Here is a 57,114-nt window from a genome sequence, read left to right as displayed (position 1 = left end):
TTCGATGACGCGAATCTTGCGCGTGCGTCCTTCAACAATGTTAACTTGACCAAAGCGGCGATAACGGGCGCGAACATAAGCGAACTCGTCATCGATCGAGCGCAATGGGGCGGCGCGCGATTGTCCAATATCGGATTCCATAATCCTGCGGACCCTTCTTCCGAGTCTCATCCGGAGTCGGTAACGTTTACGAATTGTTCATTCAAAGGCGGGGTCTTGTCAGGCTGCAACCTTGCCAACGTGAAGTTGGAAGGCTGCGAAATAACCGGACTTACGATCGACGGAGTTAACATCGAGGATCTATTGAAGCGGTATCGCGCGTTGAACGAATAAGAAGTTGCGAAGGGCATGACGCAAAGGTGTTGTGCTCTTTTTCGTACGTGGCCATAGATTGGATAGGAACGGGTGAATGTTCATGGCAGAGTGGTTGAACGGCGTCGACGTCGTTTGGCAGTATTTCATTTTGTTTTTTTTAGCGTTGGCGCCTTGGATCGATGTATTCTTGGTCATCCCGTTAGGCATCGCGGGCGGATTGTCGCCGATCGGCGTCGGTATCATCGGGTTCGCGGGGAATATCTTAACGATACTGCTGCTCTGTCTGTTCTTCCGTCAATTCGACGCTTGGAGAGAGCGGCGCAGAAGGAGAAGAGGCCAAGACCGGCCTTCGAAGAGAACGACGCGGGCCAAATATTTGTGGGAACGTTACGGACTACCGGCACTCGCGATAGTCGCTCCGATTGCGGTAGGCACCGATATTGCGGCGATATTAGCGCTCTCCGTCGGTTCGACGCGAATTCGCGTGTTGGCATGGATGGGGATCAGCCTTGCGTTATGGAGCATCGCGCTGGCGATCGGTTCGGTGTACGGCTTCGAGTACATGGAATGGATTTGAGGACGGTTCAAACGCGCAAGAAAGCTGCTCGGGCTATTTGCCCTTGAGCAGCTTCTCTTGCGCGAGCCGAATCATCTCGCGTACCATCGTCCCGCCGATTTGTCCGCCGACTTGTCCGGCTTCCTCCGTCGTGAGCTTGCCGTTGCTGCCGCCGCGTTCAAGCGGAATGCCCAGCTCCTCGGCGACTTCGTACTTCACGTCGTCGGGATTCGCCGGATCGACGTCGTAGCCTTCTCGGCGCATGACTTCCGCCTTGAAGCTGCGCAAGCCCTGCTCCGCTTCCGGCACGAGCGGTTTTCTTCTTCTTGCCATTGCCTTTCACCTGCTTCCATCGATCATGCTACGCCACTATCGTACCCGTAAATGATCGGCCTATACGGCGATGAAGTTAAATACGCAATCGGTAAATTTCCTGGGGGTGTTAACGTGAGGCTTGGTCTGAAGATAAGGTTCTTATTAGCGATGTTCGCTGTCGTATTGGCATCATGCAGCGGGAACGAAGAAAAGGCGTCATCGCCCGCTATGACGACTGCAGCGGACTTCTCCGCGTCCACCGTGCAGCAGGTCTCATTCCGAAGCGAGGCGCTGGCTCGGGATATGAACCTGAACGTGTATGTTCCGGCGAATTACGATCCGGAGCAACGTTACCCGGTCTTATATCTTATCCATGGGTACGGAGGGGACGAGAAGGCTTGGACCGGCTTAGGCATCGGCAAAACCGCCGACCGCCTTATTGCGGACGGGAAAATTAAGCCGCTGCTTATCGTAATGCCGGCAATGAACAACAGTTACGGGATTAACTCGCCGCAGGGCAAGTACGAGGATTATTTGGCCAAGGACGTCGTGGCTTACGTAGACGCGAATTACAGTACGATTGCCGACCGAAGCGGAAGGTCGATCGGCGGGTTGTCTATGGGCGGATTCATCAGCCTGCATACGGCTTTTCTACACCCGGACCTATTCGGCAAGGTTGGGGGACATAGCCCCGCGATATTCGTCGACGATTGGTCCACGACCGGCGGGGTGAACGGTTTAAAGGCTTTTCTGTATCCGACTGACGAGGTGCGAAGAGAACGCGATCCTCTTCTGCTCGCGGAAGCCTTGGATCTATCGACCCTTGAAGTGTATCTAGATTGCGGCGACCAAGACTATTATAAGTTCTACGACGGGGCGGAAAAGCTCTATCGGTTGCTGCAATCGAAAGGCGTATCGGTACAGTATCATCATAAACCGGGTGAGCATGACGGCGCTTATTGGACTTCGATGGCCGAGGATTACCTGCTGTTTTACGACCGGGCAAGCTGACTATTTTCCAAGCTGAGAGGTACAACCCTGCATCGTTCGACATATGCTGTTATCAAGCTAGATTCCTCCAATAAGGAGGTGATGCAAGGTGACAGGAACATTAACGCATTGGATGGAGGTCGCCATGTGGATCGTGCTTGGCGCCATGGCGGTCGACTTCGTCGCAGGATTATTGAAATCGCTGACAAGCGGCGGCAAAATATCCGTCGAGCCCGTGCTCGGTTATCTGAAGGATATCGTCGCATGCGTGCTCCCGCTCTTTATTCTCGCTGCCATCTCCGCGATGGACGAGACGGGCTGGATCGTGCTGACGGGCTACTATATCGGCGCGTTCGCCGTGCTCGTCAAGTATCTCATGAGCTTGAAGTCCAGATTTAAATAAAGATAACCGCAAAGATGTCATTTATTAGAAATGGTGGCTACGGATCCCTGTGCCGCCTTTTCGCGTTTTTGGTCCATTGCAGCCTTCTGCAGCAAATTGTGGGCAAGTGAGAGCTATCAGACCTCCCGGCTCGCTTTCGGCAAGCCGCGAGCAGAAAACGCCGGAATCTCCCGTTGTTCTTCAATTGCCCAAACACACTCCCCGGCTTGATCATCCATCTGACCGACAGCTCATAGCCTTCCTCGCTACCTCAACTGCACGGAGTACAGTTCGTTATCACCTTATCGTCATTTTTCTACTGAATAACCGCATCGATGGACCTCAGTCAAGAAAGTGGACACCCCGAATTGCTTAACTTACGCGTTTGTAATATAACGCTTCAAATTGCGTAGGCGACATATATCCCAAGGTGCCATGAATTCGTTTGCGGTTGTAAAACAGCTCAATATACTCAAACATTTCTTGTTGCGCCTGCGCTTTAGTATGGAATTTCGTACAGTAAACAAACTCTTTCTTCAGCACACTGTGGAATGATTCAATACAGGCGTTGTCGTAGCAGTTCCCTTTGCGACTCATACTGGCTTTCATTCTGTACTTCTTCAATCGCTTGCGGTATTCGTCTGACGTGTACTGCGATCCGCGGTCGGAGTGATGAATGAGCTTGTGTTTAGGCTTCTGAGCGGCGTATGCGTTGTCTAGCGCTGCAAGCACCAGATCCTCTGTCATGCGGTCTCCAAGCTGCCAGCCCACGATTTTACGAGTGTACAAATCAAGGACGCTGGCGAGATACAGGCGGCCTTCACGGCAGGGAATATAGGTGATGTCGGTTACCCAAACTTTGTTCGGTGCAGTGGTTTTGAAATTCTGCTTGAGCAGGTTTGGTGCAATCGGATTACTGTGATTCGAGTCTGTTGTGCAAACCCGGAACTTCTTGGCGACGCAAGAACGCATCCCATTTTCCTTCATCAGTTTACTGACAAGACGGGTGGAGACTTGCCACCCCTCTTTGCGCAGCGTGTCCGTAATTTTGGGGCTTCCATAACGCTTTTTATTGTCGTGGAATAGCCAAGAGATACGCGCTAGCAGAGCCTTTCTCCGGAGCTGGTACCGATTCAAATTAGCCTTCTCAGAAAGCCACTTGTAGTAGCCGCTCCTTGAAACCTTTAGCACAATGCACATCTTCTCCAATCGAAATTCAGAGCGATGATCTTCGATGAATTGGAACCTTAGTTCCTTTCTTTCCCGAAGATGTGCAGAGCCTTTTTTAAAATAGCAAGCTCCTCTTGCAGGTCAGCATTCAAGGCTTCTTGCTTTTGTTTAGCCAACTCCATCTCTCGCAACTGTTGCTCCAATTGACGGACTTTATCTGGTGAGGCTTGGATCTCTGTCTGCATCTCAGCTTGGATCTCAGTACGGTATTTTTGCTTCCAACCGTGCAATACGCCAGCTGAGATATCCAATTCACCGGCTATCTCCGGCATTGTCTTGGATTGCTCCAAAATGTACTTTACAGTTCTCTTTTTGAACTCCTCTGTGTATCGATTACGTGTTTGCTTTTCCATACAGGACACCTCTTCTCGTTAATGTAATTATCTAGTTACACTTAACGGGTGTCCACTTTATATTCTAGTTCCACGAATACATCTCATTATCGCCGAAACCGTCAGAACTCGCATTTTCTACCCTACTAAATGCACTTCGTACCGTTACAGGTCAAGGAGTATCCCCTCGATTGGAATACCTGCCATTCCTGCAGTTAGTGTCGAGGTTGCGTAACGCCGAACCGATAACCTCCTCCGCACATAGACTAGGCGATAATCCAGCTTAACGCGCGAAATTGGTTATGGCTATTGCACCAAACCGCAACCGGACGGGAATGGAGCATGAAAATCGCGAAATCCCGAACCTGACTGGGCGAACGACCATAGATTGTTATTACACCGGAATACCGACAAGGGAGAGATTAGCCCATGAAACGATGGAGGAAGACCGCATCGCTTGCGCTGACGGCGATCATGATCGTCGTGTTGGCGGCTTGCGGGGGCAACAACGATAACCGATCGGAGCAGACGACCGTGAAGTTCTCCGAGGTCATTCGTTCGATTTTCTACGCGCCGCATTACATCGCCATGTCGCAAGGCTTCTTCGAGGAAGAAGGCATCGCGCTCGATTTGAATACGGCCCAAGGCTCCGACAAAGGCGCGGCAGCCTTGCTCGCGGGAACGGCGGACATCTCGCTCGTCGGTCCGGAGACGGCCATCTACATTCATAATCAGAAAGGCGACAAGACGCTGAAAATCTTCTACCAGTTGACGATGAAGGACGGATCGTTCTTGCTGTCACGCGAACCGGCCGACGACTTCCAGTGGAGCGACTTGGCGGGCAAGACGGTCATCGGCTGGCGTCCGGGCAGCTCGCCGCAGATGGTGCTCAATTCGACGCTGCTCAAGGAAGGCGTCAAAGACGTTAACGTCGTGACGAACATCGCTTCCCCGGCGATCGCGGGAGCGTTCACGAGCGGCCAAGGCGACTACATCCAGCTGTTCGAGCCCGTCGCATCGACGCTGATCCTGGAAGGCAAAGCGTACTACGCGGCTTCCATGGGCGAAGCGTACGGCGATTACCCGGAGACATCGTACGTAGCGACTTCGGATTATATCAAGAATCATCCGGACGTAATTCAGCGGTTCTCCAACGCGGTGGCTAAAGGCGCCGCATGGCTGCAGACGGCATCGGATGACGATATCGCGAAGGCGCTCGCCCCGTTCTTCGAAGGAACGTCCAACGAACTGATCATTCGATCGGTTAATCGGTACAAAGAGCAGGGCACGTGGACGACCGACCCGGTCATGACGAAGGATCAATTCGATTCGCTGCAAGCCGTGCTGATCGAGAACGGCGTTCTGAAGGCGGAAGATAAAGTGAGCGACTTGAACGACGTCGCCGATATGAAATTCGCCGAAAAGATCGACGTGGAGTAATCGGCATGAGCATAATCGGCGTGCGTGACGTCAGTCTGAGCTATTTCACCCCGAAGCAAGAGACGGAAGCGCTGCGCGGCGTCAACATGGAGATCGAGCCGGGAGAGTTCATCAGCATCGTAGGGCCGAGCGGCTGCGGCAAAAGCACGCTGCTCTCCCTCATCTCCGGTATGCTGAAGCCGACTTCCGGCCGCGTGCTTATCGACGGTCGCGAGACGGACGGCGTCTCCCCGAAAGTCGGGTATATGCTTCAGCGCGACCATCTATTCGAATGGCGGGACGTGCTGAGCAACCTGCTCGTCGGCGCGGAGATTCGGCATATGGACCGAGAGCGGGCCGCACGGCGGGCACGCGAGCTGCTGGAACGGTACGGATTGTCCGGGTTCGCCGGACACAATCCGGATCAGTTGTCCGGCGGCATGCGCCAGCGCGTCGCGCTCATCCGGACGCTCGTCACCGATCCGGACATTCTGCTGCTCGACGAACCGTTCTCGGCGCTCGACTATCAGTCCCGGCTGACGCTGGCGGAGGACGTATTCCGAATTATTAAGGATCAGGGCAAAACCGCGGTGCTCGTGACGCACGACATCTCGGAGGCGATCAGCATGGCCGACCGCGTGCTCGTCATGTCGAAGCGGCCGAGCTCCATCATCGCCGCTTATCCGATCCGGTTCGAGGAAGGCGAAGGGCTGTCTCCGTGGAAGAAACGGGAGGCGGGCAAGTACAACGAATACTTCAATTCCATATGGAAGGATCTTGATGGGCATGCCATCGTCTCAAGATAAAAGACCCGATCCGTCCCCCGGCTATAGCCGTTACTTGAAATCGCAGAAGCGGGCGTGGTGGGGTATACTCCTGTCGCGCTTGTTGATTCTTGCCGCCTTCCTTGGCTTATGGGAGCTGGCGGCCAGATTGAAATGGGTCGACCCGCTGCTGACGAGTCAACCGTCGAAGCTGGTGACGACGTTCCGCGAACTCGGGTTCGAAGGCTCCCTCTTCATGCATACCCGGGTTACCGCGACCGAGACGGTCATCGGAATCGTCGTCTCCATGGTGTTGGGCACGCTGATCGCCGTTCTTTTCTGGTGGTCGACTTACGCTTCGAAGGTGTTGGAGCCTTATATGGTCGTGCTGAACGCGCTTCCTAAAGTGGCGCTTGGCCCGATTTTCTATATATTGCTGGGCGATGAGTACTCCGTCTACGGGATGGCCGTGGCGATCTCGCTCATCGTCACGATCATGATGGTGGAGAACGGCTTCAAGGAACTCGCGAGGACGAAGCTTCAGCTCATGGAATCGTTCGGCGCGACGAGGCTGCAGATGCTGCGAATGGTGATGCTGCCCGCAAGCGTCCCGAATTTGATCGCCACGTTAAAGGTTAACGTCGGATTGACGCTCGTAGGCGTCATTATGGGCGAGTTTCTGTCGTCGAAGGCGGGATTAGGGTACTTAATTATTTATGGGGGTCAAGTATTCCAGATGAATATGGTCATGGTAAGCATCTGCATGCTTGCGCTCATGTCCGTCGTCTTGTACGGCATCGTTAACGTCATCGGCAGCTATATGTTGAAGAAGGGATTTCACGGGAGAACGTGAAATCCCTTATCTGTATTTTTACGCCGGACAAGAATCCATCGCTGGAACGCACGGGCATGGGAATTTATTGTTCTTAGCGGTCATTTTATGGATTCTACAATCCGATTGTAGGCGCTCTGGAAGAGATCCGGGTTAGGATCTTCTCCGAGCCGCTTGGGTACGTCAAAGTCCGATAGATCGAAATGATGCTTTGGTTTAACGTCGTGCCGAGCCAGACAACTCCTGCAGCAGGCCAACGGGCAACCGTCGATGGCAATGATGTCGCGTCCCGACTTAGCCGTTCTGACGAGCGGCTTGACGTCGCCTCCGACACCGGCGATGCAGGACATTTCGGCGATATTCGCTCGATCCATGGCGATCGCAATCAGGTTAGCGGTCTGAGCCGCCGAGGAACATCCGGAACAGGAATAGACAAGAGGCAAGTCTTTTTTATTCATAGAGCACTTCTCCCCGTAACAGCGTAATACTTGGAAGTATAACCCGAGCTTACGGACAGAAGTGTGAAGTAGGTCACTTTTCGCCCTCAACTAAATGGACGCCCGCGACGAACATGAATGATCGATTTTCCTCTGTTTAATTTGAAATCGTGCGACCCTATCGCTACAATGAACGGTAAAGAGGCGCAATTCATTTATTCTACTAAAGGTGGATGAACGATGAGCTATGCATTCGCGATCGAGCCGAGCGGCGGCTATACGTCTTTCTCGGACGGGGAAGAAGAGTTGGATAAATGCCGGGAGTGGGGACTGCTTTCCGAGAAAGCGGCGAAGACGAAGACGTTCGCGTACAAAAGAGCGGGACAGTCCTGGACGTGCAACGTCGTCGGATACGTAGATTCCGTCACTGCGGTCATCTCGTTCGATAACGGTCGGCTTCATTGCATCCATCCTTCTTATTTGAAAGAGATGCAGGCGGCAAGCTTCGGACAGCGGGGATCGGCGACGGACAGCGGGGGCGAGGCGACAACGGCTGCGGATGAAGAGCCTCAAGAGGCGGCTGCCCAAGCGACAACGGAAGCCGTGGCTGCAGCGCCGGTTGCTAAGCCGGCAGCGGCGGAACCGGCGAAACCCCAGGCGGCGAAAGAGCCCGCGGCTAAGGGCGGCAAGAAGCAGAAGCTGCAGTTGCCCGAAGAGAAGGTCAAGATGACGGCGATCGTCAAGGAGTTTACGACGGTGCCGAACCATTTTACCGAGGAAGACGACGAAGTCGTGATCTATGAAGCGGTGGCGATCTTGGAGCCGGCGCTCGAAGTCGGGGATGCCTGGTCGAGCCACAGCGCCACGCTGAAGAAGCTCGAGCTCGCGGTCGGCGATAAGCTCGTTTTCGACGCGAAGATCGCGGCGAAGAAGCTGCTGAAGCATCCCGTCCCGTATAAGATCAACAACCCTAGCAAGATTCAGAAGAACGCGGAAGCATGATGCAACCGAACCGGGGGAAGTCTTGACATATTCGCGCATAAATGACCATAATAAGGAAAATAAACGGCAGGGAAGCACCCCGCAAAGTCGAACACGGAATCGGTGTTTCTTTGCGGGTGTTTCTTATGAGATGAGCGAAGGAGGAGCATAGCGATGCGTCGGTCCAAGCCCCCGGAACGCCCTGCGAAAGTAAAAGAGCAGCAGGAGAGCTACTCTTTGATCGATGAACGGTACGAGATTATCGGCGGAGTGCGATATGATTTTCTGTCCTCTCCTAAGTACGCGCACCAGAAGATTCTCACGAATTTTTATCTGGCGTTCCATGGCGCTTGTTGTCAGGAGGGAGAGATCCTATTGGCGCCGATGGATGTGCACTTCGATGAAGAGAACATCGTGCAGCCGGATGTCATTTACATCTCGCGTGAGCGGTTGGATATCATCAGGGACGGTTTCGTCTTCGGCGTGCCGGATTTGCTCGTGGAGATTTTGTCCGAGAGCACGGGACGTCACGACAAGACGGTTAAGAAGAAGCTGTACGAGCAATTCGGAGTCAAGGAGTACTGGCTGGCTGATCCGATGTATCGGACCGTCGACCAATTCGTGCTGAGGGAAGAACATTACGAGTTGGCGGCGACTTTGCAGGAAACCGAAACGTTGGTGTCCGCAACCGTTCCTTGCCTTGCGATCGATTTAAGCGGCATTTTCCCCGCCGATATGCGTCAATAAGGAGAAGACCAAGGAGAGATGCCGAGACTCGCCGCAGTCTCGGTTTTTGTCGTGCTTGTTAACGATTTGCCGTTGTGACAAAATTTGCTGTGTTAAGATAAAATGAATCTTCAAAGAAGCAATCGACTGCAGTTCACGGGAGGCGGGCATGAACAACTATCGCGTAATCGTATTGGACTTGGACGGGACGCTTCTGAATTCGAACAAAGAAGTATCCGAGCGCAATCTGGCGGCCGTGATGTCTTGTTACCGCAAAGGGATGAAGATCGTCTTCGCCACCGCCAGGCCGCCCAGAGCGGTCAAGCGGTTTCTTCCCGACGCACTGCTCGAAATCGCTTCTTTCATCTATTACAACGGTGCGCAGGCGTACTGTCCGCACACGAACACGGCTTTCCACGAATCGATTCCGTCCGAGGTTACGGCGGAGATTACGGACTATTGTCTGAAGCGCCATCCGGATTTGGAATTGTCGATGGAGGTTCGCGACGAATGGTTCAGCCTGCGGGAACACGATTATCGCGTCACGATGAACGCGGAGGCGAATCCGATCGTTATACCATTAGACGAATTCAAACAACGCGACGCGACGAAAATACTGCTGTCCGGCGCATTCGAGGGTACTCCGCTATATGATTCGTTCCGCCACCTGGCCCATATCCTGTACACGGATAACAATCGGCTCGTGCAGGTGATGCCTCCGAACGCTTCGAAGGAGCAAGCCGTCTTGAAACTATGCCGGGGCTATGGCTTCGAGATGGATTCCGTCATGGCTTTCGGCGACGATCATAACGATCTGGGGCTTGCCCGCGCGTGCGGATATTCGGTGGCGATGGGGAACGCGATCGACGAACTCAAAGCCATTGCCGACGAAGTCACGGCCAGCAACGATGAGGATGGCGTAGCTGCCGTACTCGAGAGATTGTAGAAAAGGTGGAAACGTACATGGCAGGGATAAAGAGTTGGACTCGCAAAGTATCGATAGCGGCGCTCGGCCTCGCGATTGCCGGCGCGCTTATTCAGGTTGCGCCGATCGCGCGGGCTGCAGGCGCCGGAACGGCCGTCATCCAGAAGGAGCCTGAGCAAGCCGTCTATGTCGAGGATCTCCCGAACGGAGAAGCCATCGCCGCGGCGCTAAGCAAGTTTATTGCGAAAGAAATGAAGCCGGCGAATCAAGAAACAGCCGATTGGGGAACCGTCCCGATGATGGAGGTGTCGTTGGGCGGCTTGCCGACCGGGTATACGCGAGCATTCGCGGCATTCATCTATACCGGCGACGAAATCGAGCTCCTGTTGCTGGCTGCCAATGCCAAGGCGACGCAGTTCACGCTGCTTGCGCGCGTATCCGGGGGCACGGACGAAGGGTCGTTGTTCATTAACACTTCCAAATTAAACGTTACGTATCAGAGGGACCGGCTGAACGTGTGGTCGCAAGCGCCGTTTAGGGCTTTCTCGTCCTTGGCGGTACTCGAGTGGAACGGCAAGACGTTGCGCGTTCTATCGCATGAATACGACGATCCGACCCAGCGGTTCTACGATGCGAAGCGCAAGCTGATCGAGAAGAAGGACATGAAGGGCCTGCTGGCCCAAGAAGCGGAAGGGTGGGTAGAGTACCCGGGCTTCTACCAAGAATATTACGAGCTCGCCGGTCCGGCTTTGCTGCTGTCTTACGACAAGGCGCTTGCCTTCTACAACAAAGACGTGAAGACGGCGATCCGATACTTGGATTACGGCTTGCGGCAGTACGGGGATACCTATCTGATCGACTATGCCGGCGGCAAGGTGACGATAGCCGAGATCGTAGGCGAGCCGGATGCTTTTAATCCTCCGACGATCGGCTTCGATAAGTACGTGGTTATTCTGAACGATTATGCTTATTTCCTGACTTTAGCCGGGCGGAATAAAGAAGCGAAACCCATTCTGGCGAATCTGATTAAACTCGTGCCCGGAAGGGTCGTCGCTTACTTGAACCTTGCGGACGCGGAATGGTCGCTCGGGCAGAAAACCGCCGCCAAGGGTCACTACAAGCAGTATTGGAAGCTGCTCGGCAGCAAAGCCGCGAAAGTCGCCCCGAAGCGGGTGCAAGAGCGCATGAACGCGAAGCTGTCACAATAACGCAACCTGCGGAACCTATTAGGTAGCGGGACTACGCGCCCGAAGCGACGATCGAGGTGAAGCGCGATGTATGAAGCTTTATATAAGGAATACGGAAGCCGGATGAGGGGGATCGCCTACCGGATGCTCGGTTCGGTATCCGATGCCGAGGACGCGGTGCAGGATGTATTCGAGCGGCTCGCCGCCGCAGAGCCCGTCGAGATGCAGCATCCGAAAGCGTATTTGGCCAAATTAACGACGAATCGCTGCCTTAATATTCTGAAGTCTGCCCGAAGGCGCAGGGAGCACTATGTCGGACCTTGGCTGCCCGAGCCGATCGTCGAAGCGGCAGTGCCCGGACCGGAAGAACAGTTAGCAAGCCGAGACGATGTGTCCTACGCATGGCTCGTGATGCTCGAACGATTGACGCCTGCCGAACGCGCGGTGTACGTGATGCGGGAATCGTTCGGCTATGAGTACGGGGAGCTCGCCGAGATGTTGGACAAGACGGAAGTCGGCTGCCGCAAGCTGTACTCCCGCGCTGCCGCCAAGCTGAAGGACGTGCCGCGTGCGGCGGAACGGCCGGATCCCGGGCATGCGTCGGCATGGATGCTGGCCTTCCTGAAGGCCGCGCGCGACGGGGATTTCAGCGAAGTGACCGCGCGTCTGGCGAAGGAAGCGATGCTCGTCTCCGACGGCGGAGGCAAAGTTCGTACGGCCGTTCGGCCGATCTACGGGGGCGACAGAGTGGCGGCGTTTTTCCAAGGGTTGTTCAGAAAAGGGTCGCTGTCCGGGGAATGGTCGCCGGTGCTCGTGAACGGACAGCCGGGACTCTTGCATCGCCGTCCGAGCAACAAGAAGACGATGACCGTTGCCTTGGACGACTCGAATCGGATCGTCGCGGTGTACTGGATACAGAATCCGGATAAACTTATTCGGATTCGCGCGTAAAGCGTCACAAACGGGAATCCTAAGTTGTCATAGGTTATGCAAGCTTCAACAATCCTATTGCAACTCTTAAGGAGGAACCATCCATGACAACGACGACTTTGGAACAACGCATCGATTACACGAAGGTCGCGCCCGAGCTATTCCGGCGCATGCTGAATCTGCAGCAATACACGAGCGAAGCCGGCTTGGACTTCAAGCTGGTCGAGCTTGTCAAAATCCGCGTCTCCCAGCTGAACGGCTGCGCCTACTGCCTGGACATGCACACGCATGAGACGCGTTCGAAGGGCGAGACCGAGCAACGCATCCATTGCTTGGCGGCATGGCGCGAAGCCCCGCTCTACTCCGACGAGGAGCGCGCGGCGCTTGAGCTTGCCGAGACGCTGACGCTGCTCCCGTCCCGCCACGTCAGCGACGAATTGTTCGCTCGTCTCCGCAAGCATTGGGACGACAAGGGCATCTGCGATCTCATCGGCGCCATCATCATGATCAACAGCTGGAACCGGCTCGCCGTATCGCTGCGCAGCATGCCTCCGATTCGCGGATGAAATATCTCTTTGCCATACCGGAGTCCCTCGAAGGGGATTCCGTTTTTTTTATTTTCGCGATTGCTAGCCTTTTTCGCCTCTTGTATGATCATTCGTACAAATTCCCGAGCCAGTCACCTCCGCGTGCCGCTTTGTACGATAAGTCGTACAAAATCCCCGAATCAGCCAACCACGCCCCCTGCTTGTGCGATAATTCGTGCAAATGCCGGATTCAGCCCCTTACAGACTCCTTTTAATACGATATCTCGTACAACCCGCAAACAGCCACATATTTGTCAAAGCGCGCCGGTTCGCCGCCGAAATAGCATGTTAAACTATGGTAAAACGACCATTGTTGGAGGGTGATTAACGTGAATGGGATTCTCGGGTCTGTGGCGGCATTCCTTCTCTTCGCGCTTAGCTTTATCCATGTGTATTGGGCATTCGGCGGCAGGCGGGGAGGCGCGGCGGCAATACCTCGCAAGCCCGGCGGAGAAGCGTTGTTCAGGCCGAGAGTGCCGGAGACGGTCGCCGTCGCCATAGCGTTGCTCATTGCCTGCGCGGCGCTGCTATTGCAGACTCGGATCGTCACGTTCATGGACGCGAACTCGTATATCCGGTTCATCTGCATCGTATGCGCGTTCGTCTTCTTCCTAAGGGCGATCGGCGAATTCAAATACGTCGGGTTCTTTAAACGGGTTAAACATACGCCGTTCGCCGTTAACGATACGAAATATTACAGCCCTCTCTGTTTGTTCTTATCTTTGGTTTACCTTGTCGCGTTGATCGAATAGAGGTCGTCTAACCCCGCCGTCGTCAGGCCGGCGGGGACTATTAACGGGAATAAACAACTCTACCTCGCAATAATCCTCCCTGGCAACCGCCAGATCGATGTGCTCGAAGAAATACGGCGCGCAATGATAGTAAGGCGACGTCGGCAGCCATCGGTCGATATACTCCCACAATTGTTTAAGATGGCTGAATGTAATCAGGTTCGCATGGAAGTCGCCGACGTATTTAAAGACGATGTAAGTGTTCGCGGGCAGTTGCTTGATCGAGTAGCCATCCGGTACGCCGCGGGTGGAGTGAACCTCGGAGGACGGCGTATATTCGGAATACTCCGGATCGGCGACCATCTCCGTTAGTCCGATATAGACGGTGTCATGATTCCGATTCGGGATAAGCGGACGATGTTGGTAGAAGTAGTAGTTGCCGACGTGCGTCGCCGTCTTGTTGGTTAAATTCGTCTTTGCATGAATGAGATAGGTCAGCCCGACGACCGTGAACGCAGGCTTGACGACGAAGGAAGGCTCGAACACGACGCCGCCGGCCACGCCCGCGAGACGAGACACGTCGTATTTCTCGACGATCCGCAAGCCTTCGGTTTGGGTGCGGAACGCGGCCGGAGTGACGCCGAACTGTTTCTTGAAGGCGCGTATGTACGTCTGCTCATACTGAAAATGGTACTCCGCGCATATGTCGATGATTCGCAGCTCGGGTTGAAACAGCATCGGGACGCTATGCGACAGCTTGCGCGCCCTGATGTATTCGGCAAGCGGCATGCCCGTCGCGGAACGCATGATCCGGTGAAGATGGAATTTGGAGATGTGCATATGAGCCGCAACCGATTCCAATGAGATCGGCGACTTTATATTCGCTTCTATATGGTCAACGACGGCTTCGATCGTATGTAAGAGAGACTGGGCACGCATGTTGCGCTCCTTATTAGGCGAAAGAAAATAGCAAGATTTGTTCATCGCCGATTGGGTAATTGTGGAATAGTTAGATTATACACGAAGAAGCGAGTGATATTTGCTAAAGATGAGCCGGATTATCGATAAATCCGTCACGGATATAAGAAAGTATCAGGACTATTGAGAGCGACACGGAATCGCGATACGGCAAGATTCAATTGATTAACGGGGAGGAGAAGGCACTTGTTAAGCGGCAACCCGTCGCCGGCGTACGATGAGTTAATCTCTTACGTCGAGCGTATCAACCGTTCGAACGGAGGCACTTCCTGCGCGCTGTTCGTGATCCAGAACGATCAAGTCGTCGCGGAGCATTATCGCGGAGTAGCTGGTTCAAGGCCGACCGAGGCCGATTCGCAGTACAACGTCGCTTCCGTACGCAAAAGCTATCTCGGGTTGGCTGCGGCATGGGCTCTCCACGATGGCGCTATCCGATCGTTCGACGACCCGGTACTGAACCATATTACGGCGGAGCAAGATGATCGGGTCGCTCTGGAAGGCGTAACGATCCGGCATCTGCTTACCCATACGCACGGAATAACCCTGGACGTTAACGGACGACTCGCCAGAATATTCGACCCGGGTTTGGCCTGGGACTACAACAACTTGGGCATAGACCTGCTGTGCGATTTGCTCCGGCAAGCGACGGGCTCTTCCATTGCGGAGTTGCTCGAGACCCGGGTTTTCCAACCAATGGGCCTAAGGGAGACCAGATGGCAGACGACGCCGTCGGAGAAGCTTGTCCCCGTCGTCGGCGATCATGGTTCCGCCATCATATTGGATCCGAGGAATGACGGGAGCGGCGGCAACCTATTCACGTCGGCTAGAGAACTGGCGTACTGGGGGTATTTGCACCTGAAGCTTGGCCGTATCAACGGCAAGACGATCGTGCCGGAGCCCGTCGTCCGCACGGCGATCACCGTGCAGACGCCCGCCTGGCTGCCGGCCATGTATCCGCGTAACGGATGCTTATGGCTAGTGAAGAAAGGAGAAGCGGCCGAGTGCCTGATCGGCCAAGACGTCCCCAAGGACTCTTATGAGATCGTAGGCGTATACGGGCCGCTCGTCTTGGTTGTTCCGGAGCTCGATCTAGTGGTCGTGCGCATGGTTAACCGAGTAGGAAACTACGGGGATGCCAAAGGAACATACATAGACTACTTGAAGGAATTCAGCAATAAAGCCGTTGGTTGCGCGAAGAGAGTGTTCGTTTAGACGCCAAGCAGCTTTTTATAGTGTTTAATGACGCTTACGTGCATTCCCTCATGATAGAGGTTAAAGCTCAACAGTTGCTCCAGCGTCCCTAGAACAAAGCCTGCGGACGTTGTGTACGGCGGAACGACCGCTTCTTGCATTCGATCGGCCAGCTCGACCTGAATACGTTGCGATTGATTGCGCAGCAGCGTCTCCAGCTCGGGCAGGGTAGGCGGCGTTACGCTAGCCGGAGGAGTCAGGGGCGTCGTTCCGTATTCGAACAGCTCCTTGAAGCCGTTCGGCATATGCAGCGGCAGACCGGCATATTGGAAAGCAAACCTTTCTTGGACGACGTAAAGGTGTCCGAGATTCCAGCGGATATGGTTACGGAACCCTTCCGGAATGCGGTCGGCTATCTCTTCCGTAACGCCATCCATCGTCTTTAACGTAATGCCGCGCGCTTTCGCGAGTTGATCGAATAAATAGTGCGCCATCGCCTCAACAACTCCTTATTAGGTAGAAATTTACGGATTATTGTACCATATACATGAGGTGTAGTAGATGAATATTGTATGGGCTACCGACAAAGATTATGAAGTCATATGCGAGAGAGATCGCCATTTGCCCCATTCTCTTGTCCGGCAGAAAATAGACAATCGAGAGATTTACATGCTGCGTGATGCGGACGGAACGACGATCGGCTGGATGAGGTACGGATACTTCTGGGATAATACGCCGTTCATGAACATGATCTGGATCGACGAACCGCATCGGGGACAAGGTATTGGCAAGCAAGTCGTCCTGCACTGGGAGGGCGAAATGCGCAGGCGGGGCTTCCGGCTCGTCATGACTTCGACACAGTCGAACGAAGAAGCGCAACACTTCTACCGGAAGCTCGGCTACAAAGACGCCGGATGTTTGTTGCTGCCCAACGAACCGCTCGAGATGATCATGATCAAGTCGATTTAGTCCGGGGACTCCGGCACTGTGACGAATTAGCGTTGTCACACAACGTTACTGCGGCGCACTTCCGGGACAGAGTCGAATTAGCGTTGTCATACAACGTTATTTCGGAGTAGCTCCGGGACTGTGACGAATTAGCGTTGCCATACAACGTTACTTCGGAGTAGCTCCGGGACAGAGTCGAATTAGCGTTGCCATACAACGTTACTTCGGCGCACTTCCGGGACAGAGTCGAATTAGCGTTGCCACACAACGTTACTTCGGCGCACTTCCGGGACAGAGTCGAATTAGCGTTGCCACACAACGTTACTGCGGCGCACTTCCGGGACAGAGTCGAATTAGCGTTGCCACACAACGTTACTGCGGCACACCTCTTGCACTGAGTCGAATTAGCGTTATCACACAATGCTGAATGTTGCACAATAAGTTAATTTTAAGTATAATTTTGACAAACGCGTGAAGCACACCGTCCAATTCCCGATTCGGGAGTTGGGCGGTTATTTTTTTATCCTAAGGAGGAGTGGCGAGTAATGAGTAACTTCGAAAATGCGTATGTAAAATGGCTGGATATGCACAAAGCTTCAGCTGGTGGAGAGAGACTGCGTAGATTGAACAAGCGTCATGGTTTCGGGGAAAAGTTGTTGCTAGAACAAGGATGGTGGCCCGTGCTAGGAACGCTAGAGCATTTACATCCGGAGTATGAATTTATAGGAATCAATGGCGAACGATATTTTATTGATATTGCCTTTATCCTAGATTTAAAACTAAAACCAACTGCTTCGGAAGCGGATGGTTTTAGTTCCCATGCTCGAGATATTGATAGAGATCAATTCTCGCGTGCGCTTGATCGTCAGAACGAGATCGTGCTATCCAATTGGAATATCCTTCGATTCTCGATTGACAAGCTTAAAGAAAATTCCGACGCTTGTCAGAATACGATTCGCAGAATGCTTGTGTGCTGGTATGGCAAAGAAGACACGTTTATGCGTGATTTGAACATTTATCAGCGTGAACTTGTACGGGTGGCTATACGTTCAGCTATCCCGTTTACTGCGGAAGATGCTCGAAATATACTCGGAAAGAAACACAATTTTACAAGAGCTACTCTTCAATCCCTTATCCAGATGAACATTCTTGAAGCTGCGTCCGGCAATCAACGAATTCATCGATATCAGCTAAGTGCAAGCAGGAACTGGAGACATTAGTTTGTTACACAAATAGCGTTGCCACACAACGTTACTTCGGAGTTGCTCCGGGACTGTGACGAATTAGCGTTGCCAGACAACGTTACTTCGGCGGACTTCCGGGACAGAGTCGAATTAGCGTTGCCAGACAACGTTACAGCGGCGTAGCTCCGGGACAGAGTCGAATTAGCGTTGTCACACAACGTTACTGCGGAGTAGCATCGGGACTGTGTCGAATTAGCGTTGCCAGACAACGTTACTTCGGCGGACTTCCGGGACAGAGTCGAATTAGCGTTGCCAGACAACGTTACAGCGGCGTATCCATGTGGGAATAGGGGCGCCAAAAGAAAAAGGTGGACAAGGACAACCCTTGCTCCACCTTTCGTATTATTGCTGCGCCTGCGCTTCCGATGGGGATGGAGTTTGCTGCGGCGTTTCCTGAGGCTTGACTTTTCTAATGAAGAACGCAAGCACGAGTGCGGCTACCGTCATCCATGTAGCGACTAAGAACGCCTGGTTGATTCCGTAAGTCGTCGATAGCATCTGAATCTGCACGGGATCGGTCTCTCCGCCGGCCATAAGCGTCTTCGCATGAGAGCTTGCACGGTTCGTCATAACGGTCACGAGCAAAGCGGTGCCGAGCGCGCCTGCGACGTTCCGCAGCGTCTGGGACATCGCGGAGCCGTCGGCGTTCAGGCGCCGAGGGAGCTGGTTAAGTCCTGCCGTCTGAATCGGCATCATGAGCATCGACATCCCGAACATGCGCAGCGTATAGAGCAGCATCATGTGGCTATAGGAAGAATCGATGTGCAGGTCGCTGAATTCGTACGTCGTGGCCACAGTGATCGCCAGACCGATAACGGCCAACCAGCGGGCGCCGATCTTATCGAAGATCATTCCCGTGATCGGCGACATGATCCCCATCAGAATCGCGCCGGGCAATAGGAGCAAGCCCGATTCGATCGGCGAGAATCCGCGAATGTTCTGCAGGAAGATCGGTAACAGAATCATAGCCGAGAACATCGCCATCGTAACAATGACGTTAATGAGCGTCGTAAGAGAGAACATCGAATATTGGAACACGCGGAATTCAAGCAACGGTTTCCGGGTCAAGAGCGATCTCGTGATGAAAAGCAGCAAAGATATACCGCCTACGACTAAGCAGGCGATAACGATCGAGCTGCTCCAGCCGTCTCGGCCGGCGTCGCTGAAGCCGTACAGCAATCCGCCGAAGCCAAGCGTAGACAGAATAACGCCAAGAACGTCCAAATCCGGATTAGAGGTCTGAATGACGTTTTTCATGGCATAAGCACCGAAGACTACCGCGATGACGGCAAGCGGCAGGATGATGTAGAACAGCAGTCGCCAATCATAGTGCTCGACGATCCAGCCGGACAACGTCGGACCGACGGCCGGCGCGAAGATCATCGCGATCCCCATGAGGCCCATCGCTTTCCCGCGTTCTTCCACGGGGAAAATCGTAAGGACGACGATCGACATGAGCGGCATGAGGATGCCCGCGCCCGCCGCTTGCACGAGCCGACCGGTCATCAGAATTCCGAAGTTGGGGGAAATGGCGCATAGGAGCGTCCCGACCGCGAATAAGATCGAAGCAATCAGGAACAAACGCCGCGTCGTGAATCGGTTAATGAAATAAGCGCTGATCGGCACAAGCACGCCGTTGACGAGCATATAGCCGTTGGACAGCCATTGGATCGTATTCTCGGTAACGTCGAGATCCTTCATCATCACAGGCAAAGCGACGTTCAGTACCGTCTGGCTTAGCAGCGCCACGAATGCGGCGATAAGCAAGGAAGCCATAATCGGACCTCTTCGCAACGTTTCTGTAACCATTTTAGTCATACTGTACTTCCTCTCTAGCTCGTTTTAATAATGCGAATAATTTCTTTCTGAAGGCGATGCCACTCCAGAAGATCCTGATCGGAAAGCTGCAGCAGCGGCTCAAGCATCGCAATCCTCGTCTCCTCGGTGGCCTCCCTCAACTCCCAGCCTTTGTCCGTCAAGTTCAGCGTCATCGCCCTGCGGTCGGCTTCCGTTCGTTCACGCGAGACGTAGCCGGCTTTGACCATACGATCGATAATTCCGCTCATTGTAGAGTTGCCGATGCTCATTCTGTCGGCAAGGTCGGATAATCGAATATTCGGATGTTCGGACAATTTGCCGAGAACGATAAGCTGCACGGGGGAGATTCCGTGCTGGGTAGCGGCTTTATGCAATAAATGAAGAAACGCTTTATTAATTTCACGGTGCGTGTTCAAAATTTGCTGCAGTTTGCTGTGATTGTCGTCCAATAGCATTCTCCTTAATTATTTCGCATGCGAAGTATTATCCGCCCATGATCGTTCGAAGTCAATGACCAATTCATGAAAAGTCAGGTTTTACTCAGCATTTCACCAATTCGTTCATATAATGCGACTCGCAGAGCAATTTCAACTTTGGCCTAGCCAGTATCCGCCATCCGAAAATACCGCAAACTAGCCTAAACGCAAGCGACTCGCAGAGTCCCGTGTTGACGCTGAGAATTATTATCAAATACAATGAAGGAACGGATTCACGGGCTCTTCAAGCACGATGCAACGAACAAAGGTGGCAGTTATGGGGACGAACAGTCAGCAAGGCGCGGAAGTCGACGTTCGAACGGCCGACGCGATGAACCAAATATACGCGCGTCCTTGGACGGGGACGGCAATCATCGTCATCGGCTTGATTGCTCTGGCGCTCGGGATCGCAATATGCGTCAATTACGGATATCAGGACATTAAGCTCATCACGGTGTGGGAGGCGATCTTCCGCTTCGATCCGGATTCGGGCGAGCATCAAATCATCCGTGCGTTGCGGCTTCCGAGGGTGCTGGGCGGAGCGATTATCGGTGCCGGCTTGTCGGTTGCCGGAGCGATCATGCAAGGGATGACCCGCAACCCGCTCGCGGATTCCAGCCTGCTCGGATTGACGGCCGGCGCCGGGTTCGCCCTAGCGCTTGTCTTCGCGTTCTTCCAAGGGGTATCGTTCAATGTACTTCTTCTCATTGCTTTTCTGGGCGCTGGCGTGGGTGCCGTATTAGTGTTCGGCCTAAGCTCGATGGCCAGGGGCGGGATGACGCCCGTGCGGCTCGTGCTTGCCGGCGCTGCGGTCACGGCGCTGCTCACGGCGATAAGCGAAGGGATCGCGCTGTATTACCGCATCGGTAAAGACTTGTCCTTCTGGTATGCGGGGGCGATCGCCGGCATTCGCATGTCGCAGCTAGAGATCATGTTCCCATGGGTAGCCGTTGCGCTTCTGGGAGCGATCGCGCTCTCCCGGTCGATTACGCTATTGAGCTTGGGAGAAGACGTCGCGCGCGGACTTGGCCTCCGCTCGGGACGAGTCAAGCTGGCGGGACTTGCGATCGTCCTCATCTTGGCGGGCGCAGCCGTAGCCGTAGCCGGAGCGATCGGGTTCGTCGGCCTGTTGATCCCTCACGTTACGCGCAAGTTAGTCGGCGTCGATTATCGCTGGATCATTCCTTGCTCGGCCGTGCTTGGCGCGCTGCTCGTCATTATAGCCGACTTAGCGGCCAGGATGATCAATCCGGGCTCCGAAGTGCCGGTCGCCGCGCTGATCGCCATTATCGGCGTTCCTTTCTTCCTTTACCTGGCCCGCAAGGAGGAAAGATCGCTATGATTCAAGATACATACGTCCTATCGGATTCTCAGAAGCGCGAACGCAGACGGATCACGATCATGTTTACGATTCTCTCCGTTCTCATAGTCGCCGTTTTCTTGGTCAGCATGAATACGGGGTCTATTCGGCTTACTCCAATAGAGGTTCTGCGCACGTTGTTCGGCGAGGGAACGAGCGATCAGGATTTAATCCTTTTCACTTTTCGGTTGCCGCGCATCGTGTTATCGGTATTGGTCGGAGCGGGACTCGGCGTTGCCGGGTGCGTCCTGCAGGCGATCACCCGCAATGCGCTGGCGGAGCCCGGGATTATCGGCATTAACGCAGGAGCGGGGTTGTTCGTGCTTGCGTTCACGGCTTTCTATGCTTCGCCTGCTGCATCGCCGGTGTACTTGCTGCCGCTCCTTGCATGGGCGGGAGCAGGCTTATCCGCGGTCATCGTTTTCGGCCTATCCTATCGCAAGCACCGCGGCTTCTCGTCTACGCGGTTGCTGCTTAACGGCATCGCGATCACGGCGGGAATCAGCTCGATGACGATCGTCATTACGCAGCGTATCGATGCGGAGCAGTATCAGTTCTACGCGCGGTGGATATCGGGGACTTTCTCGGGGCAGGACTGGAAATTCGTGATGGCGGTGCTTCCTTTCTTAGCGGTATTAATCCCTTATGTCATGTATAAATCTCGAACGATTAACGTTCTTAACCTCGGACAGACGATGGCCGTCGGCCTCGGTGCACGCGTGACGAGGGAACAGGTCGGCTTGCTGGCCGCCGCGATCGGACTCGCGGGCGCGTGCGTCTCGGTCAGCGGAAGCATCGGCTTCGTCGGTCTGATCGGACCGCATCTGGCCCGGCGGTTGGTCGGGACGAAGCATCAAGTGCTTGTGCCGGCTTCGGCGTTGGTGGGAGGATTACTCGTCATCGGTGCGGATACGATAAGCAGAATGTGGCTGCAGGACACGCCTACCGGCGTTATCGTTGCCATTATCGGCGCTCCGTATTTTCTATACTTAATGATTCGGTCGAAAATGTAGGCGAGTAGCCGGTTAGGCGTTACGCCCGAGTTCGCCCGGAGTCTAAGTCGATGAACGTTCCTACCCGCGATTCGATATGGGGAAATTTGCGCGTTGCGTTGTCGCGCGGGCCGAGGTATGATGTAATTCCTGCCTCGGACGACGAGGCGGGCGCGAGAGCGGCGATGGCGGCAACGAGAACGAAATGGTAAAAACTTATAGTTGCATTCGTAAGCCGGACGCGGTAAGATGTAATTCCTGCTTCGGAGAACGAAGTACGGACGAGAAACCAGAAGATAGGCAGCTTGTTCTTTGAAAACTGAACATCGAGCGTAATTTACGGTAATAAAACGTTCACTTCGGTGAACAAACCAGCAATACAGATTGAGCCGAAAGGCTCTTCGATAAAGGTTCAACTTTTATGGAGAGTTTGATCCTGGCTCAGGACGAACGCTGGCGGCGTGCCTAATACATGCAAGTCGAGCGGAGTTATTCCTTCGGGGATAGCTTAGCGGCGGACGGGTGAGTAACACGTAGGCAACCTGCCCACAAGACCGGGATAACATTCGGAAACGAATGCTAAGACCGGATACGCAAGCCCGGGGCATCTCGGGCTTGGGAAACACGGCGCAAGCTGTGGCTTGTGGATGGGCCTGCGGCGCATTAGCTAGTTGGCGGGGTAACGGCCCACCAAGGCGACGATGCGTAGCCGACCTGAGAGGGTGAACGGCCACACTGGGACTGAGACACGGCCCAGACTCCTACGGGAGGCAGCAGTAGGGAATCTTCCACAATGGGCGCAAGCCTGATGGAGCAACGCCGCGTGAGTGAGGAAGGCTTTCGGGTCGTAAAGCTCTGTTGCCAGGGAAGAATAAGGGCTAGTTAACTGCTAGTCCGATGACGGTACCTGAGAAGAAAGCCCCGGCTAACTACGTGCCAGCAGCCGCGGTAATACGTAGGGGGCAAGCGTTGTCCGGAATTATTGGGCGTAAAGCGCGCGCAGGCGGTCTTTTAAGTCTGGTGTTTAAGTGCGGGGCTCAACCCCGTGACGCACTGGAAACTGGGAGACTTGAGTGCAGAAGAGGAGAGCGGAATTCCACGTGTAGCGGTGAAATGCGTAGAGATGTGGAGGAACACCAGTGGCGAAGGCGGCTCTCTGGACTGTAACTGACGCTGAGGCGCGAAAGCGTGGGGAGCAAACAGGATTAGATACCCTGGTAGTCCACGCCGTAAACGATGAGTGCTAGGTGTTGGGGGGATCGCCCCCTCGGTGCCGAAGTTAACACATTAAGCACTCCGCCTGGGGAGTACGGTCGCAAGACTGAAACTCAAAGGAATTGACGGGGACCCGCACAAGCAGTGGAGTATGTGGTTTAATTCGAAGCAACGCGAAGAACCTTACCAGGTCTTGACATCCCCCTGACCGGTCTAGAGATAGGCCCTCCCTTCGGGGCAGAGGAGACAGGTGGTGCATGGTTGTCGTCAGCTCGTGTCGTGAGATGTTGGGTTAAGTCCCGCAACGAGCGCAACCCTTGAACTTAGTTGCCAGCACTTCGGGTGGGCACTCTAGGTTGACTGCCGGTGACAAACCGGAGGAACGGGGATGACGTCAAATCATCATACCTCGGCCCACTGCATGCTTCGGGTGGGCACTCTAGGTTGACTGCCGGTGACAAACCGGAGGAAGGCGGGGATGACGTCAAATCATCATGCCCCTTATGACCTGGGCTACACACGTACTACAATGGCCGGTACAACGGGTCGCGAAGCCGCGAGGCGGAGCCAATCCTACCAAAGCCGGTCTCAGTTCGGATTGCAGGCTGCAACTCGCCTGCATGAAGTCGGAATTGCTAGTAATCGCGGATCAGCATGCCGCGGTGAATACGTTCCCGGGTCTTGTACACACACCGCCCGTCACACCACGAGAGTTTACAACACCCGAAGTCGGTGGGGTAACCCGCAAGGGAGCCAGCCGCCGAAGGTGGGGTAGATGATTGGGGTGAAGTCGTAACAAGGTAGCCGTATCGGAAGGTGCGGCTGGATCACCTCCTTTCTAAGGAGCCCTTAGGGGCTATACAGATTACCGTAAATGATTGCTCGGTGTTCAGTTTTGAAAGGCCAAGCGAAAGCATGGTTTTTCAATCCTTGTACCTTGAAAACTGGATAGCGAAACAAAGCGCGAAAGAATGAAACATCTCTAGCCTTATCTAGTGTCGTCGACATCGACTGAGAACAACCGGCTAACGCCGATTGTCACAGTACGAGTCGTGGTTAAGCTAATAAGTGCGCACGGAGGATGCCTAGGCGCCAGGAGCCGACGAAGGACGCGACGAACAGCGATATGCTTCGGGGAGCTGTAAGTGAGCTTTGATCCGGAGATTTCCGAATGGGGAAACCCAGCCGAGGTAATGCTCGGTTACTCATCACTGAATACATAGGTGATGTAGAGGCACACCAGGGGAACTGAAACATCTAAGTACCCTGAGGAAGAGAAAACAACAGTGATTCCGTCAGTAGCGGCGAGCGAACGCGGATTAGCCCAAACCAAGGGGCTTGCCCCTTGGGGTTGTGGGACGTCTCACCATGGAGTTACAAAGGGATAGGGTAGACGAAGAGGTCTGGAAAGGCCCGTCGTAGAAGGTAACAACCCTGTAGTCGAAAGTCTATCCCCTCCGAGACGGATCCCGAGTACCGCGAGACACGTGAAACCTCGTGGGAATCCGGCAGGACCATCTGCCAAGGCTAAATACTCCCTGGCGACCGATAGTGAAGCAGTACCGTGAGGGAAAGGTGAAAAGCACCGCGGGAGCGGAGTGAAAAAGAACCTGAAACCGTGCGCTTACAAGAAGTCAGAGCCCGATCTAGGGGGTGATGGCGTGCCTTTTGTAGAATGAACCGGCGAGTTACGTTCACGTGCAAGGTTAAGTCGAGGAGACGGAGCCGAAGCGAAAGCGAGTCTGAATAGGGGCGCTATAGTACGTGGTCGTAGACCCGAAACCGTGTGATCTACCCCTGTGCAGGGTGAAGGTGAGGTAATACTCACTGGAGGCCCGAACTCGTGAGCGTTGAAAAGCTCTGGGATGACGTGGGGGTAGGGGAGAAATTCCAATCGAACTCGGAGATAGCTGGTTCTCCCCGAAATAGCTTTAGGGCTAGCCTCGAGGTTGAGCATCATGGAGGTAGAGCACTGATTGGGTGCGGGGCCCGCAAGGGTTACCAAGTCCAGTCAAACTCCGAATGCCATGCATGTATACTCGGGAGTCAGACGGCGAGTGCTAAGATCCGTCGTCAAGAGGGAAAGAGCCCAGATCATCAGCTAAGGTCCCCAAGTGTGTGTTAAGTGGGAAAGGATGTGGAGTTGCGAAGACAACCAGGATGTTGGTTAGAAGCAGCCACCATTTAAAGAGTGCGTAATAGCTCACTGGTCGAGTGACTCTGCGCCGAAAATGTAACGGGGCTAAACACACCACCGAAGCTATGGCATGTACCTAGTGTACTTGGGTAGGGGAGCGTTGAATGCGGGTTGAAGTCAGACCGGAAGGACTGGTGGACTGCATTCAAGTGAGAATGCCGGTATGAGTAACGAAAAGATCAGTGAGAATCTGATCCGCCGAAAGCCTAAGGGTTCCTGGGGAAGGTTCGTCCGCCCAGGGTAAGTCGGGACCTAAGGCGAGGCCGAAAGGCGTAGTCGAAGGACAACAGGTTGAAATTCCTGTACCACCGTAATCCGTTACGAGCGATGGGGGGACGCAGGAGGGCAAAGACGCAGGCTGATGGAATAGCCTGTCTAAGCAGTGAGAGGTGTGTGTAGGCAAATCCGCACACTGATACCTCAAGCTGTGACGGGGAGGGAAAATTACAGTACCGAAGGTCTTGCACCCACGCTGCCAAGAAAAGCCTCTAGCCAGGAGAAGGTGCCCGTACCGCAAACCGACACAGGTAGGCGAGATGAAAATTCTAAGGCGCGCGGAAGAACTCTCGTTAAGGAACTCGGCAAAATGACCCCGTAACTTCGGGAGAAGGGGTGCCCCGGTAGCGTGAATAGCGCGAGGGGGCCGCAGTGAAGAGGCCCAAGCGACTGTTTAGCAAAAACCACAGGTCTGTGCCGAAGCCGTAAGGCGAAGTATACGGGCTGACGCCTGCCCGGTGCTGGAAGGTTAAGGGGAGCGGTTAGGGGTAACCCGAAGCTGTGAACCGAAGCCCCAGTAAACGGCGGCCGTAACTATAACGGTCCTAAGGTAGCGAAATTCCTTGTCAGGTAAATTCTGACCCGCACGAATGGCGTAACGATCTTGGGCGCTGTCTCAACGAGAGATCCGGTGAAATTTTAGTACCTGTGAAGATGCAGGTTACCCGCGACGTGACGGAAAGACCCCATGGAGCTTTACTGTAACTTGATATTGAACTTTGGTACGGTCTGTACAGGATAGGTGGGAGCCTATGAAATGGGAGCGCAAGCTTCCATGGAGGCGCCGTTGGGATACCACCCTGATCGTATCGGAGTTCTAACCTGTCGCCATGAAGCTGGCGAAGGGACCGATGTCAGGTGGACAGTTTGACTGGGGCGGTCGCCTCCTAAAAAGTAACGGAGGCGCCCTAAGGTTCCCTCAGAATGGTTGGAAATCATTCGAAGAGTGCAAGGCATAAGGAGCTTGACTGCGAGACCTACAAGTCGAGCAGGGACGAAAGTCGGGCTTAGTGATCCGGTGGTACCGAATGGAAGGGCCATCGCTCAACGGATAAAAGCTACCCTGGGGATAACAGGCTTATCTCCCCCAAGAGTCCACATCGACGGGGAGGTTTGGCACCTCGATGTCGGCTCATCGCATCCTGGGGCTGAAGTAGGTCCCAAGGGTTGGGCTGTTCGCCCATTAAAGCGGTACGCGAGCTGGGTTCAGAACGTCGTGAGACAGTTCGGTCCCTATCTGTCGCGGGCGTAGGAAATTTGAGAGGGGCTGTCCTTAGTACGAGAGGACCGGGATGGACGCACCGCTGGTGTACCAGTTGTTCCGCCAGGAGCACCGCTGGGTAGCCAAGTGCGGAAGGGATAAGCGCTGAAAGCATCTAAGCGCGAAGCCTGCCTCAAGATGAGATTTCCCAATTCGTAAGACCCCTTGAAGAACACGAGGTTGATAGGCTCGGGGTGGAAGCGCGGCAACGCGTGGAGCTGACGAGTACTAATCGGTCGAGGGCTTATCCTAATGACAACGGATGGCCAAGATGTTTCAATCTTTCACCAACGCTTTGGTCGTATCGCCTTAACAGGCTTTACGGTTCGAGCCAGCTAAAGCTGCTCGATTTCGCATCCAGTTTTCAAGGCGCAAGCCTTGAACCACATGACTTCTGGTCTGGTGGCGATGGCGGAGGGGTTCCACGCGTTCCCATCCCGAACACGACCGTTAAGACCTCCAGCGCCGATGGTACTTGGACCGCAGGGTCCTGGGAGAGTAGGACGTTGCCGGGCCGGAGAATGAAGAGAGAAAGCACCCTGATAAGAGGTGCTTTTTTGCTGTTTCAGGCAAAGGCATAGAAAACTTATGATATAGTAAACTCATGAATACGAACGGAGTAATAGACGGGGAGAAAACGATATGGAAATCGAGAATCTGTTGCAAGCCAAATCGAGAGAAGAGCTCAGGGGTTGGCTTAGGGAGCACGGTGCAACGGAAAAGTCTTGCTGGGTGATCGCGAGTATGTCTCCTAATCCGGAAACGGTGTTATACCTAGACGCGGTCGAAGAGGCGTTGTGCTTCGGGTGGATCGATAGCGTGAAGAAGAAAATATCCGATACCCAGATGGCTCAGCGCTTGTCTCCTCGAAGCAAGAAAAGCTCGTGGACCGAATTGAACAAAGAACGCGTCCGCCGCCTCGAGAAGCTGGGCTTAATGACGGACGAAGGAAGAAAGGTTCTTCCCGATATGAATCCCGATTCTTTTCGAATCGATAGCGTTATCGAGCAGAGACTGAGAGAGGACAGCCAAACTTACGAGTATTGTATGGCTTTCCCGCCCCTGTATCGCAGAGTTAGGATCGATACGATACAAAGCGTGAAGAATCAGCCGGAATTGTTCGCAAGCAGACTGGATAAATTTATCGAGAACACGAAAGTGAATAAAATGTACGGCCAGTGGAACGATGACGGACGCCTTCTGGATTACTAAGATCGAGTGCAAACCATATATAATTACATATTAATATAGCAACGGTTGAGCAGAGGTGGACACTGCTCAACCGTTTATTCTAGCGATCGCTCGGAGCTAGGCCCGGACAATTGCCATTCTGTGCGGTCGTCTTGCCGTCCTTGCGCTCGTACTTCGACGTAAAGCTTTCGTCGGCGTAGCAGACGGGCGGCGCGGACGAACCCTCTTCGATCGATTGCACTTTCCAGGCGCCGTTTGCGCGAACGACGTTGTACGTATAGGACGTCTCCTTGAACGTAGTGAGCGGAGGGAACGTACCAAGTTCAGGCTTGTTTCGATTCACCAGCACGGTCGCATCGCGGCGAACGCGCTTGTTGATGCGCATCTGATACTTATCGTCCGATATTTTGACCGATTCGTTAAGCATATACGTCGGCATGCCATAGACAATAGACTCGTCGTTCTCGGGCGAATATCGGGCGAGTCCTCCAAGGCGCGTGCCGGAAGGCGTCAAGTCTCCGTAAATTTCGGCTTCAACGATGTTATATACCGAATTCTCCTCGGAGGCGCTGACCGGATGCGTCACGTAGGGGAGAAGAGGCTCCATGGAGCGGTCGTTCATCGCGTCCACCCAAGCTTGCTGATAGTTGTCCATTAATTCTGACACTTCTCTACCCTCCAATTCCTCTGGCGAGAGTCCATCGGGGGGAGACGCGGATGATTCGGGGGCGGGAGACCCCTCTTCGGCAATGGGAGCTTCCGATTCGCCCACGGCGGCTGTCGTCTCAGAAGGCGTCACATATGCAGCAGCGGTTGGAAGGGTATTGGAGGATGCGCCGCCGCTTCCAAATTCAATTCCGGAAAAATAAAGCGCCCCTAGCATAATCGCCAGCAACAAGACGATTGCCGCAAGCGTGGTATATAACGGATGGATTGGTCCGCGACGCTCGGTAAGCAACTCCGACATTTCGGCGGGACCAACCTGATCGTAGGATTCCGTGGATGGTACGGATGGGATAGGCTCGGGCGCAACAATCGCTGCCGGTTGCGGATCCGACCGCATTGTCGGTAAAGGCGAATGAGCTGGCTGAATAGGAAGCGGAGCCGACGATGACGGCGGCGCAAGCTCAGGCATCGGCGAGCCCGCCATAGGCGGTAATGGCCGTTCAGGCGTAGTTTCGGGGGTGGAGGACGATTGTAGAGCGCCGCATCCGATACAGTACTTGCTGTTAGGAGCAATGGGTGTTCCACATCTTCTGCAATCTCTAATCGTCGACCTCTCCTTCCGCAGCGAGTGCTGTTGACGCAATGTTTCCATTAAGTAGGAATGATTAGATCTTCTACTATTCTACACCCTTCAGAACAAATTTCAACAAATGAATCGAAAGGTGTAGGGCTTCGGACATAGTCGGAGGCGCTATAAAAAGAGAGTTGACATCGCTAGTGAGAACGATTATCATAGTGAATGTTGAGTCCATTGATAATGATTATCAACCTCAGTCGAAGCGATCGACAGAGGTATAACTAGGATTCGCTAATATCGCTTTTCGCGCAGGAGGATTAAGAGACATGTTCAACAGAAGAATTTCGCTATTCATCGTATTATCCGTAATGCTCGTATTGCTGGCTGCTTGCGGGAATAACAACAATGAGAATAACGGAGCGAAGGCGTCGTCGCCATCCGCTTCGTCGCCGGCTGCGACCGAATCCGCATCGTTGGCTTCCGAGAGCCCGGCGGCGGAGGCGGAGCGTACCATTCAACACGTGCTCGGAGAAACCAAAGTGAAGGGAACGGCGAAGAAAGTCGTCGTTCTGGAATGGACATACGCAGAAGACCTGCTTGTTCTTGGCGTACAGCCGGCAGGCGTAGCGGACATAGAGAATATGAAGAAGAATGTATCGCTGCCGGCAGAGCTGGCGGCCGACGCGCAAGACGTAGGCACGCGCCAAGAGCCGAACCTCGAGGCCATTACGGCGCTGGAGCCGGACCTGATCATCGGCGTGAAGTTCCGCCACGAGGCGACGTACGATCAATTGAGCGCGATCGCGCCGACGCTGCTATTCAATCCGTACCCGGAGGAAGGCAACGGGGACCAATACGGAGAGATGGTTGGCACGTTCAAGACGATCGCGGACGCCGTCGGCAAGACCGCCGAAGCGGAAGCGGTGCTGGCGGACCTGCAGAAGACGTACGACGAGGCGAAGACCAAGGTTGCGGCGGCAGGCAAAGAAGGGCAGCCGATCGTGCTCGCGATGGCTTATACGAATCAGAACGCGGTCAATTTCCGCTTGTCTACCGACAACGGTTTGGCGATCCGAATTCTCGAGAACATCGGACTCAAGAACGTCTATAAACCGGAACAATTCGAAGCATACGGTTTCTCGACGAAAGACGTTGAAGCGTTAACGACCTTGCAAGAGGCGGATTACCTGCATATCACGAACGATGAAGCGGTCGCCGGCATGCTCTCCAAGAACGCCGTATGGACCGGACTTACATTCGTGAAGGAAAACCGTACGTACGCGCTGGGCGGGGACACCTGGCCATACGGCGGACCTCACTCCGCGAAAATCATGGCGGAGCGCGCGGCTAAAGCGCTGTCCGGACAATAATGAAAGCGATGAAGAATCAAGGCGTATCGCCTGTTTCTTCCCGAACTGTTCCAGCCCGTTCCGCGGCCCGCGGCACGGGCTGGAAGCCTTTCGCGATGCTGCTGGGCGGAGCGGCGCTGCTGGCCATTCTCGCGTTCATCAGCTTGACGCAAGGCCTTCGGCATATCTCGGCAGCTACCGTAATCGAAGCGATCGTGTCCCCGCGAGATATCGCCGAGCATCAAATCATTCATGGCGTTCGTCTGCCTCGGACGGTAATGGGGTTGCTGTCCGGAGCGGCGCTGGCGGTAGCCGGCGCGCTTATGCAGAGCGTCACCCGGAACCCGCTCGCTTCCGAGACAACGCTTGGCGTTAATGCCGGCGCTTACTTGATTGTCGTGCTCGGCACGATATTCTGGCCGGGGCTATTGCATCAATATGCATTTCCCATGGCCGTGCTTGGCGGCGGATTAGCGGCGCTGGCCGTATTCGCTTTGGGCGGAGGCCGCCGAAGCACGCCGATTCGCATCGCGCTGTCCGGGATGATCGTAGCTTTGGTGCTCTCTTCAATAACGAGCGCGTTGCAGCTCCTGTACGAGGAGAGTACGCAGGGCTTGTTCATTTGGGGTTCGGGCTCGCTCAGCCAGAACGACTGGAGCGGGGCGCGATTCGCATGGCCGTGGATCGCAGGCGGGATAACGGCCGTTCTGCTTTCCGTCAGGCATCTCGACTTGCTCGCGTTCGGCGAGGAGACTTCGCGGTCGCTTGGGCAGAACGTATCGAGAACGCGCGTATTCGCGATGGCCGTGGCGATCGTGCTGGCTTGCGTTAGCGTAAGCATCGTAGGCCCGATCGGCTTCATCGGGCTTATCGCCCCTCACGTCGTAAAGCTGTCGGGCATGACCCGCCACGCTTGGCTGCTGCCTGTCAGCGCCTTATGGGGGGCGGCTATTCTTGTCGGCGCGGACACGATCGCGCGAACGTTCGCGAGCAGCGCGATCGGGGAGCTCCCGGCCGGCGCCGTGACGGCGCTTATCGGCGCGCCATGGATCATCTGGTTGGCGCTAAGAGCATCGAAGCGACTGAACGCTTCGCCCGGCTCGTCCGCCGGATCGACGATGCAAGTCGGTCAGTTGGGCAGAAGGATGCCTTACGCGTGGCTCGTCTTCCTGTTCGCGGGCATGCTGCTCATCGTCTGCGTCGGTGCGCTGATGTACGGCAACACTCGTCTGTCGGCGAGCGAGGTCATTGCCGCGTTAACCGGCAACGGTACGTCCGCCAACGAGAAGATCATCCATCTTCGTCTGCCTCGCATGCTAACGGCGCTAATGGCAGGAATCGCGCTGGCGGCCAGCGGCAGCTTGATGCAAAGCTCGTTGCGCAATCCGCTCGCCGACCCGCATATCGTCGGCGTATCCGGCGGCGCGGGCGTCGGCGCGATATCGCTGATGCTGCTTTTCCCGCAGTTGTCCGCCGATTGGATTCCGCTGGGCGCGTTCGCGGGAGGATTGCTGGCAGCAGGAATCGTCTATGCATCCGGATGGAAACGCGGCTTGAGCCCGACCGTGCTCACGCTTGTCGGCATTGCCGTAGCCGCCGCGACGGCGGCGATGATCAATATGCTGGTCATTCACGCGAAACTGACGCTGGCGCCGGCGCTCGCTTGGTTGTCCGGCAGTACATACGCGCGGAGCTGGACGGATTTCTATCAGATCCTGCCATTCGTCATCGTACTCGCGCCTCTCGGTTGGTGGCTCGGCCGGCGGGTCGATCTGCTATCCTTCAATGACGAGAGCTCCTTAGGGTTGGGGCTGCCGGTTCGCCATACGCGACTCGTCGTCGCGCTGATCGCCGTACTGCTCGCATCCGTCGCGGCCTCGGTCGTGGGAGCCGTCGGCTTCATCGGCTTGCTCGCGCCGCACGCGGCACGCATGCTGGCCGGTCCGAACCATCGCCGCTCGGTGCTGCTCGCCATTCTTCTCGGAGCAACGCTGCTCGTATCGGCGGACTGGCTCGGCCGAATGATCCTGGCGCCGAAGGAAATCCCTTCCGGCATCGTCGTCGCTTTGCTCGGCGCTCCTTATTTAATACTCTTAATGGTACGTTCAGCAAGAGCGGCCCAATAATACCCGGCCAACAGCAATAAACCACCTTCAAGCGTTGGTCAAGACCCCATTTAGCGGACAATGAAAAAACACCTAAGCAACAAACTGGCGTCGGTACTCAACCGGCGTCATTTTTTTAAGTCTTCTTTGCGGTCGAGAATGGTTATAAAACGCAATATAAGTTTCGATTCGCCTTTGTGCCTCTTCAACGCTTCGTATATCATAGAGGTAGAGCCCTTCCGTTTTGAGATGCGAGAAGAAGCTCTCCATTGAGGCGTTGTCATGACAATTGCCTCGGCGTGACATGCTGATTTGGGCGCCAACCTTTGGCAGCATGTCGTGGTATGCATAGGACGTGTACTGGAATCCTTGATCGCTGTGAACGATCAATCCAGACATGTCCTTTTGCTTTTCAAAGGCCTTCTCGAATGTCCGCAAGACGAGTTGGTTGTCGTTACGTAAGTCCATATGATGAGCGACGATTTCATTATTGAATAAATCTTTAACGACCGATAAATATAGCCAGGTATCCGCCACTCGAACCTGAGTGACATCTGTGACCCATTTTCGATTTGGCATGTTGGCTTGAAAGTCTCGCTTTAACAGATTCTCCACGACGCGCCCACCGACTGTTGACGCGTAGTTACAGCGGTGCTTACGCCGGATTTTAGAACGTATCCCGAGCTCCTGCATTAGACGTAGAACTTTCTTATGGTTAACCCATATTCCCTGTTCTTGAAAAAGGAAAAGCTGAAGCTGCCTATACCCGTATTTACCGTCATACTTCGTATATAAGGCCTGGATTCTTGCTTTGAGATCCTTATCTCGACTAGCCCCCTTACGCGCTAAATAGGCGTAGTAACCACTGCGCGAAACCTTAAATGCTTTGCAAAGCTCACTTACCGCATACCACTCTGACGCCTGCTCAATGGCCCTGTACTTTCGACGCACACCTCCCGCATCCAGATTTCCAAACACTTTTTTAGCATTTCATTTTCCCGTATCAAGCTTTGTAAGTGTCGATCTTGGTTGATGTATTCTGTTTTTCGGCCACGCCGATCCAATAACCCGAACTGCCCCAAGTTCCGATACTTCCGCATCCATTTTTTCATGCGATCTTGATCTGCAATCCCCAAATGTTCATTGATCTGACGATAAGTCCAACCTTCCTCAACATGGAGGCGAATTGCCTCTACTTTAACCTCATGCGTGTATCGCTTGAACTTCTGCCCCTTAACAGCCATAAAAAATGCACCCCCTAGAATTCATCGGATAAACCAGGGGTTTTTCCAATGTCCATTCTAAGGGGTGCACTCTACGTTATGAAGGTGGTTTATTTTTTGTGTACTTAACAACTTAATCCGCTTCGGATGCAACCGGGCTCTTAAGCGCGAACGACTTCCACGCTTCGCCGATCAGATTAGCTGCGGCGAGAAGGAAGATCAAACCGGAGAGAGACAGAAGCACGCAGATCGGCGTTATCCAGGCATTCCCTTGATCCACGAAGAAAGGAATGATGGATACGGCTAGAATCGGCGGCGCATTCCAACGGAAACGGTGAATGAGCCATCCGACAAGCAAACAATCGGCAAGCAGACCGACGGCGCCGGGCTCCAAGACATGCAGCAACGTGCCGATCACCGCGGCGATCGTCGAACCGATCAGCATGTTGCCGGCGATCTTCCTATCGAATTCGCGGGATGCGAGCAAGAAACTGAAAGCGCCGAGCGTCGGGAAGAATAAGGCGTGCAGTGGGGATAAATGGGTCGAAAGCCAATAGATCAAAGCTATGTATATGCTGATAAGGACAAGCTTGACATTCATTAGGGCACTATCTCCGGCAAGGTTAATAAAAAGCAGACAAATAACAGTTTAATTCCGATCCGCTTAGTCGTCAATACATTTCATGAATCGGACAGGTAGAAGCCCGTACGGCGATCGGACGATTTTCCACCGCCTCCCTTCTGTCACATTTTCCCGCGTACCGCATTCCCTCTATCCGGGTACCGCAGTCTCTCTCGCAATGTAACCGCTTTATTTTACAATCTCATTGTAAGCATCAAGCCCATCGAAAGGGGTTCATTCAACCAATGGAAAAAATGCTGCTCGTCACTGCGGTCGCAACTCTGCTCGCAACAACCGCATGCGGAGACAATTCCACTAACCATAATAACGGAAAAGAAGGGGCGGCTTCTTCTTCGCAGGCCTCTCCGTCCGCGGTCCCGGCAGACCCGTTCGGCAAGTACGAAGAACCGGTCATAAGGAGCCGAGCGCTCTTTACCTCATTTTAGGATGTCAGAATACGGCAGCACAGCGACGGAGGGAATCCTACTCTCTTCGCTAACCAATAGAACCTGCGATCGTACAGCTATTTCATAGAATCGGTAGGGTATGTAATCAATAAATGTAAATGTGCAGGTGATAGCTAGCCGCGTGACTCCATTGAAGGTTTGCAGGTCCAATACCTGCGGTTTTGCAGGATGAAGGATAAATGAGCGATTTCGGGTAGGATTAACAGCAGAATTGCAGGTGTGCAGCGGTTCCAGTGGAGGATAAAATATGCGATTCCGGGTGCGAGATGCGAGCGCGCCATTGACAGACGACAGCCGATATAACAAAATAATGCAAATAACGATCAGAAGCAGGAGAATGAACATGAGCAAACAACGGATCGCCATCGACATGGACGAAGTCATCGCCGAGTTTTCCACGAAGCACGTAGCAATGTTCAATAAGAAATTCAACGAGAACGTAACGGTCGCGGATTTGCATGGCAAAAAGCTGAGAGAGCTGCGCCCGGAGCTGGGCCGGGAAATCCACGAGCTGCTGCTCACGCCGGATTTTTTCCGCGATTTGCCTCCGATCGAGCACAGCCAAGAGGTGATTGAAGAGCTGTCCCGGTCTTACGAGATCTTCATCGCGACGGCGGCGATGGAAGTTCCGACTTCGTTCACGGCGAAGTATGAATGGTTGAAGGAGCATTTCGATTTTCTCGACGAAATGAACTTCGTGTTCTGCGGGGATAAGAGCATCATTCGCGCGGACTTTTTGATCGACGATAATACGAGGCATTTTCAAGGGTTTCAGGGCCAAGGCATTCTGTTCACGGCGAACCATAACCGCAACGAGACCGGATACGTCCGGGTGAACGATTGGCTGGAGGTTCGGGATTACTTTAAGGGGCGGGCGCAGTGATCGGGATCGAGCATGGAACAAAGCTCTATTGCTCCGAAGCAAGATCGGCGCTATAATAGGTACAATTTAATCCAAAGCAGGCAATGACCAAAGACATGGTCTCGTTCACGGACGGTACAGAGAGGGGGATGAGTGCTGAGAATCCCCACGGCAACCGGAGCGGGATTACCCCTTTGCAGCCGCGACGCTGAACCCGGAAGCGATTGATTCGCCATTCGCCAAGGCAGTAAACGCCGCCGACCGATCCCCGTTACCGGATTCCGAATAAGGGCTTGCCGAATGTTTCATCGAGGGCAAGCCGAATGAGGGTGGAACCACGAGCTGAACGCACTCGTCCCTTTGTGGACTGAGGCGTTTTTTTGCGTTCAATTCAACCCTGGGAGGAAGAAGGAAATGGAAGATCAGGCAGTGAAGGAACGGGAGGCGCTCGATCGGCTTAGACATAGCGCCGCTCACGTGATGGCGCAAGCGATCGCGCGAATTTACGGACGGGAAGCGGTCCTGCTAGGCATCGGGCCGGTGATCGAAGACGGTTTCTACTACGACATCGACATCGGCCGGGCGCTATCGAACGAGGATTTGGCGGAGATCGAAGCGGAGATGGGCAACATCGTGCGGGAGGATTGGTCGATCGTTAGGCGCGCGGTCGATAGGGAGGAAGCGGTGCGGATCTTCGAGGAGATCGGGGATACGCTCAAGCTTGAGCTGATCCGCGACTTGCCGGAGTCTGCGGAGATTACGATCTATGACCAGGGAGAATTTTTCGACCTATGCCGGGGTCCGCACGTCGCGTCCACGGGACGGGTCAAGGCGTTCAAGCTGCTAAGCGTAGCGGGTGCTTACTGGCGCGGGGATTCGAACAATCGGATGCTGCAGCGCCTATACGGTACGGCGTTCCCGAAGGCTTCGCAGCTCGCCGAGCATCTGCACGCGCTCGAAGAAGCGAAGAAGCGGGATCATCGGAAGCTCGGCAAGGAGCTGGAGCTGTTCATGTTCTCCGAGGAAGCGCCGGGCATGCCGTTCTATCTACCGAAAGGGATGACGATCCGAACGGAGCTCGAGAATTACTCGCGAGAGCTGCAGCAACGGCACGATTACGAGGAGGTTCGCACTCCGCTCATGATGAATCGGCGGTTGTGGGAGCAATCCGGACACTGGGATCATTACAAAGACAATATGTACTTCACGGACGTAGACGAGACGCCGTTCGCGCTGAAGCCGATGAACTGCCCGGGCCACATGCTCGTATTCAAGAACAGTCTGCATTCTTATCGCGAGCTGCCGATCCGAATAGCCGAGTTCGGGCAAGTGCATCGGCACGAGTTCTCCGGCGCTCTCAGCGGAATGATGCGGGTGCGGACGTTCTGCCAGGACGACGCGCATCTATTCGTGAGGGAGGACCAGATCGAGGAGGAAATTCGCCGGGTTATCGCGCTTATCGACCGGATGTACGCGGTGTTCGGATTCGAATACCGGATCGAGCTGTCGACGCGGCCCGAAGACTTCATGGGAGCCGTAGAGTCGTGGGACAGGGCGGAAGAGGCGTTGCAACGCGTACTCGATGGAAGCGGCATCGCGTACAGCTTGAACGAGGGGGATGGCGCGTTCTACGGGCCGAAGATCGACTTCCACATTCTCGATGCGCTTAAGCGGAGCTGGCAGTGCGGCACGATCCAGGTCGACTTTCAAATGCCGGAAAAGTTCGAGCTCGCGTATATCGGAGAAGACGGGCTGAAGCATCGGCCTGTCGTTATCCACCGTGCGATCTTCGGGTCTATCGACCGGTTCATGGGCATCTTGACGGAGCATTACGCCGGGGCTTTCCCGACTTGGCTGGCGCCGGTTCAGGCGAAGCTGCTTCCGGTGTCGGATGCGTTCCTAGACTACGCGCTGGAAGTGAAGCGGGTACTTGCCGCCAGAGGGATTCGCGCCGAGATCGATGTTCGGAGCGAGAAGCTCGGCTACAAAATTCGCGAGGCGCAACTGGAAAAGGTGCCGTATATGCTGATCGTCGGGGAGCAGGAGCGAAGCGGAGGGACGGTGTCCGTGCGCAGACGCGGAGAGGGAGACCTTGGAGCTGTTGATACTGCGGCGCTTGCGGAGCGGATTGCCCACGAGATACGGGAGAAGCGGTAAACGACAAGCAACCGTCGGGACGAGTCGTCCTGACGAACTGCCGCCGATAGAGCGATTTCGCGTTACCCGCGAATACGCGATATAATAGACGACAAATGGAAATCATGGAGGTTGCGGGATGTGCAGAAACATTAAGACGTTGTTCAATTTCGAACCGCCGGCGACGGAGGACGAGATCGGGGCCGCATCGTTGCAATTCGTAAGGAAGCTCTCGGGCTTCAACGCGCCTTCCAAAGCGAACGAAGCGGCGTTCCAGCTCGCGGTGCGGGAAGTGTCGGAGGCAGCGCGCAAGCTGCTCGGATCGCTTGTCACCAACTCGCCGACGCGCGACAGGCAAGTGGAAATCCAGCGCGCCAAAGCTAGAGCGATCAAACGGTTCGGCAAAGAGTAAGCTCGCTCAAATGTGGAAATTTCGACACAGTTGACAGGAGACACCGGTATTGATACGCTATGGGAAGAGTGAACACGCGTTCACTCTCGCTTTATAAGCCTCGTGAACGCGTGTTTACAATAGGACATAGATGGAGGCAATAGACATGAAATACCGCAAATTAGGCAATACAGGGTTACAAGTCAGCGAGATCAGCTTAGGCAGTTGGTTAACATACGGCAACTCGGTCGGTACGGATACGGTAGGCAAGTTGACGAACCGCGCATTCGAGCTGGGCATCAACTTCTTCGATACGGCCAACGTATACGAGCGCGGAGAAGCCGAAATTCTGCTCGGCCAAGCGCTGAAGCAACACAAGCGCGACTCGTACGTCGTGGCGACGAAAGCTTTCTGGCCGATGGGAGACGGACCGAACGACAGGGGTCTGTCGCGCAAGCATGTGTTCGAGCAAGTTCATGCGAGCTTAAAGCGCCTGCAGATGGACTATGTCGATATTTTCTATTGCCATCGTTACGATCCGAATACGCCGGTGGAAGAGACGCTTCGCACGATCGAAGACCTCGTTCGCCAAGGCAAGATTTTGTACGTCGGCGTGAGCGAATGGACGGCAGCGCAAATTCAAGAAGGACTTCACGTTGCGGATAAATACCTGTTGGACCGCATCGTCGTCAACCAACCGCAGTATAGTATGTTCTCCCGCGGAATCGAGCAAGAGATTATCCCTGTAAGCGAGAAGAACGGAATCTCGCAAGTCGTCTTCTCGCCGCTCGCGCAAGGCGTGCTCACCGGCAAATACCGTCGCGGTCAAGGCATTCCTTCCGGCAGCCGCGCGAGCGATCCGAAGGCGAATATGTGGATTAATAACTTCTTGACGGAAGAGTACCTGGAGAAAGTAGAGCAACTGATCGTCATCGCGGAAGAGATCGGCATTACGCTGTCGCAACTCGCGATCGCGTGGATTCTCCGCCATGACAGCGTGGCGAGCGCTCTCGTCGGCGCGACGAAGGTCGAGCAGCTCGAGCAGAACGCCAGCGCTTCGGGCATTACCCTGTCCGAGGATATCCTCAAGCGGATTGAAGGCGTATTGGCTTAACCGGAAGGTTACTCGAACCGTTCCAAGACCAGCTTGCCGATCATGTCGCCGGCGGACAGCGTGTCATGCGCCAGCTCGAGATTGGCGGCATTGATCGGCGATAGGCGCTTCGTCAGCGTCGTCCGGATTCGTCCGGCGTCCACCAGTTCCGACACGGCATCCAGCAAGCGATGCTGTTCTACCGCATCAGGGGCGTGGAACATCGGGCGGGTGAACATCAGTTCCCAATAAAACTCGATGCTTTTATTGAATATAGCATTTACGTCTACGGGCTTTTCGGCCGGCACGATCGCGCAGATTTTACCTTGCGGCGCGATCGCGTCGGCCATTTGCGTCCAATGGGCCGCGGTGCTGTTCAGGCACAGAATGTAGTCAGCGGCATCGAGTCCGGCCGCTTTCAATTGGGGAACGAATGATTCGCGATGGTTAATGACGATGTCCGCGCCGTGCTCGCGCGCCCAATCGGAAGATTCCTTCCGGGAAGCCGTTCCGATGACCGTTAAACCCGCCAGCTTCGCAAGCTGCGTAGCGATCGAGCCTACGCCGCCGGCCGCGCCGATAATGAGAATCGAGCGTCCCTCGTTATCCGATTCATGACGTGAAAGTTTCATGCGATGAAACAGCGCTTCCCACGCCGTGATCGCGGTTAACGGCAAGGCGGCGGCTTCGGCGAAGTCCAGGCTCTTAGGCTTCTTCCCTACGATTCTCTCGTCGACGAGATGAAGCTCGCTATTGCAGCCCGGGCGGATTCTGCTTCCCGCATAGAAGACTTCGTCTCCCGGCTTGAACAATACGCACTTCTCGCCGACCTCCTCCACGACTCCCGCGACGTCCCAACCGAGAATCATCGGCTCGTCATTCGGGTTGCCCCCTGCCCGGGCTTTCAAGTCTACCGGATTGACGGAGACGGCTTTCACCCTTACGAGCAAATCTTTTCCCTCCGGCGTCGGCGTTTCCAGCTCGAATTTCGTAAAGCGGTTATTTTTCGCAACTCCGATTGCGTACATGTTCTTACATCCTTTCGGTATTTCGAAGTATGGTTCGAATCCAGTATATGAGATACACTGGATATGCAAAAGTACGCAGATTTATCAGATTAAGTATGAAAAATCATACTATTGGGAGGGTGGCGTAGATGGCGAACGCAAGCAAAATCGAGGCGAAACCGACTCCGGCCAAGCCATGCAGCGTCGAGACCGCCTTGGACGTTATAGGGGGCAAATGGAAAGGCGTAATTCTGTATCACCTGATTGACGGCAAGAAGCGGTTTAGCGAATTTCGCAGGCTATATCCGAAATTGACCCAGTTCATGCTGACGCTGCAGCTTCGGGATTTGGAACGCGACGGACTCGTCCATCGGCAGGTGTACGGCGAAGTGCCGCCGAGAGTCGAGTATTCGCTGACGGAATACGGCAGAACGCTGGAGCCGATCATCCTGGCGATGAAAGCATGGGGGCAAACGTACCAGGCGCGGCAGGGAATGGCTGCCGAAGCCGATCAGGAATGCGAGTGAGAGGGGGTCCGGTCGGGGATCGCACTGGACCTTAGAAGGGCAGACTTATCCGACGCTGGCCGCTTACGGCCGTTTCATTTCAGCGCTACACTGCGATTGAGGGAAAAACAATCGATGGTGAGTGATGGGATATGGGTAAAATCATGCCTAAATGGACATTCGTGCTCCTTGCGGCGCTGGCTCTCGGGATAGGGTCATACTCCTTTATTTTCTACGGCGACTACGAGGGGATTAAGGCTCAGGAATTCGTGACATCGAAGGAAATCGAGCTTCCGGACTTATGGTACAAGATGTTATGGGTGCATGCCGCTTCCTCGGGCGTCGCGCTCTCGATCGGTTGGCTGCAATTCGTGAAGAGGATACGCAAACGAAGAAAGGGCTTGCACCGCGCTATCGGATACGCGTACTCGGTCATGCTTGCCGCCGGCGGCGCGACCGGATTGTACATGGCGTATTACGCCAACGGCGGGTGGATCGGCAAAGCTGGTTTCGCCACGCTATCCGTCTTGTGGCTCTATACCATGTACCGCGGTTTGAAAAGCATAATCGCCGATCGCGACGCCAAGTCGCACAGCCGCTGGATGACGCGCAACTATGCGCTTACGTGCGCGGCGATCATGTTGCGGATATACACGGGAATCGCGGACGGGGCGTTCGGTCTTGCCGATACGAACGAAACGTTCGTCGTGATCGGTTGGCTCTGCTGGGTGCCGAATCTGATATTCGCGCAATGGCTTGTTCGCAAGAGAAGGCGGTTTCGCCAACCTCCTGTGACATTCTGATACAATGGGGAAAGGAATTCCAGGGATAGGAGCGATGCAAGCGATGCCAATGAGTCACGGTCTGAAATCGGGCGAGAACGGTACGTGTTACGCGGTGATCTTCTCCAGCCAGCGTACGGAAGGCGACAGCGATTATGGGCAGACGGCCGCCCGGATGGTCGAGCTGGCGAAGCGGCAGCCGGGTTTCATGGGGGTCGAGAGCGTCCGGAACGCCGATGGGTTCGGCATTACGATCTCGTATTGGGAGAGCCTCGACGCCATCAAGCATTGGCGCGGCAACGAGGAGCACCTTGTCGCGCAAGCGAGGGGAAAGGGCGAATGGTACTCGCAGTACGAGATTAAGATTTGCAAAGTAGAGCGGGCATACGCTTTTCCTAATCCCCAGGGATAATTGACACCTTTTGCTAACATGGCATATAGTTAAAGAAGCTTAGTTCCCGGCGTGGGCCGGGAAGCGGGGGAACCACTCTTCTGGGGCGAATCGGTCCGGCATTCTCGGATCGTAGGGAACCATCTATCCCGAGTCCGTCAGCTAACCTCGTCAGCTTGAGATGGGTCAGGCAATATTGAGCAGATCCGAACATCTGCCGTCATTGACCCTTCGCGGGTCTTTTTTGCTTTCTTCGGAAGACCCGAATGCATGGAAGCCGTAGGTTTCCGCGCGCGAACGGGTCTTTTTATTTTGGCGAAGGAAGGGGGTTGGGAAGGTCCGGTAACATTACGCCGCCGTTCGATCGACTATAAACTTGAGGAGGTTTTACGATTGGCACAACCCAAGTATATAACCGACATCGACCGCATCGCTCATCTACCGGAGACGGAGCGTCAGAGACTGAAGCGAATCGTGGATAAGTTCGTGTTTCGCGTGAACGAGTTTTATTTGAGCTTGATCGACTGGAACGATCCCGCCGATCCGTTGCGCAAGCTGGTCATCCCTAACGAAGGGGAGCTGAAGGAATACGGCCGTTGGGACGCCTCGGACGAGGATACGAACTACGTCGTGCCCGGTTGCCAGCATAAGTACAAATCGACGGCGCTGCTGATCGTGTCGGAGGTGTGCGGCGCCTATTGCCGCTACTGCTTCCGCAAGAGGCTGTTCCGCAACGACGTGAAGGAAGCGGTGAACGACGTGGAGCCGGGCCTGAAGTACATCGCCGAACACCCGGAGATCAGCAACGTGCTGCTCACGGGCGGCGACAGCCTGATTCTGGGAACGCCGAAGCTGCGTTCGATTATCGAGCGGCTGCGGGCGATCGATCACGTCAAGATTATCCGGTTGGGCTCGAAAATCCCGGTGTTCAATCCGATGCGCATATACGAGGACGAACAGCTGCTTGCAACGATTAGGGAATTTTCCGACGCGCAGAAGCGCATTTACGTCATGGCCCATATCAATCATCCGAGAGAAATTACTCCGGAAGCGGTGCGCGGTTTCGAAGCGTTGCATAACGCCGGCGCGATCGTCGTCAATCAGACGCCGATCCTTCGCGGGATCAACGACGACCCGAACGTGCTCAGCGAGCTGTTAGACCGGCTTTCTTGGGCGGGCGTGACGCCGTACTACTTCTTCGTCAACCGTCCGGTCGCGGGCAACAGCGATTTCGTTCTTCCGCTCGCGAAGGTCTACGAGCTCGTCGAGCAAGCGAAGGCGAGAACGTCCGGGCTCGGCAAGCGCGTCCGCCTGTCGATGAGCCACACCTCCGGTAAAATAGAAATTCTAGCTATCGAAGACGGCAAAGCGTATTTGAAGTACCATCAATCTCGGGACGGCCAGTACGGCAAATTCATGGTGCTGGATTGTCCGCCGGATGCTGCCTGGTTCGACGATTTGCCCGGGAACGAACACTATTGGAGCAAGCCGAGCAAGAAGACGGAGGCGGTCGTTTCCGTCAACGCGATGTCGGACTATCCGCGAACGGCGGTTAGCCAGCATACGTAATCCTATTTTAGGATAGCTCGCTGATAGACAATTGAACATTGTATAGAAATGGTGGCAACAGGGGTACTATTCCTGTGCCGCCATTTCGCGTTGTTGGTCCATTGCTGCCTTCTTCAGCCCTCGACTCGATCATCCGATTGACCTACAGCGCCAAGCCTTCCTCGCTACCTCAACTGCACGGAATACAGTTCGTAATCGCAGTTTCGCCATTTTTCTACTGAATAACTGCATCGAATACATCTCATTATCGCCGAAACCGTCGGAACTCTCATTTTCTACAAAACAACTGCACTTCGTACTGTTTACAGGTTATGGAGTATCCGATCGATTGGAATACCTGCCTTTCATGCAGTTAGTGTCGAGCAATAACGCTGCGTTGGCCCATTTGATATCGCCGAACTTGCGGATGGTATAATAGGCCTAGACTTGCGAACAGAGAGGGGGGCGCTTCCGTGTTGATCATCGTTTTACTCTTGCCTGCGATCATTCTATATGGCGCTATCCTAGCCATTTACAAGCCGCAATCGAAAGGGAAGAACGGCATTGTTTTCGGGATCGCCCTTCCGCCCGGCGCCGAAGAGAACGGGGAGCTCCAAGCCATTAGGCAGCGTTACGACAAGCAATTCTCTCGAATAAGCATATGGACTTTGGCCGCGCTCGTTCCATTCCCCTTCATGTACGATTGGTTCGGCATGCTGTTCATCTATTATCTGGGTTGGATATTCGCCTTTATCTTTGTCGCCGTTATTCCGTTCCGCCAAGCTTTCCGCGACACGTTGGCATTGAAGAAGAGCCATGGATGGGGTTCCGAGGATGACGACGACGAGTCCTGGAAAAACGGGTTCACCTACCACAATCCTTCTAATAAGCGGTTTCTGGTTCCGAAGCGCATCGGGGTCGGAATGACCGTAAATACAGGGACGTTGGCAGGCCAAATATTCGTGTGGGGCTTGTGCGGAGCGGTTGCGGCGCTTCTCGGATTCGTGTGCTTCATGATCGTCCGGGCGGAGCTGACGTCGCCGGTTCTAACGATTACTTCCGAACAACGGGTCCAGATCGATTATCCGATGTATGCCTATGACTTCGAAATCGCCGATATCCAGGAACTCTCTCTGATCGATCGGTTGCCCTCGGGGTCGAAGACGAACGGCGAGGCGACCGGCAAGTATGCGCGGGGACACTTTCGGATGAAGGAGCTTGGCAAGACGAGGCTTTATATTTTCAAAGATCATCCGCCTTACATTCGCATCAAGCTAGAAGACGGTTATGTCATCTATAACGATAAGGTTCCGGCCAAGACGAGACAATTGTACGATTCGCTGCAACAAGAGGTAGGAGGGAGCCGGTAAAATGGAGCTGACGTACCTGCGGACGTTGCGAGAGGTGGTCAAGACGGGCAGCTATACGAGGGCGGCCGAAGCGCTCGGCTACGCGCAATCCAGCGTGACGACTCAAATTCAGAAGCTGGAGGCGGCATACGGAGTCGTGCTGCTGGAGCGGTTCGGCCGAGGGATGAAGCTGACGCTCGCCGGCGAAGCCTTGCTGCGGTATGCGGACGAGATCGTAAGGCTGCACGACGAATCGAAGGAAGCCGTCTCGAAGCAGTCGAAGGGGACGCTGTCCGTCGGCACGATCGAGACGTTGGCTGCGTTCTATCTGCCCCCTTACTTGCAGGCTTACCGGGAGAGGTTTCCCGAGATTAACGTTACGCTTCAACCGGGCAACGAACCGCAAATCATCGAATCGGTCAAGGAAGGCGAGCTGGACGCAGGCATCATCTTAGACCCGCCTTTCTCCGATCCCGAACTGCACACGATCGTGCTCCGGGAAGAACAGCTTGTCATCATCGCGCCTCCCGTTCATCGATTCGCGGGCCGAGAGGCGATCGGGCCGGAGGATATCGAGAACGAATCGCTTATTCTGACCGAGGACGGATGCACCTACCGGGCGATGCTGCTGAAGCTGCTCCGGAGCGGGCAGATCGGTTATAGGCTAGCTTACGAGTTCGGTAATCTGGAGGCGATCAAGCAATGCGTCACCTACGGTCTCGGCATTGCGCTGTTACCTCGAATCGCCGTCGCCGAAGCCGTCCGGCAAGGGCAAGTCGTCGCGATCCCTTTCGTTCATCCCGAATGCCGGTTTTACACCCAGCTCGTCTACGCGAAGCGAAAGTGGCAGTCCAATGCGTTCCAAGGCTTCATCAAGCTTCTTAACGACGAATAATGATCAATAATTTTGATGCATGCCATTGATAATGATCGATAACTCCGTTGAGCGATATCGTGTTAAGCTTCGGTTAACAACGAATCCGGAGGTTACCGATATGAGCCAAGTTAACCGATTTTCCCGCGTATTAGAGATTCCCGCCGCTTCTCCCGAAGCCATTCACCGGCATTACCTGAATAAGCTTGAGATGGAGACAGACGTGTCCGACGTGCAGTTCGATCTGGCGCAAGGCACGAACGAGTTCACTCTAATCGACGTTCGGGGCGCCAAAGCTTACGAGGAATGCCATATTCCCGGAGCGAGCCATCTATGGTCCGCGAATATTAACGAGGCGACGACCGCTCATCTGGACAAGGACCGGCCGATCGTGGCTTATTGCTGGGGACCGGCATGCAACGGCGCGACGAAGGCTGCCGTCCGCTTATCCGCGCTCGGGTTCAAAGTAAAGGAGATGCTCGGCGGAATCGAATACTGGCGCAAAGAAGGTTTCGAAGTAGAAGGGACGAAAGGCACGGAGGCGCCTCTGGTCGGATGACGTTCCCATTATGATAAAATACCGTTGACATTAACGTTACGTGAAGGTGTACCGTTAGTTCAGGGGGTGACGACATGGAGTATACGGTGTTGAAGTTAGGACGGCTGGCGGGCGTAAGCACGCGCACGCTGCGGTACTACGACGAGATCGGCATTCTGAAGCCGGCCAGAACGAACTCGTCCGGGTATCGCATTTACGGGGCCCTTGAAGTCGAGCGGCTGCAGCAAATTATGTTCTATCGGGAGCTCGGCGTCCCGCTGGAGACGATCAAGGACATCGTGACCCATCTGTCTTTCGACGGCGCCGCCGCCCTGAAGGAGCATCGCGAGCAGCTTCTGGCGCGCAGAAGCCAGCTCGACAAGCTGATTGCGAACGTGGACAAGACGATCGCGCTAACGGAAGGGAGATCGACGATGAGCGACCAAGAGAAATTCGAAGGGTTCAAACAAAAGATGATCGACGAGAACGAGCGGAAATACGGCAAGGAAGCTCGGGAGAAATACGGGGATGATGTCGTCAACAAGTCCAATGCCAAGCTGCAGAATATGACCGAAGCACAGTATGCGGAAATGACGAAGCTCGGAGAAGAGCTTCACGTCAAGCTGGCGGAAGCTTTCCGGACGGGAGATCCCGCAGGGGAGCCGGCTCAGCAAGCGGCCGACATGCATAAGCGGTGGCTGATGTTCCACTGGCCGCAGTACAGTCCGGAAGCGCACGCCGGTCTTGCCCGGATGTACGTCGATGACGAGCGGTTCACCGCGTACTACGACAAGGATCAACCGGGAACGGCCGCGTTCCTGAGGGATGCCGTTTACATCTATACGGGTCAGAATAAGTAATGCAGCCGCCTTGCTCGCGTTCGCGGGCAAGGCGGTTTTGCGCAGCGGTCGGCCGCGCCCCGGCGCGCCGCGGATTGTCGCTCTGCGCGACAAAGATGCGCGAATGGGCCCCGGCGCGCCGCGGATTGTCGCTCTGCGCGACAAAGTTGCGCGAATGCGCCCCGACGCGCCGCGGATTGTCGCTCTGCGCGACAAAGATGCGCGAATGGGCCCCGGCGCGCCGCGGATTGTCGCTCTGCGCGACAAAGATGCGCGAATGGGCCCCGGCGCGCCGCGGATTGTCGCTCTCCGCGACAAAGATGCGCGAATGGGCCCCGGCGCGCCGCGGATTGTCGCTCTGCGCGACAAAGTTGCGCGAATGGGCCCCGGCGCGCCGCGGATTGTCGCTCTGCGCGACAAAGTTGCGCACCCTTATATTCATTCGATAGACTGGATAAGCTATTGATAGAGTCATAGAATCTAGTAACGAAACCGAAGAGAGGTTCCCGCATGCCCGACACGATGCCGACCGCACCTTCTTCCGCAACCGCAGCGGAACGGGCGAAACGACAAAGCAAACCGCACGCCAAATGGCTCATTCGAGCGTTGCTCGCCGTGCTTGCCGGATACGCGGTCATCCAAGCGAGCTTCATGGAACGCTGGCTGCCGATTAGCTGGTTTCGCCACGTACCCGAGACGATAGGACTGCATCCCGTCGTCGCCGAGAAGAGAGATCAGTTAGTCGCGCTAAGCCGAGACATCGGAATACGCGTGCTCGTCACCGACGAGTTCCGCAGCACGGAGGAGCAAGATGCGTTGTACCGCCAAGGCCGCACCGAGGACGGCCCGATCGTAACGACCGTCCAAGGCGGCGAGTCGTACCACAACTACGGACTCGCCATCGACTTCGCCCTGCTGAGCCCAGAGGGCAAAGCGCTGTGGGATCTGGAATACGACGGCAACGGCAACGGCCAAGCGGATTGGACGGAAGTCGTCGCGATCGCGAAGCGGTTAGGCTTCGAATGGGGCGGCGACTGGGAAAGTTTCAAGGACAATCCTCACTTGCAGATGGACTTCGGTTTCACGATCCGCGAGCTTCAGGGCGGCTGGCGTCCTCCCGAACGTCCGGACGGGGACGGCGCTTAATCCAGCGCCAGCGTCAACGTGACCGGACAATGATCGCTTCCGAGCACATGGGCGTCGATGCCCGCCTCGACGATGGCGCCGGCAAGCCGCTCCGATACGAGAAAATAATCGATCCGCCACCCGACGTTCCGTTCCCGGACGCCCGGCATATTGGACCACCATGTGAACGCATCGGTCCGATCCGGATACGAATGGCGGAACGTATCCACGAAGCCCGCGCCTAGCAACTCTTTCATCTTGCCGCGTTCCTCGTCCGTAAAGCCGGAGCTGCCGCGGTTTCCTTTGGCATTCTTAATGTCGATGTCCTCGCGGGCGACGTTCAAATCCCCGCATACGACGACCGGCTTATGCTTGTCCAGCTCCTGCAAGTACTTCCGGAACCGGTCCTCCCATTCCATGCGGTAGTCGAGTCTCGACAGATCCCTCTTCGCGTTAGGCGTATAGACCGTCACGAGATAGAACCCTTCGAACTCCAGCGTCAGAATCCGGCCCTCGGGCTCCTCGTTCTCCTCCATCCCGTAGCGCACGGACAGCGGTTCCCGCTTCGTGAAGACGGCCGTTCCGGAGTAACCTTTTTTGACCGCGTAATTCCAGTAAGCCTTAAATTCCTCGCCGAGCGCCAGCTCGATCTGACCCTCCTGCAGCTTCGTCTCCTGTACGCAGCATATATCCGCTTCCGACAGTCGACAATAGTCCAAGAAACCTTTGTTTACGCACGATCTTAACCCGTTTACGTTCCATGAGACCAGCTTCATCGTTCTATTCTCCTTTATCTTTTTCGCTACTATTAGTGTAGCATAGACGACCCATACACGGGTTTTATACGCCGATCGCCCCCGATGGACCTAAAAAAAGCAAACCTTAACTCACAAAATTCCCGCATTGTTAGGAGTGTCGAACCTGTACCATAATAGGAGTACATTCACGCAAGGGGGAAAATAGACAATGGCAAACAAGTTGAAAATGCTGAGCGTTGTAGCGGCAGCTTCCGTACTGACGCTGAGCTTGGCTGCATGCGGTAAAGATAGCAACAATACGAATAACGCCGCATCTCCAGCCGGAACGGCTCCGGCTGCATCCAGCCCGGCTGCCAACGGCGGAGAAGTCAACAACGGCGAGAAAGTTACGATCACGTTTCAGAACATCTACGCCGACGAAACGACGCCTACGGCCAATGGCCTGAAGCAAGTCGTCGAGGCATACACGAAAGAGCACCCGAACGTAACGATCGAGCTCGACACGCTGAATACCGACCAACAGAAGCAAAAGCTGAAAACGCAAGCCGCGGCCAAAACGATCCCCGACATCACGATGGTTAACCCTGCCGCTCAAATGCAACCGTTCGTAGAAGCGGGTCTCTTCGCTCCGCTGAACGACATTCTCGACAAAGACGGTCTGAAAGACACGTACCAGGCGGGCCTACTCGACTACTATAGCTTCAACGGCAACGTATACGCGCTTCCTGACGGCAACAACATCGAAGTCGTGTACTACAATAAAGACTTGTTCGCGCAAGCGGGCATCTCCGCGCCTCCAACGACGTTCGACGAGCTGATCGAAGACGTGAAGAAGCTGAAAGACAAAGGCATCACGCCGATCGCGATCGGCGAGAAAGACACTTGGACGGGATCGTTCCTGTTCATGAACATCCTGCTCCGCACGAACGGCGGCCCGGGCTTCCTGCAAGACGTGCTTGACGGCAAGAAGACGTTCGAAGATCCTGCGTTCGTCGAAGCGGTCGACGCGTTCCAGAAACTCGTAGAAGCCGGCGCATTCCCCGAAGGCGCGACTTCCATCGACGCGAATGCCGGCGCTAACCTGTTCAAATCCGGCAAAGCGGCTATGTTCATTATCGGTTCTTGGGAGACGGGCGCGATCGACGGATCGACGGTCGGTCAAGCGGGCAATGCCGCGGCGTTCCAGTTCCCGACGGTCAACGGCAAAGGCGACCCGAACCAATTCATGCTCGCGCCGGGCACCGCTTTCGCCGTATCCGCGAACAGCAAAAACCTTGAAGTGGCGAAGGACTTCCTTCACTACATGACGTCGAGCTGGCCGCAAATCCAATTCGACCTGAAGAATGCCGTAGGCCAACCGCAGCTTATGAAGGGCGACCTGAAAGCGGCCGGTTACTCCGATCTCGCGATCTCGGTACTCGACCTGTTCTCCAAAGTCAACGGCGGCGACCTTGCGTTCGACAACACGATGAAGCCTGCGATCGCGCAAGTTCACTTGACCAGCTTGCAAAACCTGTTCGTGCAGAAAGTCGAATCGGCTTCGGTTGCGAAAGAACACCAAGCCGCGTACGACGCGAACAAATAATCATAGCTGAATCGTTCTAATTTCACGCAAAGGGGCCGCTGCGAGGCAGCCCCTTTGCCATTCGATTTTAAGGAGGCGGCAGTATTGAACGTCCTGAAGGTTCCAGCGCGCACGATCGCTGTATTCATCCTGCCGGCGTTGTTGCTCTACGTGTGCATCGTATTCATCCCGATCGGAGTATCGTTCTATACGGGAACGCTGGACTGGGACGGAATCAACACGGCCAAACACGTCGGATTCGATAACTGGCACCGTATGCTGTTCGACGATCCGTATTTCTGGCCGGCCGTACGCCATACGCTGATGTACGCCGTGTTCTCGATGACGGAAATCCCGATTTGCTTGTTGATGGCGATTCTGCTCGTTCGCTTCATCCGGAAGCCGAACCGAATCGTATCGATTTATTTTACGCCAGTCATTCTCTCGGTCGTTATTATCGGTCAGTTATGGAGCACGATCTATAGTCCCGAGTCCATGGGGGGCATGCTGAACAGCGTACTCGATTCGCTCGGGCTCGACAGCTGGAAGCACGGCTGGTTGACGGAGAAGAATATCGCCATGTACAGCATCTATATCGTGTCGCTGTGGCAATACTTCGGCTATCATTTGCTCATTCAGTTCACCGGCGTCCAGAACATTCCATCCGAAATTTACGAAGCGGCGAAGATCGACGGGGCGGACGGCTTCAAGGCCGACCGTTACATTACCCTCCCGATGATCGTGCCGATCTTGAAAATATCGCTTATTCTCGCGTTTATCGGTTCCCTGCAATCGTTCGACCTGGTCATGGTCATGACGCAGGGCGGTCCGGCGCATGCGACGGACGTGATCTCGACTCATATGTACAACAGCTCGTTCCTGTCCCAGCAGTATGGATACGGCAGCGCGATCGCATCGTTCCTGGTCGTTCTATGCTTGGTGTTCACGATAATCATCAACACGATCATGGACCGCGTGGAACGCAGATACAGCTAGAAAGGAGATACCACTCATGCATAAGCTCAAGAAAGGGATCGTGTATCTCCTGATCGCGGTACTGTGCGTTACCCAGCTCTACCCGCTGTTCTGGCTGCTCACGTATTCCTTGAAGACGAACGAAGAAATTCTCGACGGCCAGTTCTTCGCGCTGCCGAAGTCGCCGGTCTGGGATAACTACAGCAACGCGTATCATTCGGGCCACTACCTTAAATATTTGTCCAACAGCGTCATCGTCACGGCAACGGTTATGGTCTGCGTCATCCTGTTCAGCTCGATGGTCGCCTTCGCGATCACCCGGTTCCGCTTCAAGTGGGGCAACCTGATCATGCTCATCTTCTTGCTGGGTATGATGATTCCGCTGCAATCGACGCTGCTTCCGCTCATGATTATTTTCCGGGACGCGCATCTCCTGGATACCCGATGGTCGCTTATTCTGCCTTACGTGGCCTTCTCGACCCCGATCGCGGTATTCATCCTTAGCGGATTCATGAAGACGATCCCCCACGAGATCGAAGAGTCGGCGTATATCGACGGGGCGAGCGTTTATCGGATTTTCCGCTCGATCATTATTCCGATCTCGATTCCGCCGGTCATGACGGTATGCATTCTGACGTTCATCACGATCTGGAACGAGTACATTCTGGCCGCGACGTTCATCTCGGACGAAGATCTCAAGACGCTGCCGTTCGGCGTTTACTCGTTCGTCAGCCAGTACCAGACGAACTACGGCAATATCGGGGCCTTCCTCGTCATGGGCGCTCTCCCGGTAATTCTGCTATACTTTATCCTATCCGAGAAGATTACGAAGGGTATGGTAGCGGGCGCCGTCAAAGGCTAATCTCCGTTCGGTAAGGAGTCGTTCGTCTTGCGGAGAGGCAATTACAATACGATTCAGTCGCGCCTTTTCCTCTTGTTCTTCGTAAGCATGACGGCGATCTTGCTCATCGTTAGCGGATTGTTCTACAACCGTTCGATGAACGAGTTCCATGACAAGATCACCGATCTATCCAAGAAAAATAGTTCTCAAACCGTAGCCCTCTTCGACTTAATGTTGAAGGGCTACGATAGTTTATCCAAGTCGATCAGCAACAATATCGACGTCGTCCGGCTTTTGTCGCAGAAGAACGTCAGCCCGGCCGTCGAATTCATCAACGAGCGCTCGATTACGAACTTAATCGGCGCTATTTACTATTCTCGGGAAGATCTGATGGGCGTACACGTCATCTCCAGCAAGGGCAAAGTGATCAGCTATGGGGATTACCGCAACGTCATCGATCCGGAGTACGGCGAATCGGATTGGTATAAGCGGCTTAAGAGGTCCCAAGGCCGCATGGTGTGGCTCGGCGTCTTCCCGCAATCGATCATCGACACGTCTCAGAATCTACCCGTATTCGCGTTCGGTCGCATCATCTACGACTTGAACCAATACCAACCGATCGGTTACGTGCTTTTCGAAGCGAAGCCGCAGTTGATATTGTCCTCCATGGATAACCTGAAGCTCGGACCGAACAGCCAGGTTAATATCGTCTCCGCGAACGGCGACATCCTCGCGCACTCCGGCGAAGCGAACCTGCCGGCGGACATCGACCTGAGGGAGCCCATGCAGCAAGACTCGGGACTTTACAAGGTGAAGAACGAATGGATCGTGACTTCTTCGATCCCGTCGGCGGGCTGGACGATCGTCAGCCGCACGCCGCAGTCCGACCTGAACGGCGAGCTGGAGAGCATGCAGCGCTATTTGATCGTCGTGCTGATCGCCCTCGTCTGTCTATCGGCCGCCATCGCGGTCTGGGGCTCGCGGACGATATCCTCGCCGATCAAGCGGATCGTACGGGAGATGAAGCAGGTCGAGACGGGGAACTTCAACCGGGTATTGACGGTCAAATCCTACTACGAAATCGGGCAACTCGCGGATTCGTTCAACAAGATGGTCGCGCGGATCTCCGAGCTGATCGAGCAGATTAAGATCTCGTCCGTCAGCGAGAAGAATGCCGAGCTGCAAGCGCTGCAATCGCAGGTTAATCCTCATTTTCTATACAACACGCTTGATATGATCTACTGGCTGCTCGACGAGAAGGGTAACGATAACTTGGCGGAAGTCGTGCTCGCGCTGTCCCAGATGTTCAGGTACAGCAGCCATTGGGAAGAAGAAGTAACGCTTGGCGCCGAACTGGAGCAAATCCGGCATTATTTAACGATTATCGAGCTGCGCTTGCACGGACGGCTTACGGTCGAGATCAACGTAGACGAGCGTTGGCGCGGAGTCCGCGTTCCGAAAATGACGCTGCAGCCGATCATCGAGAATGCGGTGAAGCACGGACTTGAGCCGCAAGGCCGTGACGGCAAGCTGAGCGTATACGCCGCGCGCGAAGGTGATAGCTTAACGATAATCGTAGCGGATAACGGCGTCGGGATGAGCGGGGAAGAGCTTGAACGTCTCCGGCAATCGCTGGGCGAGAGCGATCTGGCGATCACCCAAAGCGGAAGCCGCAGCCGCGGCCAGGAAGAGGCGGCTCAGGATACGGGAGGCATCGGCATCTCGAATTTACACCGCAGATTAAAACTGATGTTCGGAGAGAGTTACGGCCTTAGCGTAGACAGCGCCCCGGGCCAAGGGACTTCGGTCCGAATCCGGCTGTGGCTTCCGGAGAGGAGTGAACGCGTTGAACATACTGATCGCCGATGACGAGAGCGTCATTCGCGAAGGCGTGGAACGTACGATTTTGGCGCATTTCCCTGCCTTCAACGTATCGCTGGCTTCGGATGCGTCGGAGGCGGCGGGCGTGCTCGAGCGAGAGCCGATCGACGTCGTGCTGACGGACATTCTGATGCCGGGACTTAGCGGTCTGGAGTTCATGCGGGTTTCCCGCAGGAAGTATCCGAACGTCAAATGGGTCGTTATCTCCGCCCATTCCGAATTCAGCTACGCGCAGAAAGCCGTGCAGTTGGGCGCCAGGGATTACTTGCTGAAGCCGATCGGGAAGCAGCGGGTGACGGAGCTGATGGAGTCGCTTCAAGCCGAGGTGGCCCGGGAGAAGGAAGCCTCCCGCGAAGGGGCGTTGCTGCGCAACGGGCTGAAGTATTTGCGGGAGGCGGTATTCCAGCGTCTTGCGGCCGGGCTCGATATCGGGACGATGGATTTGCAGCCCTTCTCCGAGCGTCATCCGACCTACTATCTCATCATGGTGACGCTCGACGCGGGCAATTCGAACGTGCATCTGGAACATTTTATCGTAGAGAACGTGCTCGCGGAGCTTCTCGATATGCGGGGGGACGGTTTCGTCATCTCGATCGACCGCCAAAGCTTGCTCGGCTTGATCACGTTGACGGTACCGGATGCGATCGCGACGCTGCTCGCGGATTTGAAGGCGCATCTGAAGCATTATCTGAAAATCCCGTTCCAGGTGCTGCATTCCGAGCGATTAACGGATATCCGCGAAGTGCCTAGCGTCGTGGCGCATTTCCGCCAAACCTCCGCATCGGAGAAATTCGAGACGCTCGAGAGCGGCGGCGACAAGGCGATCGATATCGCTTTGCAGTATATCCAAGCGCACTTCGCGGAAGATTTGACGCTCGAGAAAGTCGCATCCGTCGTCTTCCTTAACCCGGCATACTTCAGCCTGCTGTTCAAGCAGAAGACGGGGCAGGGTTACAAGGATTACGTAACCATGCTCAGGCTCGAGCAAGCGAAGTCGCTGCTGTCGGGCTCGGAGCTTAAGCTGGCAGACATCGCGGAGCGGATCGGCTATAACGACGTCCGCCATTTCACGCAGATGTTCCGCAAGAAATACGAAATGACGCCGACGGAGTATCGCAATCTGCGGCATTGAAAGAAGGCCGAGACGCCCGAATAGGGGCGAACCCGGCCTTCAACATGATCCGGGAAGACGCGGTTCCGACGTTGACCATCTTAGCTGAACCATAACAACGACTTGCAGTTCATTCGGGCATTAATCCATGTTGTGCTACGAATAACAACCATTCGCAGTTATTTCGAGCAATCGGCGCCAGCGTGAGGCGAATACCAACGATTTTCAGTTATTTTAGTAAAATGCAGCCGTATGCTTGTCTGGAACAGTAAATAAATGCGTATGTGTTTCATTGTAACGCCGACATTCGACTCGGCCTCGAATAACTGCAAATGGTTGCTATCTAGTCCATCTCCCCCTCAACTCGTCGTTATAGTCCGTGTCGGCCCGTCATTGTAGTCCGTGTCAACTCGTCGTTGTAGTCCGGAACGGGGTCAATTCGAATAAATAACAACCATTCGCAGTTATTTCAAGCAATAGGCTCCGGCGTGAGGCGAATACCAACGATTTTCAGTTATTTTAGTAAAATGCAGCCGTATGCTTGTCCGGAACAGTAAATAGATGCGTATGTGTTTTATTGTAACGCCGACATTCGACTCGGCCTCGAATAACTGCAAATGGTTGCTATCTAGTCCAATAGGGAATGGACTGGCCGAAACGAAGAACCCCGAACGAATTCGTTCGGGGTTCTTCGGCATCAATAACGTTATCCATCATACGATTCCTTACCGAAACCGTCTGAACAGCG

At 54.7% G+C, this 57,114-nt stretch carries 56 protein-coding genes, 3 rRNA genes and 1 riboswitch (2 of these 60 only partly in view); of the genes, 44 read left to right on the top strand and 15 right to left on the bottom strand.

What is annotated here, in order from left to right; genetic code table 11:
- Both COHPA_RS0112300 and COHPA_RS0112295 read left to right on the top strand, forming a co-directional pair.
- Positions 1–333, top strand: the 3' portion of a protein-coding gene (locus COHPA_RS0112300) for a pentapeptide repeat-containing protein (protein WP_027086462.1). Its footprint begins 99 nt before the window's first position; 333 of the gene's 432 nt are visible here — the last part of the coding sequence; the start codon falls outside the window, past its left edge; it ends in the stop codon at positions 331–333.
- Between the two features lie 82 nt (positions 334–415).
- The gene (locus COHPA_RS0112295) at positions 416–892 is read left to right on the top strand and encodes a small multi-drug export protein (RefSeq protein WP_035120744.1); all 477 of its coding nucleotides are present in this window, start codon (positions 416–418) and stop codon (positions 890–892) included.
- 33 nt (positions 893–925) lie between these two features.
- Here the strand turns inward: COHPA_RS0112295 and COHPA_RS0112290 are convergent, their stop codons facing one another.
- Positions 926–1,204, bottom strand: a complete 279-nt coding sequence (locus COHPA_RS0112290) for an alpha/beta-type small acid-soluble spore protein (RefSeq protein ID WP_027086460.1) — start codon at positions 1,202–1,204, stop codon at positions 926–928.
- Between the two features lie 210 nt (positions 1,205–1,414).
- Between COHPA_RS0112290 and COHPA_RS0112285 the strand changes: the two genes are divergently transcribed.
- Both COHPA_RS0112285 and COHPA_RS0112280 read left to right on the top strand, forming a co-directional pair.
- A complete protein-coding gene (locus COHPA_RS0112285; protein ID WP_027086459.1) occupies positions 1,415–2,197 on the top strand; it encodes an alpha/beta hydrolase in 783 nt (260 codons plus the stop codon).
- Positions 2,198–2,285: 88 nt separating this feature from the next.
- Positions 2,286–2,579: a hypothetical protein gene (locus tag COHPA_RS0112280; protein WP_035119460.1), complete on the top strand. Its 294-nt coding sequence runs from the start codon at positions 2,286–2,288 to the stop codon at positions 2,577–2,579.
- A 351-nt stretch (positions 2,580–2,930) separates the two neighbouring features.
- Here COHPA_RS0112280 and COHPA_RS0112275 read toward each other — a convergent pair whose 3' ends face one another.
- Together COHPA_RS0112275 and COHPA_RS0112270 are read right to left on the bottom strand one after the other, a co-directional pair.
- On the bottom strand, positions 2,931–3,794 hold the full coding sequence (locus COHPA_RS0112275) for an IS3 family transposase (RefSeq protein WP_245590327.1): 864 nt from the start codon (positions 3,792–3,794) through the stop codon (positions 2,931–2,933).
- 11 nt (positions 3,795–3,805) lie between these two features.
- Complete coding sequence (locus COHPA_RS0112270) at positions 3,806–4,141, bottom strand: transposase (RefSeq protein ID WP_027085160.1); 336 nt, start codon at positions 4,139–4,141, stop codon at positions 3,806–3,808.
- Positions 4,142–4,549: 408 nt separating this feature from the next.
- Between COHPA_RS0112270 and COHPA_RS0112265 the strand changes: the two genes are divergently transcribed.
- From COHPA_RS0112265 to COHPA_RS0112255, 3 genes are read left to right on the top strand one after another with little or no spacing between them, the layout of a single operon-like run.
- Positions 4,550–5,560 carry an ABC transporter substrate-binding protein gene (locus COHPA_RS0112265; protein ID WP_027086457.1) on the top strand — a complete coding sequence of 337 codons (1,011 nt, stop codon included), beginning with the start codon at positions 4,550–4,552 and terminating at the stop codon, positions 5,558–5,560.
- Between the two features lie 5 nt (positions 5,561–5,565).
- Positions 5,566–6,345 carry an ABC transporter ATP-binding protein gene (locus tag COHPA_RS0112260; RefSeq protein ID WP_027086456.1) on the top strand — a complete coding sequence of 260 codons (780 nt, stop codon included), beginning with the start codon at positions 5,566–5,568 and terminating at the stop codon, positions 6,343–6,345.
- Positions 6,326–7,156 (top strand): ABC transporter permease, encoded by an 831-nt coding sequence (locus COHPA_RS0112255; RefSeq protein ID WP_035120743.1) that lies wholly within the window; start codon positions 6,326–6,328, stop codon positions 7,154–7,156. The genes COHPA_RS0112260 and COHPA_RS0112255 overlap by 20 nt, the downstream gene beginning before the upstream one ends.
- An 80-nt stretch (positions 7,157–7,236) precedes the next feature.
- Here COHPA_RS0112255 and COHPA_RS0112250 read toward each other — a convergent pair whose 3' ends face one another.
- Positions 7,237–7,593 carry a putative zinc-binding protein gene (locus COHPA_RS0112250; RefSeq protein WP_027086454.1) on the bottom strand — a complete coding sequence of 119 codons (357 nt, stop codon included), beginning with the start codon at positions 7,591–7,593 and terminating at the stop codon, positions 7,237–7,239.
- Positions 7,594–7,812: 219 nt separating this feature from the next.
- Here COHPA_RS0112250 and COHPA_RS0112245 point away from each other — a divergent pair, with 219 nt between their 5' ends.
- The 7 genes from COHPA_RS0112245 (at position 7,813) to COHPA_RS0112215 (ending at position 13,660) form a co-directional block, all read left to right on the top strand.
- On the top strand, positions 7,813–8,574 hold the full coding sequence (locus COHPA_RS0112245) for a hypothetical protein (RefSeq protein WP_027086453.1): 762 nt from the start codon (positions 7,813–7,815) through the stop codon (positions 8,572–8,574).
- Positions 8,575–8,727: 153 nt separating this feature from the next.
- Positions 8,728–9,300: a Uma2 family endonuclease gene (locus tag COHPA_RS0112240; RefSeq protein WP_027086452.1), complete on the top strand. Its 573-nt coding sequence runs from the start codon at positions 8,728–8,730 to the stop codon at positions 9,298–9,300.
- Positions 9,301–9,448: 148 nt separating this feature from the next.
- Positions 9,449–10,225 carry a Cof-type HAD-IIB family hydrolase gene (locus COHPA_RS0112235; protein ID WP_027086451.1) on the top strand — a complete coding sequence of 259 codons (777 nt, stop codon included), beginning with the start codon at positions 9,449–9,451 and terminating at the stop codon, positions 10,223–10,225.
- Positions 10,226–10,242: 17 nt separating this feature from the next.
- Positions 10,243–11,412: a tetratricopeptide repeat protein gene (locus COHPA_RS0112230; protein WP_027086450.1), complete on the top strand. Its 1,170-nt coding sequence runs from the start codon at positions 10,243–10,245 to the stop codon at positions 11,410–11,412.
- A gap of 66 nt (positions 11,413–11,478) precedes the next feature.
- Positions 11,479–12,342 (top strand): RNA polymerase sigma factor SigJ, encoded by an 864-nt coding sequence (sigJ, locus tag COHPA_RS0112225; protein WP_027086449.1) that lies wholly within the window; start codon positions 11,479–11,481, stop codon positions 12,340–12,342.
- Between the two features lie 98 nt (positions 12,343–12,440).
- Positions 12,441–12,887 carry a carboxymuconolactone decarboxylase family protein gene (locus COHPA_RS0112220; RefSeq protein ID WP_035120740.1) on the top strand — a complete coding sequence of 149 codons (447 nt, stop codon included), beginning with the start codon at positions 12,441–12,443 and terminating at the stop codon, positions 12,885–12,887.
- Between the two features lie 350 nt (positions 12,888–13,237).
- Positions 13,238–13,660, top strand: a complete 423-nt coding sequence (locus COHPA_RS0112215; RefSeq protein WP_027086447.1) for a DUF3995 domain-containing protein — start codon at positions 13,238–13,240, stop codon at positions 13,658–13,660.
- Here the strand turns inward: COHPA_RS0112215 and COHPA_RS0112210 are convergent.
- Positions 13,625–14,578 carry a helix-turn-helix domain-containing protein gene (locus COHPA_RS0112210; RefSeq protein WP_027086446.1) on the bottom strand — a complete coding sequence of 318 codons (954 nt, stop codon included), beginning with the start codon at positions 14,576–14,578 and terminating at the stop codon, positions 13,625–13,627. The two genes, COHPA_RS0112215 and COHPA_RS0112210, sit on opposite strands and share 36 nt — an antisense overlap.
- 225 nt (positions 14,579–14,803) lie before the next feature.
- Here COHPA_RS0112210 and COHPA_RS0112205 point away from each other — a divergent pair, with 225 nt between their 5' ends.
- On the top strand, positions 14,804–15,829 hold the full coding sequence (locus tag COHPA_RS0112205) for a serine hydrolase domain-containing protein (protein WP_027086445.1): 1,026 nt from the start codon (positions 14,804–14,806) through the stop codon (positions 15,827–15,829).
- On the opposite strand, the gene COHPA_RS0112200 is transcribed toward COHPA_RS0112205, so the two are convergent.
- Positions 15,826–16,302, bottom strand: coding sequence for a DinB family protein (locus tag COHPA_RS0112200; protein ID WP_027086444.1), 477 nt, complete (start codon positions 16,300–16,302; stop codon positions 15,826–15,828). The two genes, COHPA_RS0112205 and COHPA_RS0112200, sit on opposite strands and share 4 nt — an antisense overlap.
- Before the next feature lie 67 nt (positions 16,303–16,369).
- Between COHPA_RS0112200 and COHPA_RS0112195 the strand changes: the two genes are divergently transcribed.
- Both COHPA_RS0112195 and COHPA_RS0112190 read left to right on the top strand, forming a co-directional pair.
- Positions 16,370–16,777, top strand: a complete 408-nt coding sequence (locus COHPA_RS0112195; RefSeq protein WP_027086443.1) for a GNAT family N-acetyltransferase — start codon at positions 16,370–16,372, stop codon at positions 16,775–16,777.
- A gap of 524 nt (positions 16,778–17,301) precedes the next feature.
- A complete protein-coding gene (locus tag COHPA_RS0112190; protein WP_027086442.1) occupies positions 17,302–17,976 on the top strand; it encodes a hypothetical protein in 675 nt (224 codons plus the stop codon).
- A 366-nt stretch (positions 17,977–18,342) separates the two neighbouring features.
- Here COHPA_RS0112190 and COHPA_RS0112185 read toward each other — a convergent pair whose 3' ends face one another.
- Positions 18,343–19,776, bottom strand: a complete 1,434-nt coding sequence (locus COHPA_RS0112185; RefSeq protein ID WP_027086441.1) for a DHA2 family efflux MFS transporter permease subunit — start codon at positions 19,774–19,776, stop codon at positions 18,343–18,345.
- A 56-nt stretch (positions 19,777–19,832) separates the two neighbouring features.
- The gene (locus COHPA_RS0112180; protein WP_027086440.1) at positions 19,833–20,267 is read right to left on the bottom strand and encodes a MarR family winged helix-turn-helix transcriptional regulator; all 435 of its coding nucleotides are present in this window, start codon (positions 20,265–20,267) and stop codon (positions 19,833–19,835) included.
- A gap of 358 nt (positions 20,268–20,625) precedes the next feature.
- On the opposite strand from COHPA_RS0112180, the gene COHPA_RS0112175 reads away from it, so the two are divergent.
- From COHPA_RS0112175 to COHPA_RS0112145, 7 genes are all read left to right on the top strand, one after another.
- Positions 20,626–21,636: a FecCD family ABC transporter permease gene (locus COHPA_RS0112175; RefSeq protein ID WP_051421839.1), complete on the top strand. Its 1,011-nt coding sequence runs from the start codon at positions 20,626–20,628 to the stop codon at positions 21,634–21,636.
- Complete coding sequence (locus COHPA_RS0112170) at positions 21,633–22,667, top strand: FecCD family ABC transporter permease (protein WP_027086438.1); 1,035 nt, start codon at positions 21,633–21,635, stop codon at positions 22,665–22,667. The genes COHPA_RS0112175 and COHPA_RS0112170 overlap by 4 nt, the downstream gene beginning before the upstream one ends.
- 50 nt (positions 22,668–22,717) lie before the next feature.
- A complete protein-coding gene (locus COHPA_RS25585; protein ID WP_156926651.1) occupies positions 22,718–22,858 on the top strand; it encodes a hypothetical protein in 141 nt (46 codons plus the stop codon).
- A gap of 206 nt (positions 22,859–23,064) precedes the next feature.
- Positions 23,065–24,699, top strand: a 16S ribosomal RNA gene (locus COHPA_RS24835).
- Positions 24,700–24,915: 216 nt separating this feature from the next.
- A 23S ribosomal RNA gene (locus COHPA_RS0112155) occupies positions 24,916–27,847 on the top strand.
- Positions 27,848–27,993: 146 nt separating this feature from the next.
- A 5S ribosomal RNA gene (gene rrf / locus COHPA_RS0112150) occupies positions 27,994–28,110 on the top strand.
- Together the 16S, 23S and 5S rRNA genes form the textbook arrangement of a ribosomal RNA operon.
- A gap of 127 nt (positions 28,111–28,237) precedes the next feature.
- On the top strand, positions 28,238–28,807 hold the full coding sequence (locus COHPA_RS0112145) for a YdeI/OmpD-associated family protein (RefSeq protein ID WP_027086437.1): 570 nt from the start codon (positions 28,238–28,240) through the stop codon (positions 28,805–28,807).
- Positions 28,808–28,886: 79 nt separating this feature from the next.
- On the opposite strand, the gene COHPA_RS0112140 is transcribed toward COHPA_RS0112145, so the two are convergent.
- Positions 28,887–29,453, bottom strand: a complete 567-nt coding sequence (locus COHPA_RS0112140) for a hypothetical protein (protein WP_156926650.1) — start codon at positions 29,451–29,453, stop codon at positions 28,887–28,889.
- Positions 29,454–30,355: 902 nt separating this feature from the next.
- Between COHPA_RS0112140 and COHPA_RS0112135 the strand changes: the two genes are divergently transcribed.
- Entirely contained in the window at positions 30,356–31,399 is a 1,044-nt protein-coding gene (locus COHPA_RS0112135) for an ABC transporter substrate-binding protein (RefSeq protein ID WP_027086435.1), read from the top strand.
- A complete protein-coding gene (gene fhuB, locus COHPA_RS0112130; protein WP_027086434.1) occupies positions 31,399–33,504 on the top strand; it encodes a Fe(3+)-hydroxamate ABC transporter permease FhuB in 2,106 nt (701 codons plus the stop codon). Before COHPA_RS0112135 ends, fhuB begins: the two co-directional genes overlap by 1 nt.
- A gap of 72 nt (positions 33,505–33,576) precedes the next feature.
- Here fhuB and COHPA_RS0112125 read toward each other — a convergent pair whose 3' ends face one another.
- The 3 genes from COHPA_RS0112125 to COHPA_RS0112115 form a co-directional block, all read right to left on the bottom strand.
- Complete coding sequence (locus COHPA_RS0112125; RefSeq protein ID WP_027085582.1) at positions 33,577–34,434, bottom strand: IS3 family transposase; 858 nt, start codon at positions 34,432–34,434, stop codon at positions 33,577–33,579.
- Positions 34,383–34,727, bottom strand: coding sequence for a helix-turn-helix domain-containing protein (locus COHPA_RS0112120; RefSeq protein ID WP_027085583.1), 345 nt, complete (start codon positions 34,725–34,727; stop codon positions 34,383–34,385). Before COHPA_RS0112120 ends, COHPA_RS0112125 begins: the two co-directional genes overlap by 52 nt.
- 112 nt (positions 34,728–34,839) lie before the next feature.
- Positions 34,840–35,307, bottom strand: a complete 468-nt coding sequence (locus COHPA_RS0112115; protein ID WP_027086433.1) for an HPP family protein — start codon at positions 35,305–35,307, stop codon at positions 34,840–34,842.
- A gap of 831 nt (positions 35,308–36,138) precedes the next feature.
- Here COHPA_RS0112115 and COHPA_RS0112110 point away from each other — a divergent pair.
- From COHPA_RS0112110 to COHPA_RS0112095, 4 genes are all read left to right on the top strand, one after another.
- Positions 36,139–36,678 (top strand): 5' nucleotidase, NT5C type, encoded by a 540-nt coding sequence (locus tag COHPA_RS0112110; protein ID WP_027086432.1) that lies wholly within the window; start codon positions 36,139–36,141, stop codon positions 36,676–36,678.
- A gap of 393 nt (positions 36,679–37,071) precedes the next feature.
- The gene (gene thrS, locus COHPA_RS0112105) at positions 37,072–38,814 is read left to right on the top strand and encodes a threonine--tRNA ligase (RefSeq protein WP_027086431.1); all 1,743 of its coding nucleotides are present in this window, start codon (positions 37,072–37,074) and stop codon (positions 38,812–38,814) included.
- Between the two features lie 118 nt (positions 38,815–38,932).
- Entirely contained in the window at positions 38,933–39,205 is a 273-nt protein-coding gene (locus tag COHPA_RS0112100) for a DUF2277 domain-containing protein (protein WP_027086430.1), read from the top strand.
- A gap of 145 nt (positions 39,206–39,350) precedes the next feature.
- Positions 39,351–40,298 carry an aldo/keto reductase family protein gene (locus tag COHPA_RS0112095; RefSeq protein ID WP_027086429.1) on the top strand — a complete coding sequence of 316 codons (948 nt, stop codon included), beginning with the start codon at positions 39,351–39,353 and terminating at the stop codon, positions 40,296–40,298.
- An 8-nt stretch (positions 40,299–40,306) separates the two neighbouring features.
- Here COHPA_RS0112095 and COHPA_RS0112090 read toward each other — a convergent pair whose 3' ends face one another.
- Entirely contained in the window at positions 40,307–41,305 is a 999-nt protein-coding gene (locus COHPA_RS0112090) for a zinc-binding alcohol dehydrogenase family protein (RefSeq protein WP_027086428.1), read from the bottom strand.
- A 128-nt stretch (positions 41,306–41,433) separates the two neighbouring features.
- Here COHPA_RS0112090 and COHPA_RS0112085 point away from each other — a divergent pair, with 128 nt between their 5' ends.
- The 9 genes from COHPA_RS0112085 to COHPA_RS23420 all read left to right on the top strand — a co-directional run bounded on the left by COHPA_RS0112085 (position 41,434) and on the right by COHPA_RS23420 (position 49,257).
- Positions 41,434–41,811 carry a winged helix-turn-helix transcriptional regulator gene (locus COHPA_RS0112085; RefSeq protein ID WP_027086427.1) on the top strand — a complete coding sequence of 126 codons (378 nt, stop codon included), beginning with the start codon at positions 41,434–41,436 and terminating at the stop codon, positions 41,809–41,811.
- Positions 41,812–41,954: 143 nt separating this feature from the next.
- The gene (locus COHPA_RS0112080) at positions 41,955–42,593 is read left to right on the top strand and encodes a DUF2306 domain-containing protein (protein WP_169733262.1); all 639 of its coding nucleotides are present in this window, start codon (positions 41,955–41,957) and stop codon (positions 42,591–42,593) included.
- A gap of 43 nt (positions 42,594–42,636) precedes the next feature.
- Entirely contained in the window at positions 42,637–42,984 is a 348-nt protein-coding gene (locus COHPA_RS0112075) for an antibiotic biosynthesis monooxygenase family protein (protein ID WP_425393682.1), read from the top strand.
- 26 nt (positions 42,985–43,010) lie between these two features.
- A riboswitch (cyclic di-AMP (ydaO/yuaA leader) is annotated at positions 43,011–43,155 on the top strand.
- Positions 43,156–43,356: 201 nt separating this feature from the next.
- On the top strand, positions 43,357–44,532 hold the full coding sequence (locus tag COHPA_RS0112070; protein WP_035120712.1) for a KamA family radical SAM protein: 1,176 nt from the start codon (positions 43,357–43,359) through the stop codon (positions 44,530–44,532).
- A gap of 452 nt (positions 44,533–44,984) precedes the next feature.
- Positions 44,985–45,881 (top strand): DUF5808 domain-containing protein, encoded by an 897-nt coding sequence (locus tag COHPA_RS0112065; protein ID WP_027086423.1) that lies wholly within the window; start codon positions 44,985–44,987, stop codon positions 45,879–45,881.
- Between the two features lies 1 nt (position 45,882).
- Positions 45,883–46,755, top strand: coding sequence for a LysR family transcriptional regulator (locus COHPA_RS0112060; protein ID WP_027086422.1), 873 nt, complete (start codon positions 45,883–45,885; stop codon positions 46,753–46,755).
- Between the two features lie 100 nt (positions 46,756–46,855).
- Positions 46,856–47,293, top strand: coding sequence for a rhodanese-like domain-containing protein (locus tag COHPA_RS0112055; RefSeq protein ID WP_027086421.1), 438 nt, complete (start codon positions 46,856–46,858; stop codon positions 47,291–47,293).
- A 74-nt stretch (positions 47,294–47,367) separates the two neighbouring features.
- Positions 47,368–48,132, top strand: coding sequence for a MerR family transcriptional regulator (locus tag COHPA_RS0112050; RefSeq protein ID WP_027086420.1), 765 nt, complete (start codon positions 47,368–47,370; stop codon positions 48,130–48,132).
- 630 nt (positions 48,133–48,762) lie between these two features.
- Entirely contained in the window at positions 48,763–49,257 is a 495-nt protein-coding gene (locus COHPA_RS23420; RefSeq protein WP_245590341.1) for a M15 family metallopeptidase, read from the top strand.
- Here COHPA_RS23420 and COHPA_RS0112035 read toward each other — a convergent pair.
- The gene (locus COHPA_RS0112035) at positions 49,254–50,012 is read right to left on the bottom strand and encodes an exodeoxyribonuclease III (protein ID WP_027086417.1); all 759 of its coding nucleotides are present in this window, start codon (positions 50,010–50,012) and stop codon (positions 49,254–49,256) included. The genes COHPA_RS23420 and COHPA_RS0112035 overlap by 4 nt on opposite strands.
- A gap of 190 nt (positions 50,013–50,202) precedes the next feature.
- On the opposite strand from COHPA_RS0112035, the gene COHPA_RS0112030 reads away from it, so the two are divergent.
- From COHPA_RS0112030 to COHPA_RS0112010, 5 genes are all read left to right on the top strand, one after another.
- A complete protein-coding gene (locus tag COHPA_RS0112030) occupies positions 50,203–51,579 on the top strand; it encodes an extracellular solute-binding protein (RefSeq protein ID WP_027086416.1) in 1,377 nt (458 codons plus the stop codon).
- 84 nt (positions 51,580–51,663) lie between these two features.
- Complete coding sequence (locus tag COHPA_RS0112025; protein ID WP_027086415.1) at positions 51,664–52,554, top strand: carbohydrate ABC transporter permease; 891 nt, start codon at positions 51,664–51,666, stop codon at positions 52,552–52,554.
- A gap of 16 nt (positions 52,555–52,570) precedes the next feature.
- Positions 52,571–53,395, top strand: coding sequence for a carbohydrate ABC transporter permease (locus COHPA_RS0112020; protein WP_027086414.1), 825 nt, complete (start codon positions 52,571–52,573; stop codon positions 53,393–53,395).
- A 27-nt stretch (positions 53,396–53,422) separates the two neighbouring features.
- Entirely contained in the window at positions 53,423–55,243 is a 1,821-nt protein-coding gene (locus tag COHPA_RS0112015; RefSeq protein WP_027086413.1) for a sensor histidine kinase, read from the top strand.
- Positions 55,221–56,387 (top strand): response regulator, encoded by a 1,167-nt coding sequence (locus COHPA_RS0112010; protein WP_027086412.1) that lies wholly within the window; start codon positions 55,221–55,223, stop codon positions 56,385–56,387. The genes COHPA_RS0112015 and COHPA_RS0112010 overlap by 23 nt, the downstream gene beginning before the upstream one ends.
- Before the next feature lie 704 nt (positions 56,388–57,091).
- On the opposite strand, the gene COHPA_RS0112005 is transcribed toward COHPA_RS0112010, so the two are convergent.
- Positions 57,092–57,114, bottom strand: the 3' end of a protein-coding gene (locus tag COHPA_RS0112005; protein WP_027086411.1) for an AbrB family transcriptional regulator. The gene runs 1,069 nt beyond the window's last position; the window shows 23 of its 1,092 coding nt (coding positions 1,070–1,092); the start codon falls outside the window, past its right edge; the stop codon is at positions 57,092–57,094.

The organism is Cohnella panacarvi Gsoil 349, assembly GCF_000515335.1.
GTDB classification, from domain to species: Bacteria; Bacillota; Bacilli; order Paenibacillales; family Paenibacillaceae; genus Cohnella; species Cohnella panacarvi.
This window is presented reverse-complemented; position numbering and strand designations above follow the sequence as displayed.

Coding starts and splice junctions, on each gene's coding strand:
- COHPA_RS0112295 (WP_035120744.1), top strand. CDS start 416: ATGGCAGAGTGGTTGAACGGCGTCGACGTCGTTTGGCAGTATTTCATT.
- COHPA_RS0112290 (WP_027086460.1), bottom strand. CDS start 1,204: ATGGCAAGAAGAAGAAAACCGCTCGTGCCGGAAGCGGAGCAGGGCTTG.
- COHPA_RS0112285 (WP_027086459.1), top strand. CDS start 1,415: ATGACGACTGCAGCGGACTTCTCCGCGTCCACCGTGCAGCAGGTCTCA.
- COHPA_RS0112270 (WP_027085160.1), bottom strand. CDS start 4,141: ATGGAAAAGCAAACACGTAATCGATACACAGAGGAGTTCAAAAAGAGA.
- COHPA_RS0112265 (WP_027086457.1), top strand. CDS start 4,550: ATGAAACGATGGAGGAAGACCGCATCGCTTGCGCTGACGGCGATCATG.
- COHPA_RS0112260 (WP_027086456.1), top strand. CDS start 5,566: ATGAGCATAATCGGCGTGCGTGACGTCAGTCTGAGCTATTTCACCCCG.
- COHPA_RS0112255 (WP_035120743.1), top strand. CDS start 6,326: ATGCCATCGTCTCAAGATAAAAGACCCGATCCGTCCCCCGGCTATAGC.
- COHPA_RS0112250 (WP_027086454.1), bottom strand. CDS start 7,593: ATGAATAAAAAAGACTTGCCTCTTGTCTATTCCTGTTCCGGATGTTCC.
- COHPA_RS0112245 (WP_027086453.1), top strand. CDS start 7,813: ATGAGCTATGCATTCGCGATCGAGCCGAGCGGCGGCTATACGTCTTTC.
- COHPA_RS0112240 (WP_027086452.1), top strand. CDS start 8,728: ATGCGTCGGTCCAAGCCCCCGGAACGCCCTGCGAAAGTAAAAGAGCAG.
- COHPA_RS0112235 (WP_027086451.1), top strand. CDS start 9,449: ATGAACAACTATCGCGTAATCGTATTGGACTTGGACGGGACGCTTCTG.
- COHPA_RS0112230 (WP_027086450.1), top strand. CDS start 10,243: ATGGCAGGGATAAAGAGTTGGACTCGCAAAGTATCGATAGCGGCGCTC.
- sigJ (WP_027086449.1), top strand. CDS start 11,479: ATGTATGAAGCTTTATATAAGGAATACGGAAGCCGGATGAGGGGGATC.
- COHPA_RS0112210 (WP_027086446.1), bottom strand. CDS start 14,578: ATGCGTGCCCAGTCTCTCTTACATACGATCGAAGCCGTCGTTGACCAT.
- COHPA_RS0112200 (WP_027086444.1), bottom strand. CDS start 16,302: ATGGCGCACTATTTATTCGATCAACTCGCGAAAGCGCGCGGCATTACG.
- COHPA_RS0112195 (WP_027086443.1), top strand. CDS start 16,370: ATGAATATTGTATGGGCTACCGACAAAGATTATGAAGTCATATGCGAG.
- COHPA_RS0112190 (WP_027086442.1), top strand. CDS start 17,302: ATGAGTAACTTCGAAAATGCGTATGTAAAATGGCTGGATATGCACAAA.
- COHPA_RS0112185 (WP_027086441.1), bottom strand. CDS start 19,776: ATGGCTTCCTTGCTTATCGCCGCATTCGTGGCGCTGCTAAGCCAGACG.
- COHPA_RS0112175 (WP_051421839.1), top strand. CDS start 20,626: ATGAACCAAATATACGCGCGTCCTTGGACGGGGACGGCAATCATCGTC.
- COHPA_RS0112170 (WP_027086438.1), top strand. CDS start 21,633: ATGATTCAAGATACATACGTCCTATCGGATTCTCAGAAGCGCGAACGC.
- COHPA_RS25585 (WP_156926651.1), top strand. CDS start 22,718: ATGAACGTTCCTACCCGCGATTCGATATGGGGAAATTTGCGCGTTGCG.
- COHPA_RS0112145 (WP_027086437.1), top strand. CDS start 28,238: ATGGAAATCGAGAATCTGTTGCAAGCCAAATCGAGAGAAGAGCTCAGG.
- COHPA_RS0112135 (WP_027086435.1), top strand. CDS start 30,356: ATGTTCAACAGAAGAATTTCGCTATTCATCGTATTATCCGTAATGCTC.
- fhuB (WP_027086434.1), top strand. CDS start 31,399: ATGAAAGCGATGAAGAATCAAGGCGTATCGCCTGTTTCTTCCCGAACT.
- COHPA_RS0112120 (WP_027085583.1), bottom strand. CDS start 34,727: ATGGCTGTTAAGGGGCAGAAGTTCAAGCGATACACGCATGAGGTTAAA.
- COHPA_RS0112115 (WP_027086433.1), bottom strand. CDS start 35,307: ATGAATGTCAAGCTTGTCCTTATCAGCATATACATAGCTTTGATCTAT.
- COHPA_RS0112110 (WP_027086432.1), top strand. CDS start 36,139: ATGAGCAAACAACGGATCGCCATCGACATGGACGAAGTCATCGCCGAG.
- thrS (WP_027086431.1), top strand. CDS start 37,072: ATGGAAGATCAGGCAGTGAAGGAACGGGAGGCGCTCGATCGGCTTAGA.
- COHPA_RS0112100 (WP_027086430.1), top strand. CDS start 38,933: ATGTGCAGAAACATTAAGACGTTGTTCAATTTCGAACCGCCGGCGACG.
- COHPA_RS0112095 (WP_027086429.1), top strand. CDS start 39,351: ATGAAATACCGCAAATTAGGCAATACAGGGTTACAAGTCAGCGAGATC.
- COHPA_RS0112090 (WP_027086428.1), bottom strand. CDS start 41,305: ATGTACGCAATCGGAGTTGCGAAAAATAACCGCTTTACGAAATTCGAG.
- COHPA_RS0112085 (WP_027086427.1), top strand. CDS start 41,434: ATGGCGAACGCAAGCAAAATCGAGGCGAAACCGACTCCGGCCAAGCCA.
- COHPA_RS0112080 (WP_169733262.1), top strand. CDS start 41,955: ATGCCTAAATGGACATTCGTGCTCCTTGCGGCGCTGGCTCTCGGGATA.
- COHPA_RS0112075 (WP_425393682.1), top strand. CDS start 42,637: ATGCCAATGAGTCACGGTCTGAAATCGGGCGAGAACGGTACGTGTTAC.
- COHPA_RS0112060 (WP_027086422.1), top strand. CDS start 45,883: ATGGAGCTGACGTACCTGCGGACGTTGCGAGAGGTGGTCAAGACGGGC.
- COHPA_RS0112055 (WP_027086421.1), top strand. CDS start 46,856: ATGAGCCAAGTTAACCGATTTTCCCGCGTATTAGAGATTCCCGCCGCT.
- COHPA_RS0112050 (WP_027086420.1), top strand. CDS start 47,368: ATGGAGTATACGGTGTTGAAGTTAGGACGGCTGGCGGGCGTAAGCACG.
- COHPA_RS23420 (WP_245590341.1), top strand. CDS start 48,763: ATGGAACGCTGGCTGCCGATTAGCTGGTTTCGCCACGTACCCGAGACG.
- COHPA_RS0112035 (WP_027086417.1), bottom strand. CDS start 50,012: ATGAAGCTGGTCTCATGGAACGTAAACGGGTTAAGATCGTGCGTAAAC.
- COHPA_RS0112030 (WP_027086416.1), top strand. CDS start 50,203: ATGGCAAACAAGTTGAAAATGCTGAGCGTTGTAGCGGCAGCTTCCGTA.
- COHPA_RS0112020 (WP_027086414.1), top strand. CDS start 52,571: ATGCATAAGCTCAAGAAAGGGATCGTGTATCTCCTGATCGCGGTACTG.